This window comes from Endozoicomonas sp. ISHI1, from assembly GCF_024606225.1.
GTDB lineage: Bacteria > Pseudomonadota > Gammaproteobacteria > Pseudomonadales > Endozoicomonadaceae > Endozoicomonas_A.
In genome coordinates this window covers 1-57,671 of sequence record NZ_JAGRPU010000022.1, presented here as the reverse complement: position 1 = coordinate 57,671, position 57,671 = coordinate 1, and the positions used below count along the sequence as shown (strand labels likewise).

The following is a 57,671-nucleotide window of genomic DNA, read 5'->3' as shown; positions in this document are numbered from 1 at the left end:
GTAACGAATCACACCGTGCTTGTCGATCAGGAAGGTTTCCGGTGCGCCATAGACCCCCAGATCAAGACCCAACCTGCCATCCTTATCAACAATATTGAAAAGGTAAGGGTCTTCCAGACGATCCAGCCATTCCAAAGCCCCCTGACGCTCATCCTTGTAGTTGACGCCAACAATATTGATGCCTTCGCGGGCAAGTTTCATCAGGTAGGGGTGCTCCACCTTACAGGCCGGACACCACGAGCCCCAGACATTAAGCAACAGAATCCTGCCTTTCAATGCTTCTTCAGTAACGGTCTCTGCGGGCTGCTGCAATTTTTTCAGGCTGAATTCAGGAACCGGCTTGTCCAGCAGCATAGAAGGCAGTTCATTTTTATCTTCCATGAACAAACCGATGTAGAGCAGAACACAGAAAGTCAAAAAGAAAGCTAACGGTAAAAACAGTTTCCAACGCTTCACGCCTGACCTCCTGTGGTGACGGTTGCATCTTTCCCTGAATCCAGGGAGGGCCCGGGATTACCCGCCAATGCAGCTTTTTTCCCGCTCAGGGCGACTTTCTTCTTGAGACGGACACGATAACGCTTGTCCGAAATGGCCAGCAAACCACCCAGAGCCATGAAGATAGAGCCTAGCCAGATGAAACGAATATAAGGCTTAACGTAGAGCCGAACAGCCCAGCTATCGTCACCCAGAGGCTCTCCCAGGGCTACATAAAGATCACGGGTCAGGCCCGAATCAATGGCAGCCTCTGTCATCGGCATACCCTGAACGGTATAGACACGCTTTTCGGGATTAAGGACAGCAATCTGCTGCTTATCTTTAAAGACCTTCACAGTACCGAAGTCAGAAACATAGTTAGGGCCCTGGCGCTGATTCACACCATCAAAACGAAAGACGTACTCACCCACCCGGGCTGTGTCGCCCGGATTCATACGCAGATCTTTCTGAACGCTGTAACCAGAGGTCAGAGCCACCCCTATAAAGGTCACTGCCAGTCCCAGGTGGGCCAGTTGCATACCATAATAGGCAGGTTTGAGCTTTCTCATTCCTTTCAGAAGGCCGATGTTTCGGGTTTTGTTGCGAACATCCTTACCGATGGTTAATACCATCCAGAGCACGAGTCCAATCGCCAGGGCTTCACTGACCAGGAAGCGGTCACCGTATAAGAAACTGAAGATGATGCCACCGACAACAGAAACGACCAATATCCAGCGCACCTGCTGCTTCAACCAGCTGAGAGAACCTTTTTTCCAGTTCAGCAGGATACCGATACCCAGACAGGCAGCCAGCAGCATGGAGAGTGGAACAAACAGCAGATTAAAGTAGGGAGGGCCAACAGAAATCATGCCCAGATCCAAAGAGTCAAGGAGTAGTGGGAACATAGTACCCAGCAGTACCGTGGCACAACTGGTCACCAGAATAATGTTATTGAGTAGCAACAAGGTTTCGCGCGATAGCAGTGAGAAACTGATTTTACTTCTCACTTCCGGTGCCCTGAATGCAAACAGGGTCAGGGAAGCCCCCACAACCACCAGCAGATAGCCGAGAATGAAGAGACCACGCTCAGGATCGTTGGCAAAGGCGTGAACAGAGGTCAGCACACCGGAACGAACCAGAAAGGTACCAAACAGACTCAGGGAGAATGTGGTGATAGCCAGCAGCAGTGTCCAGCTCTTGAACAGTCCGCGTTTTTCAGTCACCGCCAGAGAGTGAATAAGGGCCGTACCGGTCAGCCAGGGCATCAGGGAAGCATTTTCCACAGGGTCCCAGAACCACCAGCCACCCCAGCCCAGCTCGTAGTAAGCCCACCAGCTTCCCAGGGAAATGCCGGCAGTCAGGAAGCACCATGCCACAGTTGTCCAGGGACGAGCCCATCGAGCCCAGGCGCTGTCAAGCTGTCCACCGAGCAGGGCCGCAATAGCAAAAGCAAAGGCTACAGCAAAACCTACATACCCCATGTAAAGCATGGGTGGATGAACAATCATACCCAGATCCTGCAGTAGCGGATTCAAGTCAGAACCTTGAACAGGGGGGAATGGCAGAATACGAGCAAATGGGTTAGAAGTCAGCAGAATAAACAACAGAAAGCCAACGCTGATCATACCCATGACCGACAGAACTCTCGCAGACAGTTCCGGCGGCAATTTGTTGCTGCGCAGGGCAACCACCTGTCCCCAGCCCGTAAGAGTCAGAATCCAGAGCAGCAGAGAGCCTTCATGACCGCCCCAAACCGCAGTCACCTTGTAGTAAACAGGCAGCAGGGAGCTTGAATTGCTGGCAACGTACTGAACAGAGAAGTCATCCGAGACAAAAGCGAACACCAGACACATGAACGATAACAGGACAAAAACAAACTGCCCTGAAGCCAGCGTTTTACCAGTGGCCATCCAGTTCAGTCGACCATTGTAGCTACCCAGCAACGGAATAATGCTTTGCAGCAGTGCCAGACAGGTGGCCAGTATGAGGGCAAACAACCCCAGTTCAGGATTCATGACTGGCTCTCCGATGGTTGAGGCTGAGGGTTCTCTAAAGACTGTTGATTCTCTTTCTGGTACGACGGGGCGCCATTAGATTTATCTGACGGATTGCCTGACTTCGTACCATGAGCCTTGTCGATGGCCTTCTGTACTTCCGGAGGCATATAGTTTTCATCATGCTTGGCCAATAGCTCCTCGGCTACAAAACGACGGTTTTCATCCAGTTTTCCGGTTCCGACAATGCCCTGACCTTCTTTGAAAAGGTCCGGCAGGATTCCGGTATATTCCACTTCCACTTCACCATCGCCATCACTGATTCGGAAAGTGGCTTTCAGGCTATTCGGATCACGTTTGACCGTACCCGGAACCACGATACCGCCACCCCGGATCCTCTGACCAACGGGCGCTTCGCCAGTGGCCATCTGGGCTGGTGAGAAGTAATGGTTGATGTTTTCCTTCAGGGCAAACAGAGCAAGGGCCACAGCAATACCGACGCCGGCTACCAATAAAAGGATCAATAATAAGCGTTGTCTGCGAACCGGATTCATTCCACTTCCCCCTCCCGGGCACCCTGAGCTTTAATGTTGACGCTATCTTCCTGCTGACGGGCTATTGTTAGTTTTTGCTCTCTGTCAGCCCCGGAGCGTTGATTTTTGTTCCCGTTTGAGCTTTTACTGAGGCTGAGGCTCTTATCAACGCCAAGGTTCCAACCTCTGGATTGGCTGCTGCGCACCTGACGCTGAATCTGGGACACAATCCGCTCTCTGAACCGCAATGGGGAAACTATGTTGTAGACAATGATCAGTAGCCCCATGCCATAAGCTGACCACACATAAACACCGTGACCACCCATGTGTATCAAACTGGCCAGATTTTCAAAATACATAGTCATCAATTCTCCTGTCTGGCCAATACGGTCTTGTGAACCCATTTAGTTCGGCGCTCACGGTCCAGTATTTCGGTTCGCAAACGGAGAATAAGGACGACGGTAAAAAACAGATAAAAAGCCGCAATACTGATCAGCAGAGGCCAAAGCATCTCAGGTGCCATGGACGGCTTCTCGGTTAACTTGAGCGTGGCGCCCTGGTGCAGGGTATTCCACCACTGAACAGAAAATTTGATGATAGGGATATTAATCACCCCAACCAGAGTCAGGATGGCGCAGGCTTTGGCCGAGGTATTGGTGTTTCTCATGGCACCTCGAAGGGCGATGACCCCCATATAGAGGAACAGCAGAATCAGCATAGAGGTCAGTCTGGCATCCCAGACCCACCAGGTTCCCCAGGTCGGTTTACCCCAGATGGCACCTGTTATCAGAGCCAACAGGCAGAAAGAAGCCCCGATGGGTGCACAACACTTGAGTGCCATATCAGCCAGTTTCATTTTCCACACCAGAGTGACGATACCTGCAAAGGCCATCATCACGTAGATAGCGGATGCCAGAAAGGCGGTAGGAACGTGGATAAATATGATCCGGTAACTATTACCCTGCAGATAGTCCGGTGGCGCAAATACCAGGCCCCAGATCAAGCCGGTTGCCATTAACAGGGCTGCCACAATGGCCAACCAGGGCAACCATTTGCCACTGATCTCGTAAAACCATTTGGGCGAGCCCAGTTTGTGAAAAAAAGTCCAGTTCATTTTTTACTCTACCGTGACTGGTTCCTGTTGCTCAGTCTGCAACTATTCTCAGTGATGCGGCTATCGCCAGAGGCGCCAGACACAATCCAAATATCAGCAATGCTGCCATCCACAATAAGTGCCCTGAATAGGACATACCCTCCACTGCCGTCTGAACGGCACCTGTCCCGAAAATCAAAACAGGAATATATAAAGGTAAAGAGAGCAATGTCAGTAGTATTCCTCCCCTCTGAACACGCACTGTCAGCGCAGCACCAATAGCTCCGGCGAGACTCATCAGGGGTGTTCCCACCAGCAGACTCAGTATTAATGCAGGGAAAGCCTGTGTCGGTAAATGCAACATCAAGGCCAGTAAGGGGGCCATAACAATCAGTGCCACACCGGTCGTCAGCCAATGCGCAGAAATTTTAGCCAACACCAGTAAAGGCAATGGGTGGGGCGACAATAATAGCTGATCCAGTGAGCCGTCTTCCTGGTCACTTCTGAACAGGGAGTCGAGGGAGAGAAGGACTGCCAGCAAAGCACCTATCCAGACAATGCCCCCGGCTAACTGAGACAAAAGTTCTTTTTCAGGGGCGATACCCAGAGGAAACAGACTGGCGACCATCAGATAAAAGGCCACCGGATTCAAGGTCTGCCCCGGTGTCCGAAAGGCCAGTGTAAGGTCTCGTTTAACCATTCCCAGAAATGCCCGGCCACCCCGTAATGAAGTGTCACTCATAACCACAGGCCCCTGACTCTTCATGACCGGTCTCTTCATCTGAAGCGGCATATGCCTCCAGAGGCAGCTTTGTGACCCGGTCAGAGAGCTTTGACAAACTCTGATGGCTGGTCATTACCACAGCACCGTTTTTTTTGACATGCCGGGCCAGCAGTTGTTCAAGCCAGGCCACTCCCTCCATATCAATCGCCGTAAAGGGCTCATCGAGAATCCAGAGCGGCGTGGCTGACAACGAAAGGTCTGCCAGAGCCACCCGTCTGTGCTGCCCTGCCGAAAGCTGCCCACAGGGAATCTCTTCATAGCCAGCAAGGTTCACTTGCTCCAGCGCCGAAAAAATCGACGGTTCCGGGTAACGTTCGTTACGAAGGTTTGAGCGCCAGAGAATATTCTCAATCGGAGTGAGTTCAGTTTTAACGGCAGGCTTGTGACCAAAGTAAAATGTCGACAACCTAAATTCCGCATAGATGCTGGAAAGCTTCTGCCCCTGCCAGATCACCTCGCCACGATAATCGCCGCAGAGGCCAGCCAGCACTCTCAAAAGCGTGGTCTTACCCGCTCCGTTACAGCCTTCTACCTGTAGCAGTTGACCGGGGGACAGTTGAATGGAGAGATTTGAAAAAAGAACACGATCGTCTCGTTCACACTCCAGCTTAGCCACTTCGAGCAAGTCGTTTTCCCTAAAATCTGTCAGTCAAATGAGTCTTTCGGAGACCCTTGGCGTCTCAGCCCTTATACGGCTGAAATTTCATAGCAGTTTACGATTGACGTCTGTTGACTGTTCAAAAAACACTCTGACAGTCATAAAGTCGGACAGGATTATATCGAAAAAGACGTTCGTTCCGAAGTAATTAACTATCTAGATTGGGTAAATCCGCTGAAATTGAACTGACTCGAGCCAGCTCAGCGTTCTCATTCGCCGGAGTCATCAACGATCCCGGTTGTTCACCCACCAGACCCCAGCCTCAACCCGCGAAGCCACCCCTTGCCCTCATAGCCTTGAGTGTTTCCAGTCCATCCATACCTTTCATTTTCAGATCCGGCAGACAGTCCCGGAAAACAGACAGTGATAATAGCGGACAGCGCCTTAAATCGAATGAGCTACAGCAACATAGCTCTCTTTCTGTGATGTCTGGGCAAAAACCTGCCGATCAGGTGCAATCGGCAGGCATAGCAACGTGAAACCGGTACACTTGATTTCCGATCTACCTGAAGTGTTTTCCAATAATTAGATGGGGGGCAGGAAAAGTGCTTACCGGATAGCCTCTCAGGCCTATGATTCATTCATACATTTTTCATAGGCTTTTCTAAGCTCGCCTTTGTTGACGTCCCGGAAGAGTTCAGCTTTGGTTGAGTAATCTTTATACACCAGCCACCTTCCGCTAAGAAGAACACTAACACCGCCGTAATAATCTGTATCTGGTATGTTCTTGTCTCCGGCAATAATCAGGCAACAAGAATTATGCTTCCCAACCGGACAAGACACATCGTACTCTTTTAAAAGGGCGCATTGAGCCCCTGCGGCAGTATATGGATTTTCAGGCGTAAAATACCAAAATGTATCTGACGGGGTGTATAGATGCTGACAGTCACCTCCGGTGATTTGCGGGCCGGCATAACTTACATTGATAAAACCAATGCAAAACAAAAAAAGCAGCTCGTACTTCTTCATCACTTTCACCATGCCATCTTTTCGGCGAGTGGTAAGTATAGCCTTATCAATTTTGAGGGGCTTTTTTGTACTGAATATTTCACTCAGATTTCATGCCTGCAAAGCCCTGCTTCGGAAGGATTGCAACGCCATGAGCCAAAACGCCATGAGCCAAAATGGTGTCTCTGTAAAAAACCACCCATCAGGTGAAATCCGCAGGGATGCTTTCTAAAATCTTTTCGGGTGGGGCAAGACAGACGCTTATCGGAAATTCTCTCAGGACTATTACTCACTCATACATTTTTCATATCCCTTCCTGAGTTCGCCTTTATTAACGTCCCGGAAGAGCTCAGCTTTGGTTGAGTAATGCTTATACAACCTCCAGCCTTTAGTGAAGGTACTAACACCACCAAAATAGTCTGTATCAGACGTTTTACTGGCACCGGCAATAGTCAGACAACACCGATGATGCCTCCCAACAGGACAATCCATGTCATTGTAATTGCAAAGAGAACATTGGGCCCCTACGACAGTCGAAGGATCACTGGCAGGAGTAAAATACCAGAACGTATCAGCAGGAGTGTATAGAAACTCACAATCACTTTCCGTTATTTGTGAACCGGCATAACTTATATTAATAAAGCCAAGGCCAACCAAAATAAGAAGTTCGTGCTTCCTCATTATTTCCACCATTTTATCTATTTGGTGAGCATTAAGTGTAGCCCTGCCAAATGTCACGACCACATCAGCGATACCATTAAAACCAATCCATCCAGCTCCATCGGAGACTGGCAAACAACAACAACTGAAACACTCAATGCCTTTGCCCGCCAGGTTTCTGCAAGAAACCCGGAAAAAACCTACCTGCCAGAAGCTGAAAAAGGCGCTTTGAGCATAATCGATTATGGCAACATAAGGGTCAGTTTGAGTTTATTCCAACTCTTAAAACACCATCCCATATCGGGTTTGTGCAGACACAGCAAAAGCCTCTGATTATTAATCCTTTTCAGCAAAGATGGTTTTCCGGATAATCGCTTCTGCTTTTTCCCGGATAAATGATTCGGTTTGATTGTTCTTTTTTAACCAATCCGTGAAGTCACGTTCGAACGCTTGCCATTGCGCACCAAGCAGTTGTTGCAATGAGACTCTCTTATCTGGGTTGTTCTTAAGAGAACCCACGGTGTTATCAGGTAAGTTCGCACTAGCCGTTTTCCAAGGGGCTATCAAAAGAGCATATTGCTCATTTCCCGGAATTGCACAAAATTTTTCCATTGTTATCACCACTTCCTTAAATAGATACCATTTTTTATATTGCTCAATGATTGGGATTTTTCCTTTGGCAAGAACATCGGAGATGCTGATATCACCGGAACTCCAATTGATTACAGAACTTTGTTGTAAAAGATCAAAGTCACTATCTACTATTCGATCAGGGATAATAATGTTTACATTTTTTTCCTTCTGACCAACGGGATTTTGGAAAGTCATGATCACATCTTTTTTATCATCACTGTTGATTTTAAATAAATTAACTGACTTATAGGGAAAAAAGTCCGGCTGCTGTTCGGGGAAATGCTTGCTGAAGTAGCCCGGATTAAGCTGCCGAGAGCTGACTAACACCACATCTCTGTCGTTGTCTCCTTCCATCAGCACCAGAACTCTCAGCGCCTGAGCAAGAAAATATTCATCATGTCCATAGACAAAATAAAATACGCTCTGGTCATTCCCATCACTGCTTTTGCTCAGTGGGTTAGCGCAATACTTACGCAGTAAATCGTCCTTGAATACCGTGTCAGGGTATGTATTTTCCATCAGGTATAAACGCTGACAGCTAAAGCCCATATCAATCTCTTCTATTCCATGACGGCCTGTTTCACTATAATCTCCGCTTTTGGTTTCATATTCACTAACACCCACCGTTTTGCTGGCAAATTCACCTTTGCTGTTTGCCAGCGGTGCTATCAAACCACTCGGGCCATGCAAGATAAAATTGGCCTCATGCAGCAATTGACAGACTTCCTTTTCCTGATGCACTGCGGCTAACTGCTGCTGTTCAGGTGGCCGGAATCCTTGTTGATGGTGACCATCCAGAATGTAGGTTTTAACGTCATCAAAGGTGGCAATGGATCTTAATCGATTCAGCTCATCAATGTCAGCGGCATAGTGTTCAAAAACAAATGAGCAAGTTGCTTCAGGAAAGAGTTTCCTGACATAACCTAACTCCCTTACCCCGGATGCAATATCACCATACCCCCTCAATGCAATGGTATCGCCCATGAACTGCCGGGTAGCAACCACAATTTTGACCGGCTTTTTGTTAAATCTTGAGCTACCTTTTGGTTCAGGCTCATTTAAAAACATTGTCAGGTCTTGACTAAAAAGTCCTGAATCAAGCTCTGTAATATTCATGTTTTTTCTTAGCTCCTCTTTTGTAATACTTGTATCTTCCTTACCAGGGCAAAACAAAAAATGTATCCAAACCTTATCAAAAACATCACTTTTATATTTTGGATCAATGATAAAATAATTCCCTAACATAAATGTCAGCTACACTAATAATCCTGTAGGCGTAAGTAGTTGGCCAAATGAAATTCTTCGTTCAATTGTGAACCCGCATAACAGACCTCAATAAAACCTGAGCAGACAAAAAGAATCAGTTAATATTTTCCCATCATTCCCACCCTTTCATCTATTTTGATGTGCGTTATTATAATTTTATTAGTTTTTGCGATAAGAAAATCAAAAGTTACTTTCTTTCAAAAACTACGTATTGCATAAATCGCCTTAAAACAACGCTGCTGAGAGTAAAAGACAGCATGTTCGACAAAAACAGTAAATTCGGTCAAAAGTCTGATGCTATGCCGCAGGTTTGAAAGAAAAATACTCATGGAGGATGGTTATCTGGTTCTGAAAACAAAAATGAATGGAACTTTTTCACAGTTGTAGGATCGAACTAACTAAGAGCTTAAATTTAACTCTATTATCAGACTCAGTCACAGTCATTAGCCTGAGAATTTGATACTTATGGAAGCTCAGAAAACGACACAGTTTATGCAGACACAGCAAAAGCCTCTGTTTATTAATCCTTTTCAGCAAAGATGGTTTTCCGGATAATCGCTTCTGCTTTTTCCCGGATAAATGATTCGGTTTGATTGTTCTTTTTTAACCAATCCGTGAAGTCACGTTCGAACGCTTGCCATTGCGGGCCAAGCAGTCGTTGCAAGGAGACTCTCATAGCTGGTCTTTTCGTTAGAATACCTTTTCTGGCGTCATCAGCAAATTCCACACCAGCCGTTCTCCAGGGGCTCATCAAAGAACCATACTGCTCATTTCCCGGAATTGCACAAAATTGTTCCATTACATTTATCATTCCCCAAGATAGAACCCGTTTTTTAAATAGGTGAATGATTGGAATTTTTCCTTTGGCAAGAACATCGGAGACACTGATATCACCGGAACACCAATTGATTACAGAACCTTGTTGTAACAGATCAAAGTCACTATTTACTATTCGACCAGGGGTAATGATGTGTATATTTTTTTCCTGCTGCCCATCGGGATTTCGAAAATTCATGATCACATCTTTTTTATCATCACTGTTGATTTTAAATACCTTAACAGACTTATAGGGAAAAAAGTCCGGTCGCTGTTCAGAGAAATACTCACTGAAGTGGCCCGGATTAAGCTGCCGAGAGCTGACTAACACCACATCTCTGTCGTTGTTTCCTTCCATCAGCACCAGAACTCTCAGCACCTTAGCGAGAAAATATCTAGTATTTCCATAGGCAAAATAAAATACGCTCTGGTCATTCCCATCACTGCTTTTGCTCAGTGGATTAACGCAATACTTACGCAGTAAATCGTCCTTGAATACAGTGTCAGGGTATGTATTTTCCATCAGGTATAAACGCTGACAGCTAAAGCCCATACCCATCTCTTCTATTCCATGAGGGTCTGTTTCACTATAACCTCCGCTTCTGAGTTCATACTCACTAACACCCACCGTTTTGCTGGCAAATTTACCATCGCTGTTTGCCAACGGCGCTATCAAACCACTCGGGCCATGCAAGATAAAATTGGCCTCACACAGCAATTGATAGACTTCCTCTTCCTGGTGCACTGCGGCTAACGGCTGCTGTTCAGGTGGCCGGGATATTTCTTGATGGCGACCATCCAGAATGAAGGTTTTAACGTCATCAAAGGTGGCAATGGATCTTAATCGATTCAGCTCATCAATGTCAGCGGCATGGTGTTCAAAAACAAAAGAGTAATTTGCTTCAGGAAAGAGTTTCCTGACATAACTCAACGCCCTTACCCCGGTCGCAATATCACCATACCCCCTCTCAAAAAAGGTTTCGCTCATATACTGCCGGGTAGCAACCACAATTTCGATTGTTCGGCTATTAAAGCTTGAGCTACCTTTTGGTTCAGGCTCATTTAAAAACCTTGTCAGGTCTTGACTAAAAAGTCCTGAATTAAGCTCTGTAATATTCATGTTTTTTCTTGACTCCTCTTTTCTAATATTTGTATCTTCCTTACCAGGGCATAACAAAAAATGTATCCAAACATTACCGAAAAAATCACTTTTATATTTTGGATCAATGATAAAATAATTCCCTAACATAAATGTCAGCTACACTAATGATCCTGTAGGCGTAAGTAGTTGGCCAAATGGAATCCTTCGTTCAATTGTGAACCCGCATAACAGACCTCAATAAAACCTGAGCAGACCAAAAGAATCAGTTAATATTTTCCCATCATTACCACCCTTTCATCTATTTTGATGTGCGTTATTATAGTTTTATTAGTTTTTGCGATAAGAAAATCAAAAGTTACTTTCTTTCAAAAACTACGTATTGCATAAATCGTCTTAAAACAACGCTGCTGAGAGTAAAAGACAGCATGTTCGACAAAAACAGTAAATTCGGTCAAAAGTCTGATGCCATGCCGCAGGTTTGAAAGAAAAATACTCATGGAGGAGAGTTATCTGGTTCTGAAAATAAATAAGCGGAACTCTTTTATCGTTATATGGTCAAAAAGCAAACGAAGTTAACACTGTAAACCTGGCAATCTGGAAATGCATTTTGCCACTATTAATTGACTCATGGAGAGGAAATTATGCACATCAGCGATACCATTAAAACCAACCCATCCAGCTCCCTGGGAGACTGGCAAGCAGCAACCACTGAAACAGTCAATGCCTTTGCCCGCCAGGTTTCTGCAAGAAACCCGGAAAAAACCTACCTGCCAGAAGCTGAAAACGTCTATTTTAAGCACAATCGATTATGGCAACATAAGGGTCAGTTTGAGTTTATTCCAACTCTGAAAACACCATCCCATATCGGCATTGTATACAGAGGCGATTCGAGACCTCCGGAAACCATCTTCAAAACAGGATTTAATCGAAAATCAGATGATTCGGATTCAATTAACGATAATGACTTCCTTGAAGCTTTGCTGAATACGAAATTGAGCCCCTATCATCTAACATATGGACTATGCATTGGCAACTGCCAATTGGTGAATGACTCACAAAATAACATCATCAATACCAGCCGCAACATTGCGGTCGCAACTTGGTTCCCATGGTTTTCATCGCAGCATGAGACGGACGACTTGCCTGAGCCTTGGGAGGAAGACAGCACCTATGTTTATCAGTGTTATGTCAATACCGGTATCGACATTTGCAAAACAGCTGCAGATCTGACGGGAGGGGGGCTACACACTACTTCTATCACGTCTGCAGAAGAAGTACTCACGACAGGCATACCTCCTGAACATATAGTGAGTTCATGGCCGGTTAAACGAACGGTCTTTGATGCCGGGCGTCATTATATGTACGGTTTAAAAACCAGAATTCAGGAAAAAATAGAAAACCCTCACACTGATCAATGTGTAAAAACATTTACAGAAGCATTTCGGCCACCTTTGGATCCAATACATCGTAACCATTCAATTTCGTTAAGCATAGGCGCACATTTTGGAATAGTTACTGACCAGGAGGATGATGAGCTGTCATGAGGGCATTGCTCATAAGCTACCTGACATGACCTGAGTACCAGGCTGGGATTAGCTCACTCCCTGATACCATCCTCATACAGACTTCGGAATTCCGGCGGGGAAATACCGAAGTCTGCCCTCACGAAAACCAGAACAGTTAATCCTTTGCTTATCATTGTTTAAAAAACATATGCAACAAAGGAACTTTACTGAAATAAAGCAATCTATACCTTCAATCAGACAAGAATTAATTGTTTTGTCCTGAACATGACGTTTATATATTAAGGAGAATCACGATGTCACTCCCTGTTTCCAATCATTGCGCCATAATCCATGGTGGATCTGGCACTGTGCCAGAACAATCCACAAAATTGGACAAGAAAAAACAATGGGGTCGCCGAGAAGTAAGAGAAAACGCCCCCCTCCAAAAAACCAGTAAGAAAAATACGGCTGCAATCCATGGCAAAAAATTCACTGCTATGTCGATAACAGAACGTTTTGTTTTTGCTCTTGGTCTTTTTTCAGGTTTACAGAGTGTGTCTGCAAAAGGCAATGGAAAAAGTGACACGTGCAGTATGGCATCCCCAACAACAGCTGAACTCAACACTTGCCCAAAAGCTGGCTTTTCAGAATGGGTCGCAAAATTACAGGAAACAGGCCGAAAAGATGATGCACAGAAGGCGTGTCTGGCAGATACGTGCTCAGCCCCCAAAGAAACCATCCACAAAAAAAAATCAGCGCCTGAAAGAGAAAGTCAGTCTCAATCCTGTCAGAAACCAACCCTGATGGAACAGATCGGTCCAGCGGACAGAATGACCGGTGTTTATAAAAAATCAGACGAGACCAGTCTGGTCCTTGGTATTAAGAACCCTGAAACAGTTCCTGTCATAAAAAAATATAAAGACCTCGTCCGTATGGAGTCCAAGGCGTTAGAGTTAAAAAAGATTCTGGAACAGACTAACCAATACATCAAAATACACAACAATGATTTCGGAATGCTTGTTTATGATCATAAGCAATTTACTGTTCTAAAAAAGTATGATCTCTTTCCTTTAAGCCCCTGCATGAAAGGCCTGTTTGATGAACTCGACAGCTACGATACGGCATTAAAAGAAATTTTCATGTATCAGAAAGAATCCGGAGATTATCAAGCCTATGCTAAAGAACTGGACGAATTAATAAAAGGACGCAGGACTGTATGTGTAGGCTTATTACGATCATTAAAAAGCAAATTTAATGATTTAGAAAGACAGACATCAACTGCATTAAAAGTTAATAGTGATCGCAAAAAAGAGGATATTCTGCAGCACAGAAAATACATTGATTCCCAGATTAAAAAATCAGAAGCCATTCTTAGCTCTGTAGAAATAAAAAAAATGTTCCGTCAATGCATGAAGGATCGTCAAGATTGCCTCAACGAGCAAAAGTGGACTGAAGCCAGGGAGCTTGCTGAAAGAGTCAGAGCCAGGAGAGAAGCAAACAAGAAAAGCTATGGTATGAAGTTACTTAATTTACTGTCTGTAACTTACTTAGTATCTTGTCTGAGCCTGATAGGTTCTTCGCTTGCATTGATTCCTTTGCCAAGAAAAATAACCCGTTACTTCGCCGCCAGAAAAAAAATAGACACTAGTCGCATATTAGAAAAAATAATCAGAACCGAGAAACTGAAGATGCCAGTGGACATCAAAAAATCTATGGATAAGTGCGACACTGCTGAAGACGCAGCGATTTCAAGCAAGACCAGCATCAAGTTGAATCTGTACCCCAACGACTGGGAACACGTGTCTTTACCAAACTATCATGACTTTAAGCAAATCAGGAAAAATAAGCGACCCAAACAAAATATTGGAGCAATAGCTAAAATCAAGGATATCGTTATGCCAAAAGACGAGCTGCCTGTGAGGCCGTGGAAAGAGGATATACCGATAAACCACCAATGCATCAGGCCAATTTACAAAAGAGGTTTTACCCCATCCGGTAAAGAAACGGATACAAAAAACATCGTTGCCTATGCCTATTTTGATCCTTCATCAGATGCAATCAAAAGTACAATATCCGATGATGCCATTGAAAAAATGCAAAGCATTCATGAAACAGGCCGTTATGCGCCCCATGAAAGAGGCGCTACAGGCTACAAATGCTTTAGATATAAGGATGTGCCATTGTGGGAGTTTAAAGTGGCTGGAGATGAACGGGTATACGGCTTAACGATTCAAGCAAATGAGGAAGGTAGACAAGCGGGTGTTGCTCCCCTGGTTATATTCGACACGATATTGAATAAGAAATTATAAGCGCCAACCGGCTCTTACATTGCACTTATTGCATTAATCCAGCATACAGTGAGTTACAAATCGAATTCAAATTCACGCTACTTGAAAACTCTATGGCAATTTCTGTCAACTCATCGGATTTGAGCACAAGCGCGTTACTGGCGTTGAATGCCTCCCGCAAGTAGGCATTATTAACAGATGTCTGAAACGCGTCAGGGTTATCAATTGCAGACATCATGGCATAAAGCTCCTCAGGCGAGGATGGATCATAAGCGCCACATCTGTCCCTGACCGTATCGTGAGCCTCAATGGAAGCACCAACCCAACAATACGTTAAGCAGCCGCCTTTCGAGTGCGTCACTTCATACAGGTAATGCGCGAAGGCTTGACGAATCGCCCGCTTGCATATGTCTTTTAAGTCCCGGAAAAGCTTTTGCTCCTCATGTGACAATTCAAGGCGATCAAGAATAGGTCCATATTCGTTTTTGATATCATTCTCATTTTTCTGTTCTTCTTTTTGAAATCGAGATCGCTGATGAGGAGGCAGTGATTTAACGTAGCCTGGAAGAGAATTGGTTCTATCCAATAATGTTCTTATCTCACAGATTCTCAGAGCATGGATGTATTCTTCATATTTTGCATCATATTGATTGGATTTTTCCATTAGGTACGTCAAGTCGAAGTTTTTCTCAACGCTTAGCTGAAACAGGGCCTCGGTCTTTTCATGAATCACTCCTTTATACCAGAAAGGTTTCCCCATGATAATCACCGGACGGTGGTTCGCTTTGCCCGAGGTTAACTGCTTAAATGCAGGATAGTGCACCAACATACGCTCTATATTCGGAATGCCCTCAGGTTGGTCCGTCCAGGCAGCTTGTATAGATGAGCGTTTAATTTTATCTTCAAGGGATGGCGAAAACCCATCATGACAATGAGTCACGAATAAGGTCTCCCCTTCTTTCATTTGGAAGCTTTCATAAGCCAACCGCCATATCCGTCTACTTTTTTCTCTGGACAATAACACCCTGTACCACTTTTTCAGGCAATGGGCGGCTTTAACCTTCAGTTCATCGACCGCTTCCAGAGACACCAATAGTCCGTGAAGAGCACAGTTCAACATACCGTTATTCTCATAGGTCGGCAGTGGGTCCAGCCAACCCGATTCCATGGCTTCACGGGCAAAGTGGATAAACGAAGACTTGGCCAGGTCACTGTCTTGCTGCAATATGCGCAGTATTGAACTCAACCACAGGTGAGGGCTTGCTCCAGCCTGATCAATCATTTTTGAATAGAGAGACTTGAGGAGTTCAGTGACCTGATCTTCATCACTGACGGCTAATATCTGTTTTACTGCCTCCGGCATTGGTGCGGGTTTACAGTAGCTCGAATACACAGGGCTGATCAATGCCATCTCTTCCTCGCCCAATGCTTTTGTCTCCAGAGACTGTATCAGTGAGACGCCCATGGAAAGACCGGTTAAATCTTTTCTCTCCCAAAGGTTATTTATTATATTGGTGATTCTCAGATTTGTTGCTGGCCATGCACTGTTTCTATCAAGGGCTTTGTTCAGTTGTTCCAGGCTCATACCGCAGGCTTCAGCCAGAGCATGCTGTTGTGCTGAATCAGCATCTTTCAGAAGATCTTTCAGGAGAGCATTAATATTCTTTGACACATTGCTGAAACCACCGACGTTCCTGGTGGGCAGGAAGTCATGGGTGATTGCGATCAAAGGTGCCGGTGCCCCACCCAAATCCACCGATTCCCAGGTTTGGCCTCCATCCGCGGAATACTCGGCAAAGGCGTGGATAAAGCTCTGAATTTGCCGACATGGAATCCCGAAGTAACGACAAAAAGCAACAAAAACAGGCACACGATGACGACAGCTACCTTGTCGTTGTGTTACGAGGAATTTAAAGAAATTGACACCGTCCTCCGGTGCCGTCTCACCGGTAAACAGTTTGCAATAGTGTTTGATCGCTTCAATGCGTTGCATCGTGTCGTCAGTGTTTTTTATTGTCAGCAAAAGCGCCTTTATTTCGGGTGGGTGTATTTCGGTTGGGTGTTGGTCACTAATGGTCTCAAACAGTTCGTCCAGTACGGCTTTCATACCTTCTGAGCAGCGGGTGTCTGAACGGGTTGATTGTTCTGAACAGGCTTCTCTGAAAGGTATTATTCTGTCCGGCTCTCTCGGTTCTACGACATAGGCACATTGAATACTCCGGATGTCCCCGGCCCTGCGAAGAGTCAGTGTATGAAGCCCGGTGTATACGTCCCTGGTCAGGATAAATGGCAAATCGGGTTTAATACTCAAGGCCACGATGTAGTCGTCAGGCGTCAGGCTGGGCAAGGCATATAGACCATTGTGCGATGACATGCACAGAGTCGCCAGCGTTCCGCTGGCTAAAGTCATTTCCCGGGCATGTTCTGGTAATGGGTCCGGGATCAGTACATCGTACCCCTGAATGTGTTGATCAGCCATCTCGGTCAGCTTGATTTCACCCTCAGCAGTCACATCAATATCCTTTGCCCTCCAACGATACATTGCGGAAGGAAAGTCTTGCGTATTAAAAACTTTATAATCCTTAACATCTGGTATCGCCCGATGCTCAAAGTTCGTTCTCCGGTCTAATGTATTACGCTCTTTCCCGTGAACCATTGGGATGTATTGTTCAGAACCCTCAACCCAATGGTTCTGCACATCACTTATCTGATGCCAGAACGCAGGCCACAATCGAACCGCATTGGAGTTCCATGCGCTTATCCGCTGATCAACCTCCCGAAGATAAGGTTGGGAAGGCGATAATTCCAGCGTTTGTTTTTCTTCTTCCGTCAGAGGAAACACGCAATTGGCGTCCACGCCAGTCTGACCATACTCACGATCAAACCAGCTTTGCTGCCAGTATCGATAAAGTGCCCGGGTGAGCGTATCGTCGGACGGGTCCGGCTTCAGGGAAAGACCGGACGCCTGCCACCTGGCCTGAGCAACCCTACTGATTATTTCCGTTCTGGCTTTCTCTCCATCCGGATCAGCCTTAATACGAATTTCATGGCGTTTTTCATCGATACTGTTGAGATGACTGCGTCGTATTAACCAGGGACGATCAGTGCGCGTTACCGTTTGGTTGAACCACTCGCACAATTCATAATCAAGCTCACCCTCACTCATGTTAAGAGCCATGTTAAGAGCCGGTGACTCTGGCAGTTCCTCCAGCGACAGGTTGGCGGCCATCAGATAAAGCCGGTAGTGCTGATTGAGGCATTGATGAAGTCCTTCTTCGGTAAAATCACCTCTTCGCATGACGGCCCTGGCCACATTCTGTAAATCAAGGCTGGTGGGCTGCAACGGCAGTTTTTTCTGTTGCAGGCAAGTCCTCAGACGACAATGTTTCTCGGTCAGCTGTTTAGCCAGGACTTTCCCCTGCGGGTTATCTGGCAACACTTTCTCAGCAATGGTCTGCAATTCTGCCGTGTTGTATTGCCGGATCGGCAAATGTCGGAAACGCCCTTTCAGTGCCGGTGATAAGGGCTTGCGCCCGCTGTACTCCGGTGGATTGATGGTGGCAAACAGATGGAATCCGGGATGGGCGTCACCGGCCAGAATATCGTTTAACTCACCTTCCAGATGCTGGCTGTCGATCAGATTCATTTCTGAAATCACCACGATGCCGCCATGCACTTTTGCCGTCTGGATCTTTTCACACACTTTGTCCCAGGAACAATCACAGGCATTCAGGGAAAAGACCTCTGGCATGGATTCTCCTTGTTGTCCGGCCTGTCGTTTGACACTTTCAATCACCAGATTCAGAGTGGCGTCTTTACCCCGTCCAGCCGGGCCTTCAACCAGCGTCGCCTGACGACCGTCGTGTTTCCTGTTGAGATGATAAGCCTGCTGACAGCGGCTTAAATCCTGTCCAAGCTGTTGCACCAGCTCATGGACTGCCGATCCGGAGGTATCAAAGTCAGGTCGGGTTTGTCTGGTGAATGTTTTGAAGGCCTGCTGTACATCCAGAAGAGTGGTCTGGTGATGAACTTTGTCGCTCAGGGTGTTGTCTGGCTCGTAACGGGCAGCGAACCAGATTTCCAGTGCTGTCAGGGCATCCTGATGACTCTCGCTGATTTCGGGAGCCAGGACATCCCGAAAGCTTTGCTGGATCAAACCGTTCATTTGCTTACTGGTAACACTGTCGTTTACTGGTAGCGCACAATCCAGATACCACCCCACCCAACTGCAGATATCCGTTAAATCCCTGGGGGTAAACTCACGTTCTGGCAACAGTTCCTGATAATATTGCCAGAGCGCCATCACACTTTCGGTGGCACTTTGTGCAATGTCGTTTATTTGAGTCTCCGGCAGATGTCGTTGTAGCTGCCTGACCAGAGCCGGTTCCACCACCCTGTCCCGAAGGAAAGCCCGGTCCAGGCGGGGGTAGTAGGCTCTGGGCAGTTTTTCTTTCAGGGTCGGGTCCAGCTGGCGCCCGGCGTAATGATCCGGGTTACCGGTGAGAATCACCCGGTGTTTTGAGCTGACCTTGACAGGATGACCATTCACATAGATGCAGGGTTCGGGTTCCCATAAGCCGTTTAATGACGCCAATAATCCCGCTTTGGTGAGATTAGCTTCATCCAGAACCAGTGTTAGATATTCTCCGTCTTTGTCAGATCGGGTATTGGCCCATTTCATCAGCATCCGGTTTTGCTGCTCCATAGAGCGGTCGCCATCGGCGTGCTCTTGCCACTGCCAGCGTTTCATCAGGGTCTGTTCACTGTCAGAAGGTCCGAGGGAAATGACCGAAGCCTGTCCTGACGCTTTCGCCATTTTGGCAGAAAAGTAACTTTTTCCGGTGCCGGTTTCTCCCTGCAAGAATATAACGGGAGAGTCAGCAAGTCGGTCATGGAGTCGGGATAATCGACGACTTTCACGATCCTTTTGACTGATCTCGCCGTGATAAAGATCCCGGGCCAGTGCTGACAGGGGCTTATCAGCAGAACCCGTCCATTCCAGTGATTCAGACAGTCGGTTTTCGATGCGTTCAATGCGTTCTGCGTCAGAATTCTCTGTTACATATTCTCCCCGGGCCACATGAAAACAATCGGTGGCCAGAGCGTGAATAGCACCGGATCGGTTCTGCCCCGTGGGTAAAGATAACTGCCAGCCAGAATCCAGTGCATCTTGCAAACGTTTGATCTGTCTTGAGGGCCTGATGGCTAACCGGTGATATTGTTTTGCTGTTGCCGGATCGAATTCCAACTGGTGCGCCACTGCCTCTCGTTGTTGTTCAGGCATATGAGCTACGATCATGGCACAGACTCTGTCCAGAACTTCTTTTTCAATCCTTGGTGAAGGTGGCAATGGATTTCCATAGGACCGCTGTAACCCTGCAAATCGCCCGACTTTAAAGACTGCCGGGTCAAAGGCACGGGCCAGTTGCCACAGGTTCTGCTTTACAAATTCTCTATCCAACCTCAGGGAACTGTTGATGATGGCGGTTAACCGATCCGGATCGATCGAGAAAGTTTGATGCTCATCCGATTTCACATGAGCATCTGGCTTCTTATAAGCATCCGGCAGTAACTGCCAACAGACTACTTTCATAAAATCCCGCACTGACGGATTCTGCCGGGTGCCATGGGTGATGACGCTATTGACAGCCTTACGCCAGTGGCGGGCCAGGAGCTGTGGGGACTGGTCAACCTGCTGCGCTCGCCGGGCAGCCAGTATCAGGTTATTCAACAACCCTTCAGTGACCTCAGGCAGAGGGTTACAAAGGTCAGCAGGTACGGTTTTAAACGCTTCGTAAAGTTGCTGAAGCGCCTGTTCGGGCAGCTCCGCCCGGGGGATATCATGCCTGGCCCCATTGATACCCCAGATATCCACCTCTGGACACGGTTTACCTGTGGCGATCATCGTATTGAATAATGAAGACGGACTTTTCGCAGACTCAGGCCAGAGTACAGTAACATGAGCTTTCGGGTAGGCCTGTAACTGGCCATTAAGCAACAGGGGTTGCCCAATAACCAGGGGTTCCAGAAGTTGCTGAAGGTTTGGGTTACTTTCCAGTCCCCTCAATACCACAGGCTTGCCAGACGTTAATGCCTCCTGCAACTCAGTCTGACGTCGTCCAAAATGCGCCTTTTGTTCTGAGCTGATATGGATATTATCAAACAGTTGACTGAGGCTGGTCTGTTCATTGACCTGAATCACCAGAGGTGCCTGTTGCCGGTTTATCCAATGACTGGCCTGGACAGGTTGTTTATAAATGACGGCATTAAAGGCCGGATGATCTCTCACTGAGTGCTCATCGTTTTCTGCCAATTCCAGGGCTTTCGGTTGCCGTTTGATCTGAGCCACCTGCAGTCCGGGCTTCAGACCTGTCGTTTCGCTTATCGTCTGCAGTGAACCCAGTAAACGAAACCAGAGTGTTTCTGTGAGGGGAGACGTGACGGTGATTACACCACCCGCTCGAACTTGTTCCAACAGACGAGTATTGGGGACTGCGTAGCCTTCCGGGGTAATGGCAATCGAGCTCAGCCATTCCCTGATATTACTTTTGTTAATGATGATCGGGTCTCCCGGCGCCTTCAGGGAAAGTCCTTTATCCAGTTTTTTCTCAAGTCCTTCTTCATTCGAGTGGGATAGAGAGCGGGGCAGAGAGCGAAAGAGGGTTTGGAACAGTGAATGAAGCTCGTCCTTCCCTACCGGCATTTGATAAAACTGAATATCGTCGGGTAACTGACAGATCTTGCCATTGCTCTCATAGCTCTTTTGAGCCAACATTTGTCGAACTGTCTGTTCAAAGGCCAGATCCTGCCAGTCGGCCCCTTTCAGAATCACCCGTTGTCCAGCCCTTAACGACTCAAGCCTGCCGGGGATATGCTGGATTCGCCCCTGTTGATCGACTCCGGGGCCACCCAGCAGCAATTGTCGCCAGTGACTGTGCAAGTGACAGTCAATAAGAACGGTATTGTCGTTATCCATAGCACTTTCAGCGCTGGGACATTCAGCTAATACCGGAGGAACGTCGTTGATCTCCATCGCTTGGTCATTGCCGGACTGTGCATCAAACTGCCAGGTATTTCCCGGGCGATTAATTCGCCGCCAGAAATCAGCGCCCGGAGTAGCGTTTCCCAGCGCGTGATCACTCTGGCCAACCGATGCCAACTGCGCAAGATCTGCCAGAACCAGCAGGGCAACATGCTTTCCCAGGGGGCGTTTCTTCTGACTGACTTTGTCGTACAGACAGGGGTTATCCGGGTCCAGTAAATCGTTAAACTTTGGCAGCTCCTCACTGCTGAGCTTGCGGATATCCATCACCAGAGTGAGTGGCTTTGGACTTTCAAACAGCTTGCCTGAACGCAGAACGTGGCGACCGTCGTCCGAAATGCTCAACCGGCTCACCAGATTAGCCTGTGAGAGGTCATCGGGATGGGAAATAAGAGCGACATCCCGATGTTCATCGCCGGTCTCGGCCACTAAAAGCTGCCGAACCTCATCATCATTGGCGACAAAACGGAAATCGAAGGAATGAGAGGCGCTTCGGAGCGGGGAATCTGTTGAGGATACAGTTCTCACTTTGTCAGGCAACGTCACCGGAGGTGACGATCTATTGAGTTCGGGAGTTACCTCAGAGCAGGTGGCAACAATCTCTGACGATAACGCCAGCCTTGCTCTCTTGGCTGGCACGGCAATGTTAAGAACAGAGTTGTTTATTTGCTCACCAATCTGACCATCCATAGTCGATCTCCCATCCTGTCATCCGAAGAACTGTATTGAAATTCCTTTGTTGTTCGACCTTCAGGCAGGATGAAAGTTCCGTCTGGATTGTTAGCCGTAACTATTGAAGGAAGTCACAGATTCTGAATCACTCATCATGAGCAGACTTCAATGACACATCCAACGAGTCACAAATCGAATTCAAATTCATGGTGCTGAAAAACTCGCCGGTAATTATTTTCAGCTCATCGCCTCTGAGCACCACAGCGTTACTGGCGTTGAGTACATGCCTTAAGTAGGTATCCTTAATGGATAGACTAAACGAGGTGCTATGAATATTAGACATCATGGCATACAACTCTTCTGGTGAAGATGGATCATGAGCGCCATAGCTGTCACGCCTGTTAGACGTGAAGAAAGCACGGACCCAACAATAGGTTAAGCTACCGCCTTTCGAGTGTGTCACTCCATACAGGTAGTGACTGAGGGCTTGCTCAATCGCTTGTCTGCATTTGTGTTTTAAATCATCCAGAAGTTCTTTTTCCTCCGATGACAACCAAAGGGGTTCGAGAATGAGGTCATAACGTAGTTCGATATCGGTCTTTTTTTTCTGATATTCTTCATTTTGAGCTTTACATCGCTGATCTTTTGACAGTCGCACCCGTTCTATATAGTCCATATCATCCACATCGCTAGCGCTGAGACTTTCCAATGCCTTCATTTCATGCTGGTATCGTGCTTCCGCCACCTGAAGTTGATTGAGTTTTTCCAGTATCAGCTTCAGTTCCGGGCTCTTTTCAGCTTTTCGTTGAATCAGGGCTTCGACTTTTTCATCAAGCACTGGTCTGGCAAATTTATACTCCAGGATAATCACCGGGCGGTGGTTCGCTTTACCCGAGTTTAATTGTTGAAATGCAGGATGGTGCAGTAGCATTCGTTCTACATTCGGAATTCCCTCGGGTACGTCTGTCCAGGCGGCCCGTAACGATGAGTGGGTTATTTTTTCTTCAAGGGATCGCGAAAACCCATCATGACAATGAGTGATGAAAAAGGCATTACCTTCTTTTTCCCGGAAGCTTTTATAGTCCAACCGCCATACCTGACTATTTTTTTCCCTTGACAATAATTCCCGGTACCACTTTTTCAGGCTATGTGCGGCTATAACTTTCAGTTCATCGACACCTTCCAGAAGCACCAATAGTTCGTGATATAGATGGACCTTCTTAATATCGTTTTTATCGTTTGGCAGTGGGTCCAGCCAACCCGATAACAGGGCTTCACGGGCAAAGTGAATAACCGAAGGGTTGGCTAAGTCGCTGTTGCTCAGTATATCCACTATAGAATTCGACCATTCTTTGGAGCATGCTCCGGCCTGAACAACCATTTTTGAATGAAGTGACTTGAGTAGCTCAGCGATCTTACAGCCATCATTGTCGGGCAGTATTGCACTTACTGCCTCTGACATTGGGCTATATTGACTCAAATTGTCAAAAGCCATTTCACCAATCAACTTCCGTTCGTAGAAGCCCAATGATTTTGTCTCCTGCGACACCAATACTGAGACGCCCATGGAAAAACTGGTTAAATCTTTTTTCTCCCAAAGGTTCTTTACTATTTCTAAAGCACTTAGATTGGTTTTTGTTAATGCACTCTTTGTCACATGGGCTTTGTCCAGTTTCTCAAAGCTTATGCCGCAGGCTTCAGCCAGAGTTTGCTGTTGCGCTAAACCAACCCCTTTCATGAGATCATGAATCTTCTCTGATGCAGTGCTGAAACTACTGACTTTCTTGTTGGGCTGGAAGTCAGACAGGATTTTTGTCCTCTCGACAGGTGCCCCGCCCAAATCCACTGACTTCCAGGTTTGGCCTTCATCCACGGAATATTCAGCAAAGCCGTGGATGAGGCTACTTATTTTCCGACAAGGAATCCCGAAATAACGACAAAAAGCAATAAAAACAGGCACACGATGACGACAGCTACCTTGCCGCTTTGTTACCAGAAATTGAAAGAAATTCTTACCGCTCTCCGGTTCAGCCTTACCGGAAAAATGTTGGCAATACTTTGTGATCGCCTCAATGCGTTGCGTCGTGTCGTCGGCGTATTTAATGGTCCGCAAAAGCTTCTGTATTCTGCGTGGGTGTTCGCCAATAGTCGTAAACAGCTCGTCCAGTACTGTTTTCATACCTTCTGAACATTGGGCATCAGATAGTGTTGATCGTGCAGGCTGGACTTTTTTAGCACGTGTTTTTCCGCCAGGTTTTCTGGGTTCTACGATATAAGCAACTTCAATACTTTGTTTGCCTTTGGCCCCTGGAATGGACAGCGTATGAAGCCCGGTGTATCGGTCCCTGACCAGGGTAAATTCCGGTTCCACAGGTTGCCTGAAGAAGCTCATTGCCCGACTGCTCCATCTCAAATCTTTTATACGCAGGGCCACGATATAGTCGTCAGGCGTCAGGCTGGGCAATGCATATTGACCATCGTCTGATGACGCTTTGAAGGTTGCCAGCGTTTGATTGTGGGCTAATATCAGTTCCTGATCACGCCCCGGTAGCCGATCAGGTATAAGGGTTTCGACTCCCTGAATGTTCTTGCTAATCTCGATCAGTTCTACATCACCCTTGGCAGTCACTTTAATATCCATCGCCCGGTAGCGATACATTGTGGGTGAGTAGTCTTGCGTATCAAAAATTTTACATTCGTCAATTTGTGGCTTCATCAGGCACTCATAATTCGTGTCCTGGTCCAGGAAGGTGGTCTTTGTCTTTTCGACTTCCGGGCTGCGTTTTTCCGAAGCGTCATCACCACCGATAGCTAAAGCTTCGTCAGTATAATCGTCCACCCGATGGTTCGGCAGATCACTCATCTGATGCCAAAATGCAGACCAAAATTGAACGGCATGGGCGTTCCATGCCTCTATGCGCTTATCAGCCTCCCGAAGATAAGGTAGGGAAGCTGATGCATTCAGGGTTTGTTCCTCTTCTTTTGTCAGGGGAAATACGCTATTAGCGTTCACACCCGTCCGGCCATACTCACAAGCAAACCAGCTATGCTGCCAGTATCGGTAAAGTACCCGGGTGAGCGTATCGTCCGACGGGTCCGGCTTCAGGGAAAGACCGGACGCCTGCCACCTGGCCTGAGCTACTCTACTGATTATTTCCGTTCTGGTTTTCTCTCCATCCGGATCAGCCTTGATACGAATTTCATGGCGTTTTTCATCGATACTGTTGAGATGACTGCGTCGTATTAACCAGGGACGATCAGTGCGCGTTACCGTTTGGTTGAACCACTCGCACAATTCATAATCAAGCTCACCCTCACTCATGTTAAGAGCCATGTTAAGAGCCGGTGACTCTGGCAGTTCCTCCAGCAACAGGTTGGCGGCCATCAGATAAAGCCGGTAGTGCTGATTGAGGCATTGATGAAGTCCTTCTTCGGTAAAATCACCTCTTCGCATGACGGCCCTGGCCACATTCTGTAAATCAAGGCTGGTGGGCTGCAACGGCAGTTTTTTCTGTTGCAGGCAAGCCCTCAGACGACAATGTTTCTCGGTCAGCTGCTTAGCCAGGACTTTCCCCTGCGGGTTGTTTGGCAACACTTTCTCAGCAATGGTCTGCAATTCTGCCGGGTTGTATTGCCGGATCGGCAAATGTCGGAAACGCCCTTTCAGCGCCGGTGATAAGGGCTTGCGCCCGCTGTACTCCGGTGGATTGATGGTGGCAAACAGATGGAATCCGGGATGGGCGTCACCGGCCAGAATATCGTTTAACTCACCTTCCAGATGCTGGCTGTCGATCAGATTCATTTCTGAAATCACCACGATGCCGCCATGCACTTTTGCCGTCTGGATCTTTTCACACACTTTGTCCCAGGAACAATCACAGGCATTCAGGGAAAAGACCTCTGGCATGGATTCTCCTTGTTGCCCGGCCTGTCGTTTGACACTTTCAATCACCAGATTCAGAGTGGCGTCTTTACCCCGTCCAGCCGGGCCTTCAACCAGCGTCGCCTGACGACCGTCGTGTTTCCTGTTGAGATGATAAGCCTGCTGACAGCGGCTTAAATCCTGTCCAAGCTGTTGCACCAGCTCATGGACTGCCGATCCGGAGGTATCAAAGTCAGGTCGGGTTTGTCTGGTGAATGTTTTGAAGGCCTGCTGTACATCCAGAAGGGTGGTCTGGTGATGAACTTTGTCGCTCAGGGTGTTGTCTGGCTCGTAACGGGCAGCAAACCAGATTTCCAGTGCTGTCAGGGCATCCTGATGACTCTCGCTGATTTCGGGAGCCAGGACATCCCGAAAGCTTTGCTGGATCAAACCGTTCATTTGCTTACTGGTAACACTGTCGTTTACCGGTAGCGAACAATCCAGATACCAACCCACCCAACTGCAGATATCCGTTAAATCCCTGGGGGTAAACTCATGCTCTGGCAACAGTTCCTGATAATATTGCCAGAGTGTCATCACACTCTCGGTAGCACTTTGTGCAATGTCGTTTATTTGAGTCTCCGGCAGATGCCGTTGTAGCTGCCTGACCAGAGCCGGTTCCACCACCCTGTCCCGAAGGAAAGCCCGGTCCAGGCGAGGGTAGTAGGCTCTGGGCAGTTTTTCTTTCAGGGTCGGGTCCAGCTGGCGCCCGGCGTAATGATCCGGGTTACCGGTGAGAATCACCCGGTGTTTTGAGCTGACCTTGACAGGATGACCATTCACATAGATGCAGGGTTCGGGTTCCCATAAGCCGTTCAGTGACGCCAACAATCCGGTATTGGCCAGGTTGGCTTCATCCAGAACCAGTGTTAGGTATTCTCCGTCTTTGTCGTGTGAGGTAGTGGCCCATTCCATCAGCATCCGGTTTTGCTGCTCCATAGAGCGGTCACCATCGGCGCGCTCTTGCCATTGCCAGCGTTTCATCAGGGTCTGTTCGCTGTCAGAAGGTCCGAGGGAAATGACCGAAGCCTGCCCTGAAGCCTTCGCCACTCTGGCAGAAAAGTAACTTTTTCCGGTGCCGGTTTCTCCCTGCAAGAATATAACAGGAGAGTCCGCAAGTCGGTCATGGAGTCGGGATAATCGACGACTTTCACGATCCTTCTGACTCACCTCGCCGTGATAAAGATCATGAGCCAATGATGACAGTGGCTGATCAGCGGAACCCTGCCATTGCAGTGATTGAGACAGCCGATTTTCTACACGTTCAATGCCCACTGCATCAGAATGTGCTGTTCTGGCAATATGAAAACAATCGCTGGCAAGAGCGAGAATGGCATCGGGTCGGGTCTGCCCCGGTGACAGAGGTAACTGCCAGCCAGAAGCCAGTGCATCTTGCAAACGTTTAATCTGTCTTGAGGGTCTGATGACTAACCGTTGGTAGGGCTCTGCTGCTGCCGGATCGACTGCCAACTGGTGCGCCACTGCCTCTCGTTGTTGTGCAGGCGCCCAGGCCACGATCATGGCACAGAGCCTGTCCAGAACTTCTTTTTCACAGCTCCATGGTGGAAATGGACTTTCATAGGACAGTTGCAGTTCAGTGTCCTTAAAGACTGCCGGGTCAAAGGCTCTGGCCAGTGGCCACAGGTTCTGCTCCACAAACGCTCTATCCAGCTGCGGGGCACTATTAATGATGTCATTTAACCGATCCGGGTCTACCGAGGCAGTTTGATCCTCATCGGGCTTTCTATGGGCCCCCGGCGTTTTATGAGCATCCGGCAGTAAGTGCCAACAGACCACTTTCATAAAGTCACGCACTAACGGATTCTGTCGGGTGCCATGGGTGATGACGCTATTGATAGCCTTGCGCCAATGGCTGGGCAGGAGCTGTGGCGACTGGTCTACCTGCTGCGCTCGCCGGGCAGCCAGTATCAGGTTATTCAACAACCCTTCAGTGACCTCAGGCAGAGGGTTACAAAGGTCAGCAGGCACGGTTTTAAACGCTTCGTAAAGTTGCTGAAGTGCCTGTTCGGGCAGTTCAGTTCGGGAGATATCATGCCTGCCCCCATTGATATCCCAGATATCGACTTCAGGACAGGGTTCACCCCTGGCAACCATTGAACTGAATACTGGAGACGGGCTTTTCGCAGACTCAGGCCAGAGCACGGTGACATGAGCTTTCGGGTAGGCCTGTAATTGACCATTAACCAACAGAGGCTGCCCGAAAGCCAGAGGTTCCAGAAGCTGCTGAAGGTTTGGATTACTCTCGAGTCCCCGCAATAAAACCGGCTTGCCAGAGGTTAAAGCCTCCTGCAACTCACTTGGACACCGTCCAAAATGTGCCTTTTGTTCTGAGGTGATATGAATATTATCAAACAACTGGCTCAGGCCGGTCTGCTCATTGACTTGAATCACCAGAGGTGTTTTCTGATCATTGATCCAATGACTGGCCTGGGCAGGTTGCTGATACGTGACGGTATTAAAGGCGGCGTGACCTTCCATTGAGTGCTCATGGTTTTCTGCCAATCCCAGGGCTTTCGGCTGTCCTTTTGTGTCAGTAACCCGCAGTCGGGGTTCCAGACCGGTGGTCTTGCGAATCGTCTGCAGCGAACCCAGTAAACGAAACCAGAGTGCCTCAGTGAGTGGGGACGTTACTGTGACGACACCACCCGCCCGAACTTGTTCCAACAGAGTGGTGTTAGGTATGGCATGGCCTTCCGGGGTAATGGCAATCGGGCTCAACCATTGGGTAATATTACTCTGGTTAATGATGATCGGGTTTCCTGGCGCTTTACCGGAGCAGGACAAGCTTTGGAACAAGGAATGAAACTCGCCCTTACCTACCGGCATTTGATAAAACTGAACATCGTCGGGTAACTGACAGATCCTCCCATTGCTCTCAAAGCTCTTTTGTACCAGCATCTGTCGAATCGTCTGTTCGAAGACCAGGTCCTGCCAGTTGGCTCCTTTCAGAATCACCCTTTGTCCGGCCCTCAATGTTTCAAGCCTGCCGGGGATGTGCTGGATTCGCCCCTGTTTGTCGACCCCGGGGCCACCCATAAGCAAGTATCGCCAGTTACTGTGCAGGTGGCAGTCAATGAGAACGGCATTACCATCATCCATAGCACTCTTGGCGCTGGGGAGTTCAGCCAATAACGGAGGAACCTCGTTGATGTCCATCAATGATTCATCGCTGGTCTTTGGGTCGAACTGCCAGGTATTTCCTGGTCGATTAATTCGCCGCCAGAAATCAGCTCCCGGAGCACCGTCAGTCTGGCCAACGGATGCCAACTGTTCAGGGTTTGCCAAAACCAGCAGAGCAACATGCTCTCCCAAGGGTCGTTTCTCCTGGCTGACTTTGTCGTATAAACAGGGGTTGTCCGGGTCCAGCAGATCGTTAAATTTTGGCAGCTCCTCACTGGTGAGTTTGCGGATATCTATCACCAGGGTGAGCGGCTGTGAACCTTCAAACAGTTTGCCTGAAAGGAGAGTGTGGCGACCATCGTCAGAAATGCTCAACCGACTCACCAGACTAGCCTGTGAGAGGTCATCGGGGTGGGAGATAAGGATGACATCCTGATGTGCATCGCCGGTCTGAGCCACTAAAAGCTGTCGAACCTCATCATCACTAGCGACAAAACGAAAATCGAAGGAATGAGAAGCTCTGGAGAGCGAGGAATCTGTTCGGGATACAGTTCTCGCTTTGTCAGGCGACACAACCGGAGGTGATGATAGGGTTAATTTGGAGGTGAACTGTTCGCAGATTGTTACCTTCTTTTCTGACGATAACTCCAGCTTTGCTGTCTTGGTTGGCACGCCACTGTCAGGCACCTCACTACCAGAAATGATTTTGTTTGTTGTTGTGCCAATCTGACCATCCATAGTCAAACTCCCTACTGCAATTTGAAGAAATTTATCGAAAGTGTTTAGTTATAAGACTTACAAAAAGGACGAAAGTTTCACCTGGATTGTTACCCGTAACCATTAAAGGAAGTCATCGGTCTCGTAAAACGCATCGTCACCAGACTGCTATTAAATATCCATTGAGTCATAAAGAGTCATAAATCGAATTCAAATTCACACTGTTCAAAAACTCATTGGCAATTTTTGTCAGCTCATCGGATTTGAGCACCAGAGCGTTACTGGCGTTGAGCGTCTGCCGTAAGTATTCATCCTTAACCGATTTCTCAAACTCATAAGAGCACTCAATTTCAGACATCATGGCGTACAGCTCTCTTGGTGAGGATGGATCATGAGAGCCATAGTTGTTTAAAAAGCGTGGCCTGTTGATGGTAGCATTGCCCCAACAATACGTTAAGCAGCTGCCTTTCGAGTGTGTCAACCCATATAGATAATGACTGAAGGCCTGCTCAATCGCTTGCCTGCATTTCTCTCTTAAATCTTTCAGAAGTCTTTGTTCCACATCGGACACTTCAAGGGACTTTAGACTGTCTTGGTAATCGCTTTCGATAGTACGTTTTTTTTGCTCATATATTTTTGTTTGATCTTGAGATTTCTCACCAGAAGGCGTTCGCGTTAATGCGTCACGGCTTTCTTTTCTCAATTCATACAGAGCAGTATTGTATTGTTTACACTTCGCCTCATATTCATTGTTTTTTTTCACTAACTGCTTCAAAACCGGATTGTTCTCAACTTTTCGTTGAAGCAGGGCCTCGGCCTTTATATGAAACAACTCTATGTTGCTCCAGAAAGGTGTCCCCATGATAATCACCGGACGGTGGTTCGCCCCTCCTGAGATTAACTTTGGAAACGCCGGATGGTGAGCCAGCATTCGTTCTATATTGGGAATGCCCTCAGGCTCGCTCCTCCAGGCGGACTGAATAGATGGATAGGCAAGTTTACATTCAAGGGATGATGAAAACCCATCATGACAATGACTCAAGAAGAAAGCATCATCTGAACCCTCTCGAAAGCGTTTATAAGCCAGCAGCCATAGCAGACAATTTTTTTCCCTGGACAATAATTGCTTATACCATTTTTTCAGGCAACGGGCGGCCTCAACCATCAGTTCATCGACACCTTCCAGGCGTACCAATAGCCAATGATGTTTAACAGCACTAATAATATGTTTCTGATAGGTCGGCAATGGATCCAGCCAACCCGATTTCAGGACTTCAAGGGCAAAGCGATTAACCGAAGGCTTGGCCAAGCAACTGTCTTCCAATATTTTTACCATTGCGTGCAACCACATTTGAGCACCAAAGGGAACCTGATCAATTATTTTTGGATAGAGAGACCTGAGTAGTTCAGTGACCTGATCTTCATCACTATTGGACAATATTTGTTTGACTGTCTCAGGCATCATTCCCAAAATATCGTCGTAACTATTCAATACGTTTGTCTCTGGCAATTCGATTATTGAGACGCCCATGGAAAAACTGGTTAGGTCTCCTTCACTCCAAAGGTTCCAGACTATTTCGGAAAAACTTAGATTAGTTGCTAGCAATGCACTGTTTGTCTCAAGGGCTTTATTGAGTTCCTCAAAGCGTATGCCACAGGCTATAGCCAGAGCTTGCTGTTGTGCTAAATCAGCCCCTTTCATGAGATCCTGAATCTTCTTTGATGAAGTGCTGGAACTACCGATTTTCCTGCTGGGCTGGAAGTCAGGTATGATTTCCGTTGACTGTAGAGGTAGCCCGCCCAAATCCACTGGCTCCCAGGTTTGACCTCCATCTCCGGAATACTCGGCAAAGCAGTGGATACGGTTATCAATTTGCCGGGATGGAATCCCAAAATAACGACAAAAAGCGATAAAAACAGGCACACGATGTCGACAGCTACCTTGCCGCTGTGTTACCAGGAATTTAAAGAAATTGTTATGTTTCTTTGGTTTAGTATTACCGTCAAACTGTCTGCAATAGTCCGTGATCGCCTCAATCTGTTGAGGTATGTCTTCAGCGTCGTTTATGGCCCGCAAAAGCTTCGGGACTTCGCGTGGGCGTTTATCAATGGTTGTAAACAGCTTGTCCAGTACTGTTTTCATCCCTTCTGAGCAGCAGGCATCAAAACGTTTTGATGGTTCTGGTCGGGATTCGGTTGGTGTTTTTCTGTCTGTTTTTCTGGATTCAACAACATAGGCAATTTTAATCACCTGTTCCGCTTTGGCCTCAGGAATAGACAGTGTGTGAAGCCCGGTATATCGACCCCTTACCAGAGTACATGCCGAATGGGGTTCGATACGAAGGGCAACGATATAGTCGTTAACCGTAAGGCTGGGCAATCGATATTGACCATTCTTCGATGACATCTCTATGGTGGCCAGTGTTTGATCGCTTGCTAATACCAATTCCTGATCACACCCCGGTAATGGTTCCGGTGTAAGGATTTCAAACCCCTGAATATGTTCATCATTAAAATCGGTTAGTCTGATATCGCCCTTGGCAGAGACATCAATATTCTTTGCCCACCAGCGGTACATATGGGAAGAATGGTTCTGTGTATTGAAAATTTTATAATCGTTAACTTGCGGCATCTCAAGGTGCTGATAGTGTGTTTCCCGGTCTAATTTCTCAGCCTGTTTCTTGCGGACTTCTGGAATGTATCGTTCAGGCGCTTTATCACCCCCAACAGCTAACACTTCGTTAATAAGATCTCCAACCCAACGGTTTGGCAGATCGCTCATCTGATGCCAAAACTCCGGCCACAATCGAACTGCATTTGAGTTCCAACCCTCTATTCGCTTTTCAGCCTCTCTAAGATAAGGCCGGGACGCTGATAATTTCAGCGTTTGTTTCTCTTCTTCCGTCAGGGGAAATACCTGATTAGCATCCACGACCTTCTGGCTGAACTCACGATCAAACCAGCGTTGCTGCCAGTGTCGGTACAGTGCCCGGGTGAGCGTATCGTCCGACTGATCCGGCTCCAGGGAAAGACCAGATGCCTGCCACCTGGCCTGAGCCATCATTTTGATAATTTCTTTTCTGGCTTCCTCATCATTCAGATCAGCCTTAATACGAATTTCGTAGCGTTTTTCATCCACACTGTTGAGATTACTGCGTTGTATTAACCACGGACGATCAATGTTCGATACCGTTTGGTTGAACCATTTACAAAGCTCAGAATCAAGCCCGCCCTCTCTCATGGTAAGAGCCGAAGACTCTGGCAGTGCCTCCAACGATATTCCGGCAGCCATCAGATAAAGCCGGTAGTGCTGATTAAGGCATTGATGCAGCCCGTCTTCGGTAAAATCACCCCTTCGGATGACGGCCCTGGCCACATTCTGTAAATCAAGACTGGTGGGCTGTAACGGCAGTTTTTTCCGTTGCAGCTCAGCTCTTAGACGACAATGTATCTGAGTCAGTTTTTCAGCCACGGTTTTCCCCTGCAGGGTCTGTGGTAACACTTTCTCAGCAATGGTCTGTAATTCGGCCTGGCTGTACTGCCGGATGGGCAAATGTCGGAAACGCCCTTTCAGTGCCGGTGATAACGGTTTTCGCCCGCTGTACTCCGGTGGATTGATGGTGGCAAACAGATGGAATCCGGGATGAGCGTCACCGGCCAGAATGTCGTTTAACTCACCTTCCAGATGCTGACTATCGATCAGATTCATTTCCGAGATGACCACGATGCCACCCTGCACTTTTGCTGTCTGAATCTTTTCGCACACTTTCTCCCAGGAACAATCACAGGCATTCAGGGGAAAGACCTCTGGCATGGTTTCTCCCCGTTGCTCAGCCTGCTGTTTGAGGCTTTCAATCACCAGATTGAGAGTGGCATCCTTGCCCCGTCCAGCCGGACCTTCAATCAGCGTCGCCTGACGTCCGTCGTGTTTTCTGTCGAGATGATAAGCCTGCTGGCAGCGGCTTAGATCCTGTCCAAGCCGTTGCACCAGCTCCTGGACTGCCGATCCGGAGGTATCAAAGTCAGGTCGGGTTTGTTCGGTGAATGTTTTGAAGGCTTGCTGCATAAGCTTCAGGGTGGTCTGGTTATGAACTTTGTTGCTCAGAGTGTTGTCCGGGTGGTAACGGGCAGCAAACCAGATTTCCAGTGCTGACAGGGCATCCTGATGAGTCTCGCTGATTTCGGGACCCAGCACATCCCGAAAACTTTGTTGGATCAGACCGTTCATTTGTTCCTTGGAAACACTGTCGTTTACATGCGGTTCACAACTCAGATACCAACCCACCCAACTGCAGATATCCGTTAAATCCCTGGGGGTAAAATCGTGCTCTGGCAACAGCTCCTGATAATATTGCCAGAGTGTCATCACACTTTCGGCGGCACTTTTTGCAATTTTATTGACTTGATCGTCTGGCAGATGCCGTTGTAACTGTCTGATCAGAGCCGGTTCCACTACCCTGTCCCGAAGGAAAGCCCGGTCCAGGCGAGGGTAGTAAGCCCTGGGCAGTTTCTCTTTCAGGGTCGGGTCCAGCTGGCGCCCGGCGTAATGATCCGGGTTACCGGTGAGAATCACCCGATGTTTTGAGCTGACCTTGACAGGATGACCATTCACATAGATGCAGGGTTCCGGTTCCCATAAGCCGTTTAATGACGCAAGCAACCCCGTTTTGGCGAGGTTGGCTTCATCCAGAACCAGGGTTACATATTCACCGTCTCTGTCGTGTGTTGCCTTGGCCCATTCCATCAGCGCCCGGTTTTGTTGCTCCATAGAGCGGTCACCATCGGCATGGTCTTGCCACTGCCAGCGCTTCATCAGAGTCTGTTCGCTGTCAGAAGGTCCAAGGGAAATAATCGAAGCCTGTCCTGAAGCCTTCGCCATTCTTGCGGAAAAATAACTTTTCCCGGTACCGGTTTCCCCTTGCAGGAATATAACGGGTGAGTCCGTAAGCCGGTCATGGAGTCGGGATAAGCGACGGCTTTCACGATCTTTCTGATTCATTGAGCCGTGATAAAGATCCCGGGCCAGTGCCGACAATGGCTGACCAGCGGAACCGTGCCGCGTCAGTGATAGGGACAGTCGGTTTTCGATGCGTTCAATGAGTTCTGCGTCAAAATTCTCTGTTACATATTCTCCCCGGGCCAAGTGAAAACAATCGGTGGCCAGAGCGTGAATGGCCTCGGAACGGGTCTGCCCCGGTAGCAAAGGTAACTGCCAGCCAGAAGCCAGTGCATCTTGCAAACGTTTAATCTGTCTTGATGGCCTGATGGCTAACCGTTGATATGGCTCTGCTGCTGCCGGATCGACTGCCAACTGATACGCTATTGCCTGTCGTTGATGTTCTGGAGCATGGGCCACGATCATGGCACAGAGCCTGTCCAGAGATTCTTTTTCAGCCCCACATGAAAATGGACTTTCATAAGACAGTTGCAGTTCATTGCCCTTAAAGACTGCCGGGTCAAAGGCTCTGGCCAGTGGCCACAGGTTCTGCTTCACAAACGCTCTATCCAGCCGCAGGGCACTATTAATGATGTCATTTAACCGATCCGGGTCTACCGAGGCAGTCTGATTCTCAATGGGCTTTCTATGGGCCCCCGGCGTTTTATGAGCATCCGGCAGTAAATGCCAACAGGCCACTTTCATAAAATCTCGCACCGACGGATTCTGTCGGGTGCCATGGGTGATGACACTATCGACAGCCTTGCGCCAGTGGCGAGGCAGAAGCTGCGGGGACTGGTCAACCTGTTGTGCTCGCCGGGCAGCCAGTATCAGGTTATTCAGCAATCCTTCGGTCATTTCAGGCAGAGGGTTACAAAGGTGACGAGGTACGGTTTTAAACGCTTCGTAAAGTTGCTGAAGTGCCTGTTCGGGCAGTTCAGTCCGGGGGATATCATGCCTGACCCCATTGGTATCCCAGATATCGACCTCAGGACAGGGTTTACCCTTGGCAACCATTGAACTGAATACCAGAGACAGACTTTTCGCAGACTCAGGCCAGAGCAGGGTAACATGAGCATCTGGGTAGGCTTGTAATTGGCCATTCACCAACAGAGGCTGCCCGACAGCCAGAGGTTCCAAAAGCTGCTGAAGGTCTGGATTACTCTCGAGCCCTCGCAATATAACCGGCTTGCCAGAGGTTAAAGCCACCTGCAACTCACTTGGACAGCGTCCAAAATGCGCCTTTTGTTCCGAGGTGATATGGATATTATCAAACAGCTGACTGAGGCTGGTCTGTTCATTGACTTGAATCACCAGAGGTGTTTTCTGATCATTAATCCAATAACTGGCCTGGGCAGGTTGCTGATACGTGACAGTATTAAAGGCGGCGTGACCTTCCATTGAGTGCTCATGGCTTTTTGCCAATCCCAGGGCTTTCGGCTGTCCTTTTGTGTGAGTAACCCGAAGTCCGGGCTCCAGACCGGTCGTCTCGCGAATCGTCTGCAGCGAACCCAATAGACAAAACCAGAGTGCTTCAGTGAGTGGAGACGTTACGGTGACGACACCACCCGCCCGAACTTGTTCCAACAGACAGTTGTTAGGAACAGCATGGCCTTCCGGGGCAATGGCAATCGGGTTCAACCATTGGGAAATATTAGTTTGGTTAATGATGATCGGGTTTTCTGGTGCGTTAACAGGGTGTGACAGAGGTTGTGACAGGCTGTGGAACAGTGAATGAAGTTCGTCCTTCCCTAACGGCATTTGATAAAACTGAACATTTTCGGGTAACTGCCGGAGCTTCCCATTGCTCTCAAAGCTCTTCTGCGCCAGCATCTGTCGAATCGTCTGTTCAAAGGCCAGATCCTGCCAGTTGGCACCTTTCAGAATCACCCGTTGTCCGGCCCTCAATGTTTCAAGCTTGCCGGGGATGTGCTGGATTCGTCCCTGTTTATCCACTCCGGGACCGCCCAGTAGCAACTGGCGCCAGTTACTGTGCAGGTGGCAGTCAATAAGAACAGTATTGTTGTCATCCATAGCGCTTTCCATAGTGCTTTCGTCAGAGGAAAGTTCAGCCAATACCGGAGGAACCTCATTGATCTCCATCGATGAGTCATCGCTGGTCTGTGCATCAAACTGCCAGGTATTGCCCGGTCGGTTAATTCGCCGCCAGAAATCTGCACCCGGTGCATCGTTGGCCCGCCCAACCGATGCCAACTGTTCAGGATTTGCCAGAACCAGCAGATCAACATGCTCACCCAGGGAGCGTTTCTTCTGGCTGACTTTGTCGTATAAACAGGGGTTATCCGGGTCCAGCAGATCGTTAAATTTTGGCAACTCTTCACTGGTGAGTTTGCGGATATCCATCACCAGAGTGAGTGGCTTTAGACCGTCAAACAGCTTGCCTGAACGCAGAACGTGGCGACCATCGTCAGCAATGCTCAACCGGCTCACCAGATTAGCCCGTGAAAGATCCTCGGGATGGGAAATAAGGGTAACATCCCGATGTTTATCGCCAGACTGGGCAACCAGAAGTTGTCGAACCTCATCATCACTGGTGACAAAACGAAAATCAAAAGAGTGAGCAAGCCTGCGAAGCAAGGAATCCCCTAAGGACAGGGTTCTCGCCCTGTCAGGCATTGCACCCGGAGTCGGCGACCTATTGAGTCTGACAGTTACGCCAGTAACCTCTGCAATCTCTGGTGGTGAATCCAGCTTTGCTCTCCTGTCTGGTAAACCACTACCAGGAACAGGTTCCTTTATTTTCCCGCCAATCAGACCATCCATAGTCAATCTCCCTCCTGTCATCTGAAGGACTGCATTGAAATTGTTTATTGATATGACCTTCAGAAAGAAGGAAAGTTCGATTTGGATAGTTGGCCGTAACCATTAAACAAAGCCACCGGTCTCGAAAAACTCATCGTGACCAAACTATGATCAGATATCCAATGACTCAGACATCGAATTCAAGTTCACACTGCCCAAAAACTCTCCAGCAATGATGTTCAGCTCTTTGGACTTTAGCACCAGAGCATCACTGCCGTTGTGTGCTTGTCGCAAGTAGGCGTCCTTGATAGATTCCTCAACAGAGCGAGGGATATAAATATCAGACATCATGGCAAACAGCTCTTCTGGTGAGGATGGATCATGAGCGCCGTAGCTAAAGTAGGTACACCCAGTCTCAGAATTCATGATAGCTTCAACCCAACAATAGGTTAAGCAACCGCCTTTTGAGTGTGTCAATCCATACAGATAATGACTGAGGGCATGCTCAATCGCTTGCTTGCATTTAGTTTTGAAGTCATCCAGCGTTTTTTTCTCCTCATCCGACATCTTGAGGGGAGTTAGACTCGGGTGATCTCCTGCTTCGATCAAACGCTCTTTTTTACTAAATGCTTCATCTGATTCTTCAAGATCTTTGAGGAGTTGTTTTCTCACAAGCTCATATTGATTGTTTTTTTCCATTATCCGCTTAAGTTGTGGACTGTTCTCTGCTTTTCGTTCAAGCATGGCTTGAACCTTTTCATCAATTACATAACACCACCAGGAGGGTTCCCCCATGATAATCACCGGACGGTGTTTTCCCCTGCCCGAGTTTAACTGTGGAAAAGCAGGCTGTTGCACCAGCATTCGTTCTATATTCGGAATGCCCTCAGGATTGTTCGTCCAGACGTCTTGAATAGATCGATGGGCAATTTTATTTTCAAGGGATGGCGAAAACCCGTCATGGCAATGAGTGACGAGCAAGGTATCACCTGTTTCCCTTTGGAACTTTTTATAATTTGAACGCCATACCTCACTATTTTTTTCCTTGGACAACAATGCGTTATAAAACTTTTTCAGACAATGGTCGGCTTTAACCTTCAGTTCATCGATGCCTTCCAGGGACACCAAAAGCTCATGATGTTCAGAGGCATTGATAATATCACTGTCATAATCTGGCAGTGGATCCAGCCAACCCGATTCCATGGCTTTAAGGGCAAACTGAATAACCGAAGGTTTGTTCAGGTCGCTCTGACTCAATATATACACCATTGAACTCAACCACTCTTGAGGATTTGCTCCGCCTTGAATAATCATTTTTGAGTACAGTGACTCAAGTTGTTCACTGACCTGATCTTCATCATTGTCGAACAAGATTTGTATGACTGCCTCTGACATTGGTTTATAGTCGCGAGATTCATTCCTCCAATCCAGATCGAAGCCAGGCCCACCAACGACTTCATCCATCATGTCAAAGAAACGTGGTATGTCTTCCGCCGACTCATCCTGATCGTCGAGAGCCACAACACCGAGCAATTTCTTCTCGTCATCGCTCAATGCTTTTGTCTTTGATAACAATGAGACACCCATGGCAAAACTGGTTGAATCTTTTTGTCCCCAAAGGTTTTTTACCGTCTGGAAAGTACTTGGAATTGTTTTTGGCAATGCACTGTTTGATAACAATGAGACACCCATAGCAAAACTGGTTGAATCTTTTTGTCCCCAAAGGTTTTTTGCCATCTGGAAAGTACTTGGAATTGTTTCTGGCAATGCACTGTTAGTCTGAAGGGCTTTGTTCGTTTTCTCGGGGCTCGTAGCACAGGCTTTAGCCAGAGTTTGCTGTTGTGCTAAATCTGCCCCTTTCAGGGGATCCTTAATTTTCTTTGGCGCAGCGCTGGAGCTATGCACCTTTCTGGTGGGCTGAAATTTTGGTATCACTTTTGTGTCCTTTACAGGCGCCCCGCCCAAATCCACTGACATCCAGGTTTGGCCTCCATCCCCGGAACACTCGGCAAAGATGTGGGTAGTGTTAGTCATTTGCCGACATGGAATCCCGAAATAACGACAAAGAGCAATAAAAACAGGCACACGATGGCGACAGCTCCCTTGCCGCCGTGTTACCAGGAATTTAAAGAAATTCTCTTTGCGCTTTGGTTTAACACCACCGGAAAACTGTTCGCAATACTCCGTTATTGCCTGAATGCGTTCTGCCGTGCCTTGAGCGGCTGCTATTTTCCGCAAAGGTTCCCGTATTTCGGTTGTTTGTTGCTCAATGTTCGTAAACAACTCGTCCAGTACTGTTTTCATGCCTTCTGAACAGACGGCGTCAAACCATGTTGACCGTTCTGGGCGGGCTCCTTTTGCAGGTGTTTTTTCGTCAGGTTTTCTGGGTTCTACGATATAAGTAACTTCAATATTTTGTTCGCCTTTGGCCTCTGGAATGGACAGTGTATGAAGCCCGGTGTATCGGTCCCTGACCAGGGTAAAATCCGGTTCTACAGGTTGCCTGAAGAAGCTCATTGCCCGGCTGCTCCATGTCAAATCTTCTATACGCAGGGCCACGATATAGTCGTCAGGCGTCAGGCTGGGCAATGCATATTGACCATCGTCTGATGACGCTTTGAAGGTTGCCAGCGTTTGATCGCTGGCTAATGCCACTTCCTTATCACGCCCTGGTAACCGATCCGGTACGAGGCTTTCGACCCCCAGAATGGGTACGGCATCAATAGCGATCTCTTTGATATCACCCTTGGCAGTCACATAAATATCCTTTGCCGACCAGCGATACATAGCGGGAGGATGGTTCTGCGTATTAAAAATTTGGCAACTGTTATGTTTTGGCATCTTCTGACGCTCATAGTCCGTTCTCTGATCCAATGCCGGAGCTTGTTTCTCGTAGACTTGCGGGCTGTATTTTTCAGAATCATCAACCCAATGGTTTGGCAGACTCCTGATCTGATGCCAAAACGCAGGCCGCTGCTGAACGGCATGGCCGTCCCATGCCGCTTCCCATGCCGCTATCCTCTTTTCAACCTCCCGAAGATAAGGCTGGTTAGCCGGTATTTTCAGCGTTTGTTTCTCTTCTTCCGTCATTGGAAATAAGCGCTTGGCGTCCACGCCCGTCTGGCCAAACTTACGATTAAACCAGCTTTGCTGCCAGCATCGGTAGAGAGCCCGGGTGAGAATATTGTCCGATTGATCCGGCTTCAGGGACAGATCGAATGCCAGCCACCGGGCCTGTGCCACCATTTTGATCATTTCCGTCTTGGCTTCCTCGTCACTCAGACGAGTCTTAATACTTATTTCATGGCGTTTTTCATCAACACTGTTGAGATCACTGCGTCGTATCAACCACGGACGATCAATGTCCGATACTGTCTGGTTTAACCAATTGCAAAGTCCGGAATCAGGCTTACTGTTCCCCATGACAAGCGCCGATGACTCTGGCAGTGCCTCCAACGATACCCCGGCAGCCATCAGATAAAGTCGGTAGTGCTGATTAAGACATTGATGCAGTCCGTCTTCGGTAAAATCACCCCCTCGGATGACGGCCCTGGCCACATTCTGCAAATCATGGCTGGTGGGCTGTAACGGTAGCTTTTTCCGGTGCAGGTCAATCCTTAGACGACAATGTATCTGAGTCAGCTTTTCAGCCACGGTTTTCCCCTGCAGGGTCTGTGGTAACACTTTCTCAGCAATGGTCTGTAATTCGGCCTGGCTATACTGCCGGATGGGCAAATGTCGGAAACGCCCTTTCAATGCCGGTGATAACTGTTTTCGTCCGCTGTACTCCGGTGGATTGATGGTGGCAAACAGATGGAATCCGGGATGGGCGTCACCGGCCAGAATGTCGTTCAGCTCACCTTCCAGATGCTGGCTGTCGATCAGATTCATTTCTGAAATAACCACGATGCCGCCCTGCACTTTTGCCGTCTGGATCTTTTCGCACACTTTGTCCCAGGAACAATCACAGGCATTCAGGGGAAAGACCTCTGGCATGGTTTCTCCCCGTTGCTCAGCCTGCTGTTTGACGCTTTCAATCACCAGATTGAGAGTGGCATCCTTGCCCCGTCCAGCCGGACCTTCAATCAGCGTCGCCTGACGTCCGTCGTGTTTTCTGTCGAGATGATAAGCTTGCTGACAGCGACTTAAATCCTGTCCAAGCCGTTGCACCAGCTCCTGGACTGCCGATCCGGAGGTATCAAAGTCAGGTCGGGTTTGTTCGGTGAATGTTTTGAAGGCCTGCTGCATAAGCTTCAGGGTGGTCTGGTTATGAACTTTGTTGCTCAGGGTGTTGTTCGACTGGTAACGGGCAGCAAACCAGATTTCCAGTGCTGTCAGAGCATCCTGATGAGTTTCGCTGATTTCGGGACCCAGCACATCCCGAAAACTTTGCTGGATCAAACCGTACATTTTTTCCTTATTAACACTGTCGTTTACATGCAGTGCACAATCCAGATACCAGCCCACCCAACTGCAGATATCCGTTAAATCCCTGGGGGTAAAATCGTGCTCTGGCAACAGCTCCTGATAATATTGCCAGAGTGTCATCACACTTTCGGTGGCACTTTTTGCAATTTTATTGACTTGATCGTCTGGCAGATGCCGTTGTAACTGTTTGATCAGAGCCGGTTCCACTACCCTGTCCCGAAGGAAAGCCCGGTCCAGGCGAGGGTAGTAAGCCTTGGGCAGTTTCTCTTTCAGGGTCGGGTCCAGCTGGCGCCCGGCGTAATGATCCGGGTTACCGGTGAGAATCACCCGATGTTTTGAGCTGACCTTGACAGGATGACCATTCACATAGATGCAGGGTTCCGGTTCCCATAAGCCGTTTAATGACGCCAGCAATCCGGTTTTAGCCAGGTTGGCTTCATCCAGAATAAGGGTTACATATTCTCCGTCTTTGTCGTGTGTTGTTTTGGCCCATTCCATCAGCATCCGGTTTTGCTGCTCCATAGAGCGGTCACCATCAGCGTGCTCTTGCCACTGCCAGCGTTTCATCAGAGTCTGTTCGCTGTCAGAAGGTCCAAGGGACATCACCGAAACCTGTCCTGAAGCCTCTGCCACCCTGGCCGAAAAGTAACTTTTGCCGGTGCCGGTTTCTCCCTGCAGGAATAGCACGGGAGAGTCTGCAAGCCGGTCATGGAGTCGGGATAATCGACGACTTTCACGATCCTTCTGATTCATCGAACCGTAATAAAGATCCTGAGCCAGTGCTGACAAGGGCCGGTCAGCGGAACCCTGCCATGCCAGTGATTCAGAGAGTCGATTTTCTATACGTTCAATACGTTCAATACGTTCTGCGTCAGAATTCTCTGTTACATATTCTCCCCGGGCAATGTGAAAACAATCGGCGGCCAGAGCCTCAATGGCATCGGATCGGGTCTGCCCCGGTGGCAAAGGTAACTGCCAGCCAGAGGCCAGCGCATCTTGCAAACGTTTAATCTGCCTTGATGGCCTGATAGCTAAGGATTGATATTGCGCTGCTGCTGCCGGATCAACTTCCAACTGATACGCTATTGCATCTCGTTGTGGTTCAGGAGCATGAGCCACGATTGAGGCACAGAGCCTGTTCAGGGTTTGTTTTCTGGCAAACGGTGGAAAGGGTCTTTCATAGGACAATTGCAATCCTGCCGGGTCAAAGGCTCTGGCCAGTGACCACAGGTTCTGCGTCACAAACTCTCTATCCAACTGCGGGGCACCATTGATGATGGCATTTAACCGATCCGGGTCCACCGAGGCAGTTTGATTCTCATCCGGCTTTTTGCAGACATCCGGCAGTAAATGCCAGCAAGCCACTTTCATAAAATCACGTACCGAACGGTTCTGCCGGGTACCGTGGGTGATGACGCTATTGACAGCCTTGCACCAATGGCGAGGCAGAAGCTGCGGGGACTGGTCAACCTGTTGTGCTCGCCGGGCAGCCAGTATCAGGTTATTCAGCAATCCTTTGGTCATTTCAGGCAGAGGGTTACAAAGGTGACGAGGTACGGTTTTAAACGCTTCGTAAAGTTGCTGAAGTGCCTGTTCGGGCAGTTCAGTTCGGGGGATATCATGCCTGGCCCTATTGATCTCCCAGATATCAACCTCAGGGCAGGGTTCACCCTTGGCAACCAGTGAACTGAATACCGGAGACGGGCTTTTCGCAGACTCAGGCCAGAGCAGGGTAACATGAGCTTGTGGGTAGGCTTGTAATTGGCCATTCACCAACAGAGGCTGCCCGACAGCCAGAGGTTCCAGAAGCTGCTGAAGATCTGGATTACCCTCGAGCCCCCGCAATACAACCGGCTTGCCAGAGGTTAAAGCCTCCTGCAACTCACTTGGACACCGTCCAAAATGTGCCTTTTGCACTGAGGTGATATGGATATTATCAAACAGCTGGCTGAGGCCGGTCTGTTCATTGACTTGAATCACCAGAGGTGTTTTCTGATCATTGATCCATTGACTGGCCTCGGCAGGTTGCTGATACGTGACGGTATTAAAGGGGGCGTGACCTTTCATTGAGTACTCATGGCTTTTTGTCAATCCCAGGGCTTTCGGCTGTCCTTTTGTGTGAGTAACCCGCAGCCGGGGCTCCAGACCGGTCGTCTTGCGAATCGTCTGCAGCGAGCCCAGTAGACAAAACCAGAGTGCCTCAGTGAGTGGAGACGTTACGGTGACGACACCACCCGCCCGAACTTGTTCCAACAGACAGTTGTTAGGAACGGCATGGCCTTCCGGGGCAATGGCAATCGGGTTCAGCCATCCCGAAATATTACTTTGGTTAATGATGATCGGGTTTTCTGGTGCGTTAACAGGCTGTGACAGAGGGTATGACAGGCTTTGGAACAGTGAATGAAGCTCGTCCTTCCCTACCGGCATTTGATAAAACTGAACATTGTCGGGTAACTGCCGGAGCTTCCCATTACTCTCAAAGCTCCTCTGCACCAGCATCTGTCGAATCGTCTGTTCAAAGGCCAGATCCTGCCAGTTGGCGCCTTTCAGAATCACCCGTTGTCCGGCCCTTAATGTTTCAAGCCTGCCGGGGATATGCTGGATTCGCCCTTGTTTATCCACTCCGGGGCCACCCAACAGCAACTGTCGCCAGTTACTGTGCAAGTGGCAGTCAATAAGAATGGTATTGTCGTCATCCATAGCGCTTGCGTCAGAGGAAAGTTCAGCCAATACCGATGGAACTTCATTGATGTCCATCGATGAGTCATCGCTGGTCTGTGCATCAAATTGCCAGGTATTGCCCGGTCGGTTAATTCGCCGCCAGAAATCAGCACCCGGTGCATCGTCGGCCCGGCCAACCGATGCCAACTGTTCAGGGTTTGCCAGAACCAACAGATCAACATGCTCTCTCAGGGGGCGTTTTTTCTGGCTGACTTTGTCGTATAAACAGGGGTTATCCGGGTCCAGCAGATCGTTAAATTTTGGCAGCTCCTCACTGGTGAGTTTCCGGATATCCATCACCAGAGTGAGTGGCTTTGAACCTTCAAACAGCTTGCCTGAGCGGAGAACGTTGCGACCATCTTGAGAAATGCTCAACCGGCTCACCAGATTAGCCTGTGAAAGGTCATCGGGATGGGAGATAAGGGTAACGTCGCGATTTTCGTTGCCGGTGCGGGCCACTAAAAGCTGTCGAACCTCATCATCACTGGTGACAAAACGAAAATCGAAGGAATGAGAGGCTCTGGCGATTGAGGAATCTATTGAAGATACGGTTCTCGCTTTGTCAGGCGACACAGTCGGAGGTGAGGATATCGTCAGTTTGGAGGTGAACTCATCGCAGATTTTTACCTTATCTTTTGACGATGACTCCAACTTTGGTGCCCTGGGAGGCACGCCACTATGGCTCTCTTTTCTATCAGGAGCGCGTTTGTTTATTTGCCCATCAATCCGACCATCCATAGTCAACCTCTTACATCTAATCTCAGGAACTGCGTTGAAACCGTTTAATAATGTGACCTTAAAATAGGATGAAAGTTCCATTTGGATAGAGACCCACAGCTATCTCATGTTGCGAAGGTAGTATGGACAATCGTAAAATTATGGACTCAGAGCATCTTTGATTGGTCAAAAAGCCTCAAACCGAACGCATGTGATACTGGAATGCCGATGTTTATCCGTTTTTCAGATCGCCGGAATATCCCTCAGGTCAAGTCATCCTGCTCCGCTAAAGCCCCGCCGGTTGCATTAGGCCTGATCTGCCAGAGCGAAAAAACCTTTTGCGTTACATCATCAGCATTGTCAGGGCGCAAACTGGTAACCTGAAGGTTGCGGCTGCAAGGGCTGAAGCAAAATTTCTTAATCCTGCCTTCTGTTCGCAAACGGGTCCTTTCCAGCCAGCTCCCGTCTGCCGACAACCCGAACAGAATCAGCCTGTGCATGTCCGATTGAGGAATCACAGCCAGAAGGCAACTTTCTTCATTGAAATCGGCTTTATTGATGGGAAATTCGATGCGTTGATTGATCCACTCACCGTCAGGTTCACCGCAAAGTTCACCAGCAGGCTTACGTTGATAAATATCCGTATGGCCCGCAGGATCATTACAAACAATGGTTTCACCGCTGGGACTGATTACTACCAGGGACCCAGCCGGAAATGATTGTGTCTGGCCCCAGATTCCGGACGCCGCCTTGCGCCAGATCGTTACACTCTCCCCGCTCCTTCTGATGAACTCACGAGGGTCCACAGAAAAGTGAATCACACCACCACCGCTTTCGGGCGCCTCCTGAACAGAGGGTAGCCATTGGTCGTCAGTCGTTAATTCCCAGATCTGAAAACTGTCTTCGGTGGTGATAATCAGAAGCCGACCATCGGGGCTAAATTCAGGTTTAAGATAGAAATACCGACTTGGCTGGCTACAGTATTCAATTATTCTCTCTTTTTCACGCCACTGCCCTTCCGGGCCACGGGCAAAAATGACGACAAAGAAATAATCCCGTTCAATATCACTGTCATAGGTATCCTCACCGGCATCATCAAACCATGTGGCGAAATGGCGGTTATCCGGGCTGAATATAACGTCGAGATCAAAATCAAATTCGCTCACTTGTTCGCCACTGGGCGTGAATTTGTCGTCATCGGCAGGATCTCTGACATTAATATCGCCGGTTTGTAACCAGGATTCATCGTCTGCCTGCCCCATCAGCATAATGAATGATCCATCATAAAGCGCAAGATGTTTGCTGTCGGCACTGAACAGCAAATGATGATTAAGGCCTGTATTAATGTTGCCTCTATTGACCCACCGTCCATCGGCCCCCTGACCGAGAATAGCACCCGCTCGCCCCGTGTTAATGCAGACCAGTGATCTGGCATCCGGTGACAGGTGGATGTTACTCAGATACTTGTCCTCACATTCAGGAAAAACGTCACCTGTTGTCAGCTGTTGCTCAACCCACGAATCATTTTTGCATTCATAAACAGACAGTAAATGCTCTTTACCACTGTAATTGTGGCGAAAAATTTTTAACGGAACGGGTTGCGGGACAAATAAAATATGGTCGGCCCGCTGATGTCCATAATTGACCATACCACCGTGTTTGATCTCAGCTTTTCTGGCCCAGTGACCATCACCATCCAGAGCCAGAATATCACTGTAGTTCCGCGACTTCCCCTCAATGATAATGGGAATATGATCACGCAAGTGATAGTTAAAATCTTTAACATTTAAACTGCCAATAGGTATGAGGGTCAGTGCAGCCCCATCAAGAACCTGCTGGCGCATATGGCTAGCATAATAGGAGTAAAAAGCCGGACCCAGTTGTGCAGGGAAGTGGCGAACAGAAAATATGGACAAGGTTCTGAGGTACTCAAGGAGTATATGACTGGACTGAATGATTGCCCGGCAAGAAGACTGCCTTTGCCCGGTCTGGGAGAGAAAGTGCCGGACCTCTCCGAGGCCGCAATATCTCAGGCGATTGTCCATGGACGACGAAGTTTTCCCAAAATGATTGATATCGTTGATTGATAAATAGCTGGCGATTCTGTTGAACACTTCCTGGGGCAAGCGGAGTAACGGGTAGTCGGAGTGAGTCACAGCAGGTGTCAGTTCAGGCTTGATTTCACCCGTTCCATCGGCAGCAGTGCCGGTCTTCACCCATGTTGCAGCTGGCGATAATGCCCATTGACCCTTGTTCGATGAGGTTTCAGATGTAGCATCAGGCTCCCTTTTAACCATGGCAAGAGCCGGTGGCTCTGACAGTTCCTGCAACGATATCCTGGCGGCCAGCAGATAAAGCCGGTAGTGCTGATTGAGGCACTGGTTAATTCCATCTTCGGAAAAATCGCCTCCCCGGACAACGGCCCTGGCCACATTCTGTAAATCAAGGCTGGTGAGCTGCAACGGCAGTTTTTTCCGTTGCAGCTCAGCCCTCAGACGACAATGTTGCCGAGTCAGCTGTTCAGCCACGGTTTTTCCCAGTGGGGTTTCTGGCAGCACTTTCCCGGCAATGGTCTGCAACTCTTCCTGGCTGTATTGCCGGATGGGCAACTGTCGGAAACGCCCCTTCAGCGTCGGTGATAATGGTTTTCGCCCGCTGTACCCGGGTGGGTTGATAGTGGCAAACAAGTGGAATCCGGGATGGGCGTCACCGGCCAGAAGATCGTTTAGCTCACCTTCCAGATGCTGGCTGTCGATCAGATTCATTTCTGAAATAACCACGATGCCACCATCGATTTGTGCTGTCCGGATGGCTTCAAAGAGTTTGTCCCGGGAACCATCACAGGCATTCAGGCGAAAGACCTCTGGCATGGATTCCCCCCGCTGCACAGCCTGCCGTTTAACACTTTCAATCACCAGATTCAGTGTGGCGTCCTTACCCCGTCCGGTCGGGCCTTCAATCAGTGTCGCCCGACGACCGTCGTGTTTTCTGTTGAGATGATAAGCCTGCTGACAGCGACTTAAATCCTGTCCAAGCCGTTGCACCAGCTCACTGACTGCTGAACCGGATGTATCAAAGTCAGGTCGGGTTTGTTCGGTGAATTTTTTGAAGGCCTGCTGTATGTGGGGCAGGATGCTCTGATTATGAACTTTGTCGCTCAGGGTGTTGTCCGGGGAGTAACGGGCAGCAAACCTAAGCTCCAGCGCTGACAGTGCATCCTGATGAGTCTCGCTGATTTCAGGACCCAGCACATCGCGAAAACTTTGCTGGATCAAACCGTTCATTTGCTCACAGGTAACACTGTCACTGACGGGTAATGCACCATCCAGATACCAACCCACCCAGCTGCAGATATCCGTTAAATCCCTGGGGGTAAAGTCATGCTCTGGCAACAGTTCCTGATAATATTGCCAGAGCGCCATCACACTCCCGGTGGCACTTTGTGCAAGAGTGTCTATTTGATAGTCGGGCAGATGCGGTTGTAAATGCCTGATCAGAGCCGGTTCCACCACTCTGTCCCGAAGGAAAGCCCGGTTCAGGGTGGGGGAGTATGTCCTGGACAACTTCTCTTTCACGGTCGGGTCGAGCTGGCACCCGGCGTCATGGTCCGGGTTACTGGTGATAATTACCCGGTGTTTTGAGCTGACCCTGACAGGATGACTATTCACATAGATACAGGGCTCCGCTTCCCATAAGCCGTTCAATGACGCCAGCAGTCCGGTTTTGGTGAGGTTGGCTTCATCCAGAACCAGGGTGACATATTTTTCTTCAACATATTTTTTTTCAACATGGCGCCCGTCTTTGTGTTCGTCTTTGTCGGCCCGGATGTTGGCCCATTCCATCAGTACCTGGTTTTGCTGTTCCGCAGAGCAGTCGCCATCTCCGTGCTTTCGCCACTGCCAGCGTTTCATCAGGGCTTTTTCGCTGTCAGCAGGCCCAAGGGAAATGACCGAAGCCTGCCCTGAAGTCTTCGTCATTCTGGCGAAAAAATAACTTTTCCCGGTGCCGGTTTCTCCCTGCAGAAATATAACGGGTGAGTCCGCAAACCGGTCATAGAGTGAGGATAATCGACGGCTTTCACGATCCTTCTGATTCATCAGGCCGTGATAAAGATCGTCAGCCAGTGCTGACAAAGGCTGATCGGCGGAACCCTGCCACTCCAATGATTGAGACAGTCGACTTTCTATCTGTTCAATGCCTGCCGCGTCAGAATGTGCTGTTCTGGCAATATGAAAACAATCTCTGGCCAGAGCGTGAATGGCATCGGATCGGATCTGCCCCAATGGCAAGGGTAACTGCCAGCCGGAAGCCAGAGCATCTTGTAAACGTTTAATCTGTCTTGATGGTCTGATGGCCAAGCGCTGATAAGGCTCTGCTGCCGCCGGTTCGACGGCTAACTGATACGCTATTGCTGCTCGTTGTGCTTCAGGCGCATGGGCCAGGATGATGGCACAAAGCCTGTCCAGAATCTCTTCTTCACCCCGCACTGGAAATGGAGTTTCGTAGGACAGTTGTAATCCTGCAAATTGGCTGTCCTCAAGGACTGTCAGGTCAAAGGCTCTGGCCAGTGGCCACAGGTTCTGCTTCACAAACGCTCTATCCAACTGCGGGGCACTGCCGATGATGGCATTCAACCGATCCGGGTCTACCGAGGCAGTTTGATGCTGACCCGGCTCCTCATGAGCGTCGGGCAGTATGTGCCAACAGGCCACTTTCATAAAATCCCGCACTGCCGGATTCTGTCGGGTGTCGTGGGTGATGACGCTATTGATGGCCTTGCGCCAGTGTCGGGGCAGGAGCTTTGGGGACTGGTCGATCTGCTGTGCTCGCCGGGCAGCCAGTATCAGGTTATTTAATAACCCTTCGGTCAACTCAGGCAGTGGGTTACAAAGGTGGGGAGGTACGGTTTTAAACGCTTCGTAAAGTGCGTGAAGTGCTCGTTCTGGCAGCTCTGGCCGGGAGATACCATGATTGACTGCACTGATATCCCAGATATCCACCTCAGGACACGGTTTACCCCTGGCAACCATTGAACTGAATATCGAAGATGGGCTGTTCGCAGACTCAGGCCAAAGCAGGGTGATATGAGCTTGTGGGTAGGCTTGTAATTGGCCATTGACCAACAGCGGTTGTCCAACCATCAAGGGTTCCAGAAGCTGCTGAAGTGTTGGATTACTTTCCAGTCCCCACAATACAATCGGTTTGCCAGCAGTGAATGCCTCCTGCAACTCACTCTGACGCCGACCCAAATGTGCCTTTTGTTCTGAGGTGATTTGAATAGTATCAAATAGCTGACTGAAGCTGGTCTGTTCATTGACCTGAATCACCAGAGGTGCTGGCTGCTGGTGCTTTATCCAATGACTGGCCTGAGAAGGTTGCTGATACGTGACGGCATCGAAGGCAGCATGATCTCGAATGGAGTACTCATCTTTTTCTTCCAACCCCAGAGCTTCAGGCTGCTGTTTTGAATGAGCTACCTGAAGTCGGGGCTCCAGGCCTGTTGTTTCACGAATCGTCTGCAGAGTGCCCAGCAAACAAAACCATAGCGCCTCTGTGAGGGGAGAGGTTACGGTGACTGCACCACCCGCCCGAATCTGTTCCAACAAACAAGTGTTAGGCACTGCATAGCCTTCCGGGGCAATGGCAATGGGGTTCAGCCATTCTGCGATATTACCCTGGTTAATGATGATCGGGGTTCCTGGTGCATTACCAGCTTGGGATAAGGAGTGGGGCAGGCTTTGGAACAGTGAATGAAGCTCGGCATTCTCCACCGGCATCTGATAAAACTGAACATCGTCTGGTAACTGACGGATCTCACCATTGGTCTCAAAGCACTTTCGCGCCAGCATCTGTCGAATTGTCTGTTCAAAGGCCAGATCCTGCCAGTTGGCTCCTTTCAGAATCACCCTTTGTCCGGCCCTCAATGTTTCAAGCCTGCCGGGTATATGCTGGATTCGCCCCTGTTTATCCACTCCTGGGCCGCCCAGCAGCAACTGTCGCCAGTGACTGTGCAAGTGACAGTCAATAAGAACAGTATTGTCGTCATCCATAACGCTTTCGGCACAGGGGAGTTCAGCCAATAGCGGAGAAACCTCGTCGATCTCCATCGAAGGGTCATTGCCGATCAGTGGGTCGCATTGCCAGGTATTTTCCGGTCGATTAATTCGCCGCCAGAAATCAGCGCCCGGAGCGGCGGCTCCCGAAGCAGCGGCTCCCGAAGCGTCGTCACGCTGGTCAACCGATGTCAACTGTGCAGGGTCTGCCAGAACCAGCAGGGCAACATGCTCTCCCAGAGGGCGTTGTTTCTGACTGACTTTGTCGTATAGACAGGGGTTATCCGGGTCCAGTAGATCGTTAAATTTTGGCAGTTCCTCATTGGAGAGTTTGCGGATATCTATCACCAGGGTGAGTGGCTGCGACCCTTCAAACAACTTGCCTGAACGCAGAACCTGGCGACCCTCTTCAGAAATACTCAACCGGCTCACCAGATTAGCCTGTGAGAGGTCATCGGGGTGGGAAATAAGGGTGACATCCCGATGTTCATCGCCGGTCCGGGCCATTAAAAGTTGTCGAATCTCATCATCACTGGCGACAAAACGAAAATCGAAGGAATCAGGGGTTTTGCGAAGCGAGGAATCCATTGAGGATACGGTTCTCGCTTTATAAGGCAGTGCCATTGAAGGTGACGATCTATTGAGTTCGGGAGTTACCTCACTGCAGATTTCAACACGCTCATTCGACGATAATTCCAGCTTTGACGTCCTGTCTGGCAAGCCGCTCTGAGGCACGCCTCTATCAGGCACCTCTCTATCAGGCATATCTCTGGCAGGAATACGTTTGTTTATTGCCCCATCAATATGGCCATCCATAATTAATCTCACTCCTGTAATCTGAAAGACTGCATTAAAAATTATTTGACTATATGACCTTCAGACAGGATAAAAGTTTCATTTGGATAGATACCCGTAACTATCACAAATGTAATAGCTTCACGAAAGATTCATAAACAGCACAGGGAACCAAATGGCTAGACAATGATCTAAAACAATAAGCTATTTGAGAAATAGCGATAGACAGGAAACTTGCTCTGAACGCAACAGATGCAATCACTTTGTTTTATAAGCAGGTAGGCTTGTGTAACGGGTTGCCTTTTGATGTTCGTATACCTAATGAAGAAACCCTTAAAACTTTCGAAGACACAGGCAAGGGTTTAGGTTTGACTCGATATGATTCTATGGAAGAAATGTTTAATGATCTGGACAAATAATGATGCTTACTCCAGTACGGTCAACGAAATTCAAAAAGGATTATAGATCTGGATCACATTCTGATTTATTTGGCTAGCGACATAACATAATCGGGATTGGGCAGAGCCTCACGGCTCTGCTCCTCCCGCACCACGAGCCATACGGATCACGTAGCGGGGAAGTTCCCTCTGGCGACTCGACTGGGAACGAAGAGATCGTGTTTAGCCATCATTGTGGCGGTTTTTCAGTTCGTTATACAGAGTTTCAGAATAGGCATTTGACACCAGCTTGATATATTCATCGAGGGCCATTTTTCTGAGTTCATCCGTGAACAACAAAGAACCAATAGCGGCATCCGATATCAAATTAGTTGTAATCTCTTTTCCTTCTTTTTCGAACTTCTCCAGTTTTTCCCTTGAGTCCCGGATGGATTTATTTACTTCCTCCCTCACAGCACCCCGGCAGTTTGCCACAAACTGGCGTTCTTGCTCGGGAGTAAGAGCAGGTAAAGGTACATTGCTGTACTGAATCTTTTTTGCCACCAGCTCGAGTAATTCAGAAAAGTTTTTACCACCTGGAAAAAATTGCTGAATGCCTGCCTGAGACAGGTTGAGTACGGGTGAATTCCCCATTAGCTTTAGCATTTTAATCCCGTCTTCACCCGTGAATGACTCGGGTTGTTCTTTAATCCCCAACGCAAGCTCCCGGGCTTCTTTGAAAATAAGACCGGCATTGAAAGAATCCCCTCCCATATCTTTAATCCAGCCTTTTACGGCTTTTTTAAAGAAGCTATGGGATAGCTTCTGACGCAAAGCAGTATGATCCTGGCCGTACTGAATATCAAAGTCAGTCTGATAAGCAGTGTCAGAATCGTCCAACCCATTTCTTCTTATTAGATAGGAACGCAGATCATCTACCAACATAATCGACTTCGATTCTTTATCGTATTGAAACACCAATGCATCACTCGTCAAATCAACAGCAGCATTATCAGGCTTTTGCGCAGAATCTTTCTGTGGAGGCAGCTTCAACGCATTTAATAGCAACAGAGCCTCTTTTTCGGTTATTTTGTGCGTTGCGGGGTCATACCCCCGAGAAAAACAAGCATCAAATACCTTATTGACGTCAGCGTCAGGAAAAGCATTCTGAAGTGCAGCTTTGAAACTATCATTGACCTCAACACGCGTTGGCTCTTTATGCTTTGGCCTGAACAGTCGGCCAATCCAAGACGTTTTCGGAACAATCTCACCCGATTTGGAATTATAACTAACACATTCTGTGAGATACGCTGCCTGATGCTTATCCGTCTCAGAAGAAAAAGCAGACAAAATAGCCCGGGAAAAGTGAACCGGGGCACGCTTACTTAAAACAGGTGAAGGGGGTGTGGCTGCCACATCCCGTGCCAAAATACTTTTCTCCTCCAAGGTAGAACCGGAGGCTTCAGGCGATGGAGTATATCGCCGGGAATTATCCACCGAACTGACCCGATATCCAAATATTAGTGCTTTAGCAGCCCTACTAACCGCAGCAATACGACCCTCGCCCTGATCCAGAGTCATTCTGTAAGTATGCTTGCACCCCTCCATACGGCTCATTGGCTTTTGATCCATTGGTTTATCATCTTTGTATTCACCTTATGTGCTATGTCGGCTAAAAACTCAGGTGGATTAAATGAGTGAGACTTTCTTTTGATCCCGAGCAACGGCCTTGACAATAGCATCAGCGTCTTTAATCACACGAACCCTGGCAAACAAACCCTGAACCTCCGGATAGGCCTTGCGCAGATAATTCAGCCATTGCTTTAAACGAGAAGGGTAGTATTTCCATTTACCATTTGCGAGATCACGCTCACCCAGCTCAATCATCAACCTCAGCACAGACGACCATGGAATTGCACCACGGCGCTCAAGAATCATACCGGTAATATCCGGGATGGTGAGAGAAGCACGCCCTACCAGTAAATCGGAACAGCCAGACACTGCACGGCATTTTTCAGCATCGTCATGATTCCAGATTTCGCCATTGGCAATCACCGGAATATCCAGAGACTCCCGGATGAGAGAATCACGGCAAAGCACTCCTTACAGGTCGATATAACCACTGTATAACATTATTGCCGAAGCAGGACATTGGCGAAAAACCATGGATGCGCAGGACTTTCTGCTACTTTTGGTTTCGGATCTGTACTGGAGAAAAAAACATGAAGCTTGTTGTATTCGGATTTACACTATTACACCACCTCTTGCCGGTGTGTTATGCAGTTGAAGAATACGAAAGTATTTTTTGGGATTGGCCTTTATTTTCGCATGAAGTGAATACAACCCTGTATGTAAGACTGGGTTCACAGATAAATATTATTTGTCCAAACTTTGACATTGTTACAAAGAAACGAGTTTACTATCGACAAGCCCATACAATGTACGACAATGCATGGTTGGTCTACAACAAAACGAGCTATGATGACTGTCGGGTAGATAACAAGTACGATCCTGATGCACGTATTTTCTTATGCAAAGATCCTTTAAATCTGATTCGTCTAAAACTCCCTTTTTATCCACCTGAGTACTCTCAAGAACCTGGAGATGAGGCCTTTGAAGGGGGTAAAGATTACTATTTGATATCCACATCTGATGGCTCTGAGTCTTCAATCAACCGCCGTGAAGGTGGGCATTGCCTTACACATAATATGCGTATCCGGATTCATATCTGTAAAGAATCTGGCGACCCTGATCCCAGCTGCCTTGGCCCATTTGACCCAGAGTCAAATATTTGCCCTGCAACCGATCCTGTTGCTGATCTTTATCATGCAACGACTCTTGCTCCTGTCACGACTCCTGTTCCTGTCAATATTTCCAAGATCTATAATGAAACTGATTCTGATACCGCAACAGTTACCAAAACAGTGACTAAAACCGTTATTGCAAAGGCTACTGAAGCTGTTCCAACCGGATATAACTATTCACTGGCACGTCCCATTGAGTTAGTGTGGGAGATCGGCTACAACCAGACCCGAACTGAACATATTTCTGAAGCTGCGCATCACCCGGTGGTTGCACTTTGTGAGGAATCCAACAGCAAGGTCAGCCTGCTGAACGATAAAGGAGTGATTGTCGATAGTTGGTTGTGTCAGCATGCAGGCGAGCGTCTGGTTATTCTCAAACCGGAATACCGAAATAGTGACGTTTATCTGTTTGAGGCATTACCCGAATATGGCAGTGTGCGGCTGTGGAAATCGACCCTGACCGTCAATGTAGGTAGCATCAGGCAACGCCTGATCAATCAGGCAAACTCCCTCTACAACCCGCCGGGGTTTGCCCTTTTGGTCGCAATGTACCTTGTTGCTGCAAGCATGCTCTGACATGCTTAAGAATCGTCCCGGACACTTGACCAGACAAATGAATAGTCTGGTCAAGTGTTTTATTGGAACAAACCATTGCAGGCTATTACTCTTTACCGTTTTACCATCTGGCACTATGCTTGGCTCCATAGCAAACAAAACATATGTACTAAATGACCAGCAACCATTCGCCCACCGATAAAACACCGGAACGATTAGTGCAGCTAAGTGTTAATTTCCGTACCATTTCAATTCGCTCCCATGCTGCTGCATCGGAGTGTGAACAGCTCCCCGTATTTATTCCCAGGCAGAGCAGTGTGCCACGACAGCAGAGTCGGTCTGCTCGTAACTGCAATTCCAGTGGAAGGAATGGATCAACCAAATTAGTCGGGATGAATCTATGACTGAAGCAAAACCGTTTACAATTTCTAAAGGGCTTGTTTGGCAAGTCTGGCTGAGAGTGAAAGCCAATAAGGGAGCTACCGGTATTGATGGTCAGTCTCGGGCTGACTTTGAAAATAATCCGGGCGGTAACCTGTACAAGCTATGGAACAGGATGTTATCGGTTGACATCCTCCCCCACTGATTCAAGAAATCAGTGGGGGATTCCCATGGGGGCGCCTAGCCCAGGCTGCTACTTTCTCACGATTTCGCAGTGGTTCCTGCTTCGTCACAGGTTCCAACGAACCCGCTCCACAGGCTAACACGCCATGTCCTGACGCTAAGATATTCTTGGCAGCGTTAATGTCGGCATTTTCGGCATGACCACAAGCAACACATTTAAAACCTGCCTGTGACTTGCGGTTGTCCTTGTGAACGTGACCACAGGCACTACAAGTCTGGCTGGTGTATTGTGGTTTCACTGAGACCACATCACCACCCAACCAGTGCTGCTTATACTCAAGCTGTCGTCTGAACTCATACCATCCCTGATCGAGAATGGACTTGTTCAGCCCTGATTTGGCCTTGACGTTAACGCCCGGCTTTTCAGCAGTGCCTTTCGCCGATCTGGACATATTCGATACCTTCAAATCCTCAATGACAACCCTTGCGTGTTTCTTGCTGATTTCCGTTGAGGTCTTGTGAAGGAAGTCCTGACGACAGGCGGCTATCTTGCTGTGAAGCCGGTTAATACGCTGCTTTTGCCTCTGCCAGTTGGCAGAGAATTTCATCTTGCGAGAGAGTTTTCTTTGCTCTACTGCAAGCTGTAGCTGGTGCTTTTTGAAAGCATTAAGGGGTTGGTACTGCTCTCCATTAGAGAGGGTGACAAACCT

24 protein-coding genes (1 of these 24 running past the window's edge) are annotated in these 57,671 nt (G+C 48.3%); 5 read left to right on the top strand and 19 right to left on the bottom strand.

The features are described 5' to 3' along the window. From KBW69_RS14515 to KBW69_RS14465, 11 genes are all read right to left on the bottom strand, one after another. A protein-coding gene (locus tag KBW69_RS14515; RefSeq protein ID WP_257252306.1) for a DsbE family thiol:disulfide interchange protein crosses the window boundary here: on the bottom strand, nt 1–456 show its 5' portion. The gene continues 87 nt to the left of window position 1, outside the view; the window shows 456 of its 543 coding nt (coding positions 1–456); its start codon is at nt 454–456; its stop codon lies off the left edge, out of view. After that, nucleotides 453–2,489 carry a heme lyase CcmF/NrfE family subunit gene (locus tag KBW69_RS14510; RefSeq protein ID WP_257276006.1) on the bottom strand — a complete coding sequence of 679 codons (2,037 nt, stop codon included), beginning with the start codon at nt 2,487–2,489 and terminating at the stop codon, nt 453–455. The genes KBW69_RS14515 and KBW69_RS14510 overlap by 4 nt, the downstream gene beginning before the upstream one ends. Beyond that, the gene (gene ccmE / locus KBW69_RS14505; RefSeq protein WP_257254226.1) at nt 2,486–3,022 is read right to left on the bottom strand and encodes a cytochrome c maturation protein CcmE; all 537 of its coding nucleotides are present in this window, start codon (nt 3,020–3,022) and stop codon (nt 2,486–2,488) included. Before ccmE ends, KBW69_RS14510 begins: the two co-directional genes overlap by 4 nt. Further along, nucleotides 3,019–3,366, bottom strand: coding sequence for a heme exporter protein CcmD (gene ccmD, locus KBW69_RS14500; RefSeq protein ID WP_257281323.1), 348 nt, complete (start codon nt 3,364–3,366; stop codon nt 3,019–3,021). The genes ccmE and ccmD overlap by 4 nt, the downstream gene beginning before the upstream one ends. Then, nucleotides 3,366–4,115 carry a heme ABC transporter permease gene (locus KBW69_RS14495; protein WP_257254224.1) on the bottom strand — a complete coding sequence of 250 codons (750 nt, stop codon included), beginning with the start codon at nt 4,113–4,115 and terminating at the stop codon, nt 3,366–3,368. Before KBW69_RS14495 ends, ccmD begins: the two co-directional genes overlap by 1 nt. 31 nt (nt 4,116–4,146) lie before the next feature. Next, nucleotides 4,147–4,860 carry a heme exporter protein CcmB gene (ccmB, locus tag KBW69_RS14490; protein WP_373690700.1) on the bottom strand — a complete coding sequence of 238 codons (714 nt, stop codon included), beginning with the start codon at nt 4,858–4,860 and terminating at the stop codon, nt 4,147–4,149. Next, a complete protein-coding gene (ccmA, locus tag KBW69_RS14485) occupies nt 4,829–5,503 on the bottom strand; it encodes a cytochrome c biogenesis heme-transporting ATPase CcmA (protein WP_257281322.1) in 675 nt (224 codons plus the stop codon). Before ccmA ends, ccmB begins: the two co-directional genes overlap by 32 nt. Before the next feature lie 603 nt (nt 5,504–6,106). Continuing rightward, entirely contained in the window at nt 6,107–6,505 is a 399-nt protein-coding gene (locus KBW69_RS14480; RefSeq protein ID WP_257255257.1) for a hypothetical protein, read from the bottom strand. 264 nt (nt 6,506–6,769) lie between these two features. Further along, the gene (locus tag KBW69_RS14475; protein ID WP_257281321.1) at nt 6,770–7,279 is read right to left on the bottom strand and encodes a hypothetical protein; all 510 of its coding nucleotides are present in this window, start codon (nt 7,277–7,279) and stop codon (nt 6,770–6,772) included. A 201-nt stretch (nt 7,280–7,480) separates the two neighbouring features. Then, nucleotides 7,481–9,022: a hypothetical protein gene (locus KBW69_RS14470; RefSeq protein WP_257281320.1), complete on the bottom strand. Its 1,542-nt coding sequence runs from the start codon at nt 9,020–9,022 to the stop codon at nt 7,481–7,483. A 541-nt stretch (nt 9,023–9,563) separates the two neighbouring features. After that, nucleotides 9,564–11,108: a hypothetical protein gene (locus KBW69_RS14465; protein ID WP_257281319.1), complete on the bottom strand. Its 1,545-nt coding sequence runs from the start codon at nt 11,106–11,108 to the stop codon at nt 9,564–9,566. Between the two features lie 494 nt (nt 11,109–11,602). Between KBW69_RS14465 and KBW69_RS14460 the strand changes: the two genes are divergently transcribed. Together KBW69_RS14460 and KBW69_RS14455 are read left to right on the top strand one after the other, a co-directional pair. Continuing rightward, a complete protein-coding gene (locus tag KBW69_RS14460) occupies nt 11,603–12,505 on the top strand; it encodes a hypothetical protein (RefSeq protein ID WP_257281318.1) in 903 nt (300 codons plus the stop codon). Between the two features lie 275 nt (nt 12,506–12,780). Next, on the top strand, nt 12,781–14,775 hold the full coding sequence (locus tag KBW69_RS14455; RefSeq protein ID WP_257281317.1) for a hypothetical protein: 1,995 nt from the start codon (nt 12,781–12,783) through the stop codon (nt 14,773–14,775). 25 nt (nt 14,776–14,800) lie between these two features. Here the strand turns inward: KBW69_RS14455 and KBW69_RS14450 are convergent, their stop codons facing one another. The 5 genes from KBW69_RS14450 to KBW69_RS14430 all read right to left on the bottom strand — a co-directional run bounded on the left by KBW69_RS14450 (nt 14,801) and on the right by KBW69_RS14430 (nt 52,682). Continuing rightward, nucleotides 14,801–22,486, bottom strand: coding sequence for an AAA family ATPase (locus tag KBW69_RS14450; protein ID WP_257281316.1), 7,686 nt, complete (start codon nt 22,484–22,486; stop codon nt 14,801–14,803). 127 nt (nt 22,487–22,613) lie between these two features. After that, nucleotides 22,614–30,269 (bottom strand): AAA family ATPase, encoded by a 7,656-nt coding sequence (locus KBW69_RS14445; RefSeq protein WP_257281315.1) that lies wholly within the window; start codon nt 30,267–30,269, stop codon nt 22,614–22,616. A 166-nt stretch (nt 30,270–30,435) separates the two neighbouring features. Continuing rightward, nucleotides 30,436–37,968 carry an AAA family ATPase gene (locus tag KBW69_RS14440; protein ID WP_257281314.1) on the bottom strand — a complete coding sequence of 2,511 codons (7,533 nt, stop codon included), beginning with the start codon at nt 37,966–37,968 and terminating at the stop codon, nt 30,436–30,438. Between the two features lie 150 nt (nt 37,969–38,118). After that, nucleotides 38,119–45,834 (bottom strand): AAA family ATPase, encoded by a 7,716-nt coding sequence (locus KBW69_RS14435; RefSeq protein WP_257281313.1) that lies wholly within the window; start codon nt 45,832–45,834, stop codon nt 38,119–38,121. Between the two features lie 242 nt (nt 45,835–46,076). After that, complete coding sequence (locus tag KBW69_RS14430) at nt 46,077–52,682, bottom strand: AAA family ATPase (protein WP_257281312.1); 6,606 nt, start codon at nt 52,680–52,682, stop codon at nt 46,077–46,079. 194 nt (nt 52,683–52,876) lie between these two features. On the opposite strand from KBW69_RS14430, the gene KBW69_RS14425 reads away from it, so the two are divergent. Beyond that, nucleotides 52,877–53,080, top strand: a complete 204-nt coding sequence (locus KBW69_RS14425; RefSeq protein ID WP_373690701.1) for a type II toxin-antitoxin system RelB/DinJ family antitoxin — start codon at nt 52,877–52,879, stop codon at nt 53,078–53,080. Nucleotides 53,081–53,281: 201 nt separating this feature from the next. On the opposite strand, the gene KBW69_RS14420 is transcribed toward KBW69_RS14425, so the two are convergent. Together KBW69_RS14420 and KBW69_RS14415 are read right to left on the bottom strand one after the other, a co-directional pair. After that, nucleotides 53,282–54,619 (bottom strand): hypothetical protein, encoded by a 1,338-nt coding sequence (locus KBW69_RS14420; RefSeq protein ID WP_257281311.1) that lies wholly within the window; start codon nt 54,617–54,619, stop codon nt 53,282–53,284. Nucleotides 54,620–54,727: 108 nt separating this feature from the next. Beyond that, nucleotides 54,728–55,138, bottom strand: coding sequence for a tRNA-dihydrouridine synthase (locus tag KBW69_RS14415; protein ID WP_257281310.1), 411 nt, complete (start codon nt 55,136–55,138; stop codon nt 54,728–54,730). Nucleotides 55,139–55,260: 122 nt separating this feature from the next. On the opposite strand from KBW69_RS14415, the gene KBW69_RS14410 reads away from it, so the two are divergent. Next, nucleotides 55,261–56,418 (top strand): hypothetical protein, encoded by a 1,158-nt coding sequence (locus tag KBW69_RS14410; RefSeq protein WP_257281309.1) that lies wholly within the window; start codon nt 55,261–55,263, stop codon nt 56,416–56,418. Between the two features lie 379 nt (nt 56,419–56,797). Beyond that, nucleotides 56,798–56,983: a hypothetical protein gene (locus KBW69_RS14405; protein WP_257281308.1), complete on the top strand. Its 186-nt coding sequence runs from the start codon at nt 56,798–56,800 to the stop codon at nt 56,981–56,983. 1 nt (nt 56,984) lies between these two features. Here the strand turns inward: KBW69_RS14405 and KBW69_RS14400 are convergent. Then, a partial coding sequence (locus tag KBW69_RS14400) for a transposase (protein ID WP_257281307.1) occupies nt 56,985–57,671 on the bottom strand: 687 nt, incomplete at its 5' end.

Bases quoted from the DNA above. Each gene is read 5' to 3' on its own strand.
- KBW69_RS14480 (WP_257255257.1), bottom strand. From the start codon at position 6,505: ATGAAGAAGTACGAGCTGCTTTTTTTGTTTTGCATTGGTTTTATCAAT.
- ccmB (WP_373690700.1), bottom strand. From the start codon at position 4,860: ATGAAGAGTCAGGGGCCTGTGGTTATGAGTGACACTTCATTACGGGGT.
- KBW69_RS14420 (WP_257281311.1), bottom strand. From the start codon at position 54,619: ATGACTCTGGATCAGGGCGAGGGTCGTATTGCTGCGGTTAGTAGGGCT.
- KBW69_RS14405 (WP_257281308.1), top strand. From the start codon at position 56,798: ATGACTGAAGCAAAACCGTTTACAATTTCTAAAGGGCTTGTTTGGCAA.
- KBW69_RS14410 (WP_257281309.1), top strand. From the start codon at position 55,261: ATGAAGCTTGTTGTATTCGGATTTACACTATTACACCACCTCTTGCCG.
- KBW69_RS14510 (WP_257276006.1), bottom strand. From the start codon at position 2,489: ATGAATCCTGAACTGGGGTTGTTTGCCCTCATACTGGCCACCTGTCTG.
- KBW69_RS14445 (WP_257281315.1), bottom strand. From the start codon at position 30,269: ATGGATGGTCAGATTGGCACAACAACAAACAAAATCATTTCTGGTAGT.
- KBW69_RS14450 (WP_257281316.1), bottom strand. From the start codon at position 22,486: ATGGATGGTCAGATTGGTGAGCAAATAAACAACTCTGTTCTTAACATT.
- KBW69_RS14430 (WP_257281312.1), bottom strand. From the start codon at position 52,682: ATGGATGGCCATATTGATGGGGCAATAAACAAACGTATTCCTGCCAGA.
- KBW69_RS14455 (WP_257281317.1), top strand. From the start codon at position 12,781: ATGTCACTCCCTGTTTCCAATCATTGCGCCATAATCCATGGTGGATCT.
- KBW69_RS14465 (WP_257281319.1), bottom strand. From the start codon at position 11,108: ATGTTAGGGAATTATTTTATCATTGATCCAAAATATAAAAGTGATTTT.
- KBW69_RS14435 (WP_257281313.1), bottom strand. From the start codon at position 45,834: ATGGATGGTCGGATTGATGGGCAAATAAACAAACGCGCTCCTGATAGA.
- KBW69_RS14460 (WP_257281318.1), top strand. From the start codon at position 11,603: ATGCACATCAGCGATACCATTAAAACCAACCCATCCAGCTCCCTGGGA.
- KBW69_RS14470 (WP_257281320.1), bottom strand. From the start codon at position 9,022: ATGTTAGGGAATTATTTTATCATTGATCCAAAATATAAAAGTGATGTT.
- ccmE (WP_257254226.1), bottom strand. From the start codon at position 3,022: ATGAATCCGGTTCGCAGACAACGCTTATTATTGATCCTTTTATTGGTA.
- ccmD (WP_257281323.1), bottom strand. From the start codon at position 3,366: ATGACTATGTATTTTGAAAATCTGGCCAGTTTGATACACATGGGTGGT.
- KBW69_RS14440 (WP_257281314.1), bottom strand. From the start codon at position 37,968: ATGGATGGTCTGATTGGCGGGAAAATAAAGGAACCTGTTCCTGGTAGT.
- KBW69_RS14495 (WP_257254224.1), bottom strand. From the start codon at position 4,115: ATGAACTGGACTTTTTTTCACAAACTGGGCTCGCCCAAATGGTTTTAC.